Below are 48,315 nucleotides of genomic sequence, written 5' to 3'. Positions count from 1 at the left end.
GGCGCTGCATATCTTCTGACAAACACCTATCAGCCCTGATGCGATCCCTGTGGGAGCTGGCTTGCCAGCGATAGGGCCGCGCAGCGGCCCCGCTTGAGGCCGAGCGCCAGGGGTGGGTTAGAAGCTGTCGCCAGGCACGCGAACCCAGCCCTCCATCAGCACCCGAGCACTGCGGCTCATGATTGCCTTGGTCACTGTCCACTCGCCGTTTACCTGGCGGGCTTCGGCGCCGACCCGCAGCGTGCCCGAGGGATGGCCGAAACGCACGGCGCTGCGCTCGCCCCCGCCCGCCGCCAGGTTGACCAGCGTACCGGGAATGGCCGCCGCCGTACCGATCGCCACCGCCGCGGTGCCCATCATGGCATGGTGCAGTTTGCCCATCGACAAGGCCCGTACCAACAGGTCGATCTCGCTTGCCATTACCGCCTTGCCACTGGACGCCGTGTACGTGCTGGGTGGTGCGACGAAGGCCACTTTCGGTGTGTGCTGACGCCCGGCAGCCTGGTCGACATGGTCGATCAGGCCCATACGCACGGCGCCATGGGCACGGATGGCCTCGAAGCGCAGCAGCGCTTGCGGGTCACCGTTTATGGCGTCCTGCAGCTCCGTGCCGGTGTAGCCGATATCGGCAGCATTGATGAAAATGGTCGGGATGCCGGCATTGATCAAGGTGGCCTTGAAGGTGCCGACACCCGACACCTCAAGGTCGTCGACCAGGTTGCCGGTCGGGAACATGGCACCGCCGGCACCGTCCTCGTCCGCAGCCGGGTCAAGGAACTCCAACTGCACTTCCGCTGCCGGGAACGTTACCCCATCCAGCTCGAAGTCTCCGGTTTCCTGCACCTCGCCTTCAGTGACCGGCACGTGGGCAATGATGGTCTTGCCGATGTTCGCCTGCCAGATACGCACGGTGGCCACGCCGTTGGGTGGAATGCGCGCGCTATCGACCAGGCCGCTACTGATGGCGAACGACCCGACCGCAGCAGAGAGGTTGCCGCAGTTGCCGCTCCAGTCGACAAAGGCCTTGTCGATGCTGACCTGGCCGAACAGGTAATCGACATCATGGCCCGGCTTGATGCTGGGCGACAGGATGACGGTCTTGCTGGTGCTGGAGGTCGCGCCGCCCATGCCGTCGATCTGCTTGCCGTAAGGGTCGGGGCTGCCGATGACCCGCAGCAATAGCGCGTCGCGGGCAGGGCCTGGGACCTGCGCCGGCTCGGGCAGGTCTTGCAGGCGGAAGAACACGCCTTTGCTGGTGCCACCACGGATGTAGGTGGCAGGTATTCTTGTTTGCGGTACGTGAGCCATTGCTTTGCTGTCCTGTCTGATGGGCATGAGACCCTCGGGATTGCTTTGCAGCCCATCGCCGGCAACCCAGCTCCCACAGGGACCGTGCTGCCATCGAGATTGCGCGACTCGTGGGAGCTGGCTCGCCGGCGATGGGCCGCAACGCGGCCCCTGCTCTTAGGGTTAGGCGGTAGCTTCGAGGAAGTCCTGGGCGAAGCGCTGCAGCACCCCGCCCGCTTCGTAGATCGACACTTCCTCGGCCGTGTCCAGGCGGCAGGTCACCGGCACATCGATGCGCTCGCCGCTGGCCCGGGTAATCACCAGGGTCAGCGTAGCGCGCGGCGTACGCGCACCCAGCACGTCATAGGTTTCGCTACCGTCCAACCCCAAGGTCTTGCGGTCGGTGCCGGGTTTGAACTCCAGCGGCAGCACGCCCATGCCTACCAGGTTGGTGCGGTGAATGCGCTCGAAACCTTCTGCGACAATGGCCTCGACACCGGCCAGGCGCACGCCCTTGGCCGCCCAGTCACGCGATGAGCCCTGGCCGTAGTCGGCACCGGCCACGATAATCAGCGGCTGCTTGCGCTGCATGTAGGTCTCGATCGCCTCCCACATGCGGGTCACCCTGCCTTCCGGTTCGATTCGCGCCAGCGAGCCTTGCTTCACGCTGCCGTCTGCGTTGCGCACCATCTCGTTGAACAGCTTGGGGTTGGCAAAGGTCGCGCGCTGGGCGGTCAGGTGGTCACCGCGGTGGGTCGCGTAAGAGTTGAAGTCTTCTTCTGGCAGGCCCATTTTCGCCAGGTACTCGCCCGCAGCACTGTCGAGCATGATCGCGTTGGATGGCGACAGGTGGTCAGTGGTGATGTTGTCCGGCAGCACCGCCAGTGGGCGCATGCCACGCAGGGTACGCTCACCGGCCAAGGCGCCTTCCCAGTATGGCGGCCGGCGAATATAGGTGCTCATTGGCCGCCATTCATACAACGGTGCCACTTTCGGCCCGCGGTCTTCCTCGATGGCGAACATCGGGATGTACACCTTGCGGAACTGCTCCGGCTTGACTGCCGCACGCACTACGGCGTCGATCTCTTCGTCACTGGGCCAGATGTCCTTGAGGCGGATTTCCTGGCCATCGACCACGCCCAGCACGTCCTTCTCGATGTCGAAGCGAATGGTGCCCGCAATCGCATAGGCGACCACCAAGGGTGGCGAGGCCAGGAAGGCTTGCTTGGCATACGGATGGATACGCCCGTCGAAGTTGCGGTTGCCCGACAGAACGGCGGTGGCGTACAGGTCACGGTCGATGATTTCCTGCTGGATCACCGGGTCCAGGGCGCCAGACATGCCGTTGCAGGTCGTACAGGCGAAGGCGACGATGCCAAAACCCAGTTGCTCCAGTTCTTTCTCCAGGCCAGCCTCTTCCAGGTACAGCTGCACCGCCTTGGAGCCCGGGGCCAGCGATGACTTGACCCACGGCTTGCGGGTAAGGCCCAGCCTGTTGGCGTTGCGTGCAATCAGGCCTGCGGCGATCACGTTGCGAGGGTTGCTGGTGTTGGTACAGCTGGTGATGGCGGCAATGATCACCGCACCATCAGGCATCTGCCCTGGCACTTGCTGCCAGCTGCCGGCAATGCCTTTGGCCGCCAGCTCGCTGGTGGCGACGCGGGCATGCGGGTTGGACGGGCCCGCCATGTTGCGTACCACGCTCGACAAGTCGAAGCTCAGGGTACGCTCGTATACCGCGCCGGCCAGGCTGTCGGCCCAGAGGCCGGCGACCTTGGCATAGGTTTCCACCCGTTTGACCTGCTGTTCTTCACGGCCGGTCAGGCGCAGGTAATCGATGGTCTGCTGGTCGATGGCGAACATGGCCGCCGTGGCGCCGTACTCCGGGGCCATGTTGGAGATGGTCGCGCGGTCCCCCAGGGTAAGGGCGCGCGCACCTTCACCGTGGAACTCCAGGTAGGCGCCGACCACTTTCTGCTTGCGCAGGAACTCGGTCAGGGCCAGCACCAGGTCGGTGGCGGTGAGGTTCGGCGCCAGCTTGCCGGTCAACTCGACGCCGACGATTTCCGGCAGGCGCATCCACGATGCTCGGCCAAGCATCACGTTTTCCGCTTCCAGGCCACCCACGCCAATGGCGATCACGCCCAGGGCATCGACGTGCGGGGTATGGCTGTCAGTGCCCACGCAGGTATCCGGGTAGGCGATGCCATGGTCGCAGTGCACCACCGGCGACATCTTCTCCAGGTTGATCTGGTGCATGATGCCGTTTCCCGGCTGGATCACGTCGACATTCTTGAACGCTTTCTTGGTCCAGTTGATGAAGTGGAAGCGGTCCTCGTTACGTCGGTCTTCGATGGCGCGGTTCTTGTCGAACGCTTGCGGGTCATAGCCGCCGCACTCGACAGCCAGCGAGTGGTCGACGATCAGTTGTACCGGCACCACCGGGTTGACCTGGGCCGGGTCGCCGCCCTTGTCGGCGATGGCGTCACGCAGGCCGGCGAGGTCGACCAGCGCGGTCTGGCCGAGGATGTCATGGCACACCACGCGCGCCGGGAACCACGGGAAATCGAGGTCGCGCTTGCGCTCGATCAGTTGGCTCAGCGAGGCGTCGAGGGTGGCCGGGTCGCAGCGACGCACCAGGTTTTCGGCGAGAACGCGCGAGGTGTACGGCAGGCCGTCGTAGGCGCCGGGCTTGATCGCCTCGACCGCCGCGCGCGCATCGAAGTAGTCCAGGTCGGTGCCTGGCAGGGGCTTGCGGTATGCAGTATTCATATCGTTATCAGGCTCGGTCACGGTACTCGGTATACAGATCTGGCCAATGGGGGCGCTGCGCAGTCCCTGTGGGAGCGGCCTTATGCCGCGATTGGGCTGCGCAGCAGCCCTGGCGATCCATGCCTCAGCGCTGCTCGATCGGCACGAACTGGCGCTGCTCGACGCCGACATACTCGGCGCTCGGGCGGATGATGCGGTTGTTGGCCCGCTGCTCGAACACGTGCGCCGCCCAGCCAGTCAGGCGCGAACAGACGAAGATCGGGGTGAACAGCTTGGTCGGAATACCCATGAAGTGGTAAGCCGAGGCATGGTAGAAGTCGGCATTGGGGAACAGGCGTTTCTGCTCCCACATGGTCTTGTCGATGGCTTCGGAAACCGGGTACAGCACCTTGTCGCCCACCTCATCGGCCAATTGCTTCGACCACCCCTTGATCACCTCGTTGCGCGGGTCGGACTCTTTGTAGATGGCATGCCCGAAGCCCATGATCTTGTCTTTGCGCTCGAGCATGCGCAGCAGCTCGGCAGTGGCTTCCTGCGGGCTCTGGAAGCGCTCTATCAGCTCCATGGCCGCCTCGTTGGCACCCCCGTGCAGCGGGCCGCGCAACGTGCCGATGGCTGCGGTAACGCAGGAATACAGGTCGGACAGGGTCGAAGCGCACACCCGGGCCGTGAAGGTCGAGGCGTTGAACTCGTGCTCGGCGTAGAGGATCAGCGACACGTTCATGACCTTGACGTGCAGATCGCTGGGCTTCTTGCCGTGCAGCAGGTGCAGGAAGTGGCCGCCCAGGGTGTCTTCGTCGCTGCTGCAGTCGATGCGCACGCCATGGTGGGTGAAGCGGTACCAGTAGCACATCACCGCCGGGAACAGGGCCAACAGCCGGTCGGTCTTGTCGCGCTGGGCTTCGAAGGTGAGCTCGGGCTCGAGGGTACCGAGCACCGAACAACCGGTGCGCATCACGTCCATGGGGTGGGCGTCGCGGGGAATGCGCTCGAGCACTTCCTTGAGTGCCGGTGGCAGGTCACGCATGCCCTTGAGCTTGTGTTTGTAGTCGGCCAATTCAGCCTGGGAGGGCAGCTCGCCGTACAGCAGCAGGTAGGCGACTTCTTCGAATTCGGCACCAGCGGCCAGGTCACGCACATCGTAACCGCGGTAGGTCAGACCGGCACCGGCCTGGCCCACGGTGGACAGTGCAGTCTGGCCGGCGACCTGGCCACGCAGGCCCGCGCCACTGAGTACTTTTGCTTCGGCCATGGTGTTTCTCCTTTCTTGAACTTGTTATGGAAATCTGGCTGGCTAATCGGGCTTGCCTGTACCCGCCCTTTCGCGGGCAACCCCGCTGCCATGCGGGGCTGGTGTTGTCACTGGCTCAGCCCTTCTTCTGGGCAAACAACGCGTCGAGGCTCTGCTCGAAGGCGTGGTAGCCAATGGCATCGTAAAGCTCCATGCGCGTCTGCATGGTGTCGATCACGTTCTTCTGCGTGCCGTCGCGGCGCAGCGCGGTGTACACATTCTCGGCTGCCTTGTTCATGGCGCGGAACGCCGACAGCGGGTACAGCACCAGCGAAACATCGACCGCAGCCAGCTCTTCGGTGGTGTACAGCGGAGTGGCGCCAAACTCGGTGATGTTGGCCAGGATGGGTGCCTTCACCCGGTCAGCGAAGGTCTTGTACATCTGCAGCTCGGTGATCGCTTCCGGGAAGATCATGTCGGCACCCGCCTCGATGCACGCTGCGGCACGGTCCAGGGCAGCGTTCAAACCTTCGACGGCCAAGGCGTCGGTACGTGCCATGATCACGAAGCTGTCGTCGCTGCGGGCGTCGACGGCTGCCTTGATACGGTCGACCATTTCCTGCTGGCTGACGATTTCCTTGTTCGGCCGGTGGCCGCAACGCTTGGCCCCGACCTGATCCTCGATATGGATCGCCGCCGCACCGAACTTGCTCATCGAGCGCACGGTGCGCGCCACGTTGAAAGCCGAGGCACCGAAGCCTGTATCGACATCCACCAGCAGCGGCAGGTCGCACACATCGGTGATACGGCGCACGTCGGTGAGCACATCGTCCAGGCCAGTGATGCCCAGGTCCGGCAGGCCCAGGGAACCTGCTGCCACGCCGCCACCGGACAGGTAGATGGCCTTGAAACCGGCGCGCTTGGCCAGCAAGGCATGGTTGGCATTGATGGCGCCAACCACCTGCAGGGGGTGTTCAGCGGCGACGGCATCGCGAAAACGCTGACCGGGTGTGCTGTTCACAGTCATTTCTCACCTCGTGGGTTATTGTTGTGGGCGTCCAGATAGTGACGCTCGATATTGCGCTTGGACGCACCGATGTGACGGCGCATCAGAAGTTCGGCCAGTTCGCCGTCACGTTCGGCGATGGCATCGAGAATGCGGTGGTGTTCGGCAAAGGCCTGGCGCGGCCGGTTGGGCGTGGCCGAGAACTGGATACGGTACATGCGCACCAGCTGGTACAGCTCGCCGCACAGCATCTTGACCAACGTCTGGTTACCGCTGCCCTGGATGATGCGGTAATGGAAGTCGTAGTCGCCCTCCTGCTGGTAGTAACCCAGGCCAGCCTGGAACGCGGCATCCCGCTCATGGGTATCGAGCACCCGGCGCAGCTCGTCGATATCGGCCTGGCTCATGCGTTCAGCGGCCAGGCGGCAGGCCATGCCTTCCAGGGACTCACGAATCTCGTACAGCTCGATCAGTTCGGCATGGTTGAGCGATACCACCCGTGCGCCTACATGGGGCACCCGCACCAGCAGGCGCTGGCCTTCCAGGCGGTGGATGGCCTCGCGCAGCGGCCCGCGGCTGATGCCATAGGTGCGTGCCAGCTCTGGCTCGGAGATCTTGCTGCCAGGGGCAATTTCCCCTTTGACGATGGCCGCCTGAATACGCCGGAAGACGTTTTCCGACAAGGTTTCCGATTCGTCTGCCAGCATCGGGCCAGGGGTGGAAAGGTCTTGCATATTGTCGACACCTTGGGAAATCTCTTCGCCAGAAGTTAACCACCGAAGCCAATCAAGTCAAAGACAAATTCAATATTGTCGACAATCGTCCAAGAACGAACTTAGGCAAGCCAAGCGCTGTCAGATCGCGCACCGCTGGCGTCAATACGTCGTCGTGATAGAATGCCGCGCCTCCGATGGGGTATGGATAGCCTGTCTGTCATGCAGTCATGCTTGTTGACAGATGAACGAGGAAGCTTGCGCAGTAGTTGCCAGTCACCTTGACCTGAACCTTGCCTAGAACCTTGCACTGCATCGCGCCAGGATTATGAGACTCACACCCGTTTTATTGCTGCTTTGCCTCACCCTGCTGCCGGCCATTGGCCAGGCGGCCGGCAAGACCGTGTACGGTCTCAATGAATACGCACGCCTGGGCGACCTGGACCTGGAAGTGGCGGCCAAACTCGACACCGGCGCCAAAACTGCCTCGCTCAGCGCCCGCGACATCAAGCGCTTCAAGCGCAACGGCGAAAGCTGGGTGCGCTTCTACCTGGCCATCGATGCCGCCCACTCGCACCCGATCGAACGGCCCCTGGCCCGCGTCAGCAAAATCAAGCGCCGAGCGGGCGACTATGATGCTGAATCGGGCAAGGCCTACACCGCCCGCCCGGTCATCGAACTCGAAATCTGCATGGGCCAGGCCTTGCGCACCATCGAAGTCAACCTCACCGACCGCAGCGCCTTCCAGTTCCCGCTGCTGATCGGCTCCGAGGCGCTCAAGCACTTCGACGCGCTGGTCGACCCAAGCCTTAAATACGCGGCCGGCAAACCTGCCTGTGCCACCGACGCTCCCAAAGCAGAGTAATCCCGATGCGCTCTCTTACCCTCCATCTGAAAGTCCTGATCACCGTACTGGTGTTGTTGGGCGTGGCAGTCACGGCTTATCAGATCTTCTTCCTCGGCATCCCGGTGACCGAGGATGAAACCGACGACCTGTGGAACATCGACGCCAAGGTCGAGTTCGTGGCCAGCACCAAGGACCCGGTCAAGGTGCAGATGTTCGTGCCGCCACTGAACCGCGACTACGTCAGCCTCAACGAGAGCTTCATCTCCAACAACTACGGGGTCAGCGTCAACCGTGCCGATGGCAACCGCAAGGTCACCTGGTCGGCCCGTCGCGCCAGCGGCAACCAGACGCTGTACTACCGCCTGGTGCTGACCAAGCGCTACAGCAACGAAAAAACCGCGGTAAAGGGCCCGACCTTCCGTGACAGCCTGGCCATCGACGGCCCCGAAAAAATCGCCGCCGAGGCGCTGATGGCGCCTATCCGCCAGCATTCGGCCGACGTCGAGACGTTCGTCAGCGAAACCATCAAGCGGGTCAACAACCTCAACGATGACAACGTCAAACTGCTGCTGGCCGGCGATACCTCACCGATGAAAAAGGCCCAGGTGATCGACCTGCTGCTGTCGATTGCCCACGTACCGATGGAAAAGGTGCACACCATCCGCCTCGTGGCCGATACCCCGCAAACCCCCGAGCTGTGGCTGCGCAGCTACAACGGCAACGACTGGCTGTACTTCAACCCGGACACGGGCGAACAGGGCCTGCCCAGCGACCGGCTGCTGTGGTGGACCGGTGACGACAACCTGATTACCGTCGATGGCGGCAAGAAGGCCAACGTCACGTTCAGCATGAACAACAGTGAAATGAACGCCATTCGCCTGGCCAAGCTGACTGACGAGAACACCGACGCCGACTTCCTCGAATATTCGCTGTACGGCCTGCCCCTGCAAACCCAGCAGACCTTCATGATCATGGTCATGATCCCGATTGGTGTGCTGGTGATCCTGGTGCTGCGCAACCTGATCGGTATCCAGACCCTGGGTACTTTCACCCCGGTGCTGATCGCCCTGGCCTTCCGCGAAACCCAGCTGGGCTTCGGTATCGTGTTGTTCACGGTCATCACGGCATTGGGCCTGTCACTGCGTTCGTACCTGGAGCACCTGAAACTGCAGATGCTGCCGCGGCTGTCCGTGGTGCTGACCTTCGTCGTGGTGCTGATTGCGGCGATCAGCCTGTTCAGCCACAAGCTGGGCCTTGAACGCGGGCTGTCGGTGGCCCTGTTCCCGATGGTGATCCTGACCATGACCATCGAACGCCTGTCGATCACCTGGGAAGAGCGTGGCGGTGGCCATGCCATGAAAGTGGCCATCGGCACCCTGTTTGCCGCATCGCTGGCACACCTGTTGATGATGGTGCCAGAGCTGGTGTACTTCGTGTTCACCTTCCCGGCCGTGCTGCTGATCCTGGTCGGCTTCATGCTGGCGATGGGCCGTTATCGCGGCTACCGTCTGACCGAGCTGATGCGCTTCAAGGCATTCGTGAAAAAGGCAGACGTGTGATGTTTGGCCTGATCAAGACGTGGAAAGCCCTGGAGGCCCGGGGCATCATGGGCATCAACCGGCGTAACGCAGACTATGTGCTGAAGTACAACAAGCGCAGCCTGTACCCGATTGTCGACGACAAGATCATCACCAAGGAGCGTGCCCTCGCGGCAGGTATCCACGTGCCGGAAATGTACGGTGTCATCGAGACCGAGAAGCAGATCGACAAGCTTCACGAAATCATCGGCGGCCGCAACGACTTCGTCATCAAGCCGGCCCAAGGTGCCGGCGGTGACGGCATCCTGGTGATCGCCGACCGCTTCGAGGACCGCTACCGCACCGTTTCCGGCAAGATCATGAGCCACGAGGAAATCGAGCACCAGGTCTCGAGCATCCTCACCGGCCTGTACTCGCTGGGCGGGCACCGTGACCGGGCGCTGATCGAATACCGGGTCACACCTGACCAGATCTTCAAGAGCATCAGCTATGAAGGCGTGCCCGACATCCGCATCATCGTGCTGATGGGCTACCCGGTCATGGCCATGCTGCGCCTGCCCACCCGGCAGTCCGGCGGCAAGGCCAACCTGCACCAGGGCGCCATCGGCGTAGGGGTCGACCTGGCTACCGGCGTGACCCTGCGCGGCACCTGGCTGAACAACATCATCAGCAAGCACCCAGACACCACCAACGCGGTGGACGGCGTGCAACTGCCGAACTGGGACGGTTTCATGAAGCTGGCCGCCGGGTGCTACGAGCTGTGCGGGCTGGGCTATATCGGCGTAGACATGGTCCTGGACCAGGACAAAGGCCCGCTGATTCTGGAGCTCAACGCCCGCCCAGGGTTGAACATCCAGATCGCCAACGACTGCGGGCTGACCCAGCGCACCCATGCCATCGAAGCGCACATCGAAGCGCTGGCCAAGGACGGCCTGACGGAGGACGTCGAACAGCGGGTGAAGGTGTCGCAGGGCTTGTTCGGGCACGTACACCCGGGCTGAGATCGCCGGGGCGGCTGCCACATCTCCTGGGGCAGCCGCCTTGCGTCGCGACCAGCCCCAGGCGCCAAACACAGGGTTGAATGTCGCGCCCAGTGCTAGGCGCTGCTCCCGCACAGGTCTACAATCGCCCTCCTCGCTTTTACATCGCCGTCCATACTGATGCCGACCTGTACGCTCCACCCCCTGCCCTACCAACCCGACCCAGCCGCCTATTTCGCCCGCCTGCGCCAGGCGCCCGGCGCCATCCTGCTCGACAGCGCCCGCCCTGGTGCCGAGCGCGGGCGTTTCGATCTGCTCAGTGCCTGGCCGCTGCAACAACTGCAAGCCGAACCCGCAGAGGATGGCCGCGCCTTTCTCGCCCGCCTGCGCGAGGGCCTGGCGCGCCTGGGCAGCGCCGATTTGCCCAGCGGCGTAGAACTGCCTTTCGCCGGCGGCCTGATCGGCTACCTGAGCTATGACTTCGGCCGCCGCCTTGAACACCTGCCAAGCAACGCCGTGGATGACCTCGGGCTGCCCGACGCGCAACTGGGCCTGTATGCCTGGGCGCTGGTCAGCGACCACCAGTACGGCACCAGCCAGCTGGTGTTTCACCCAAGCCTGGCGCAACACGAGCGCGAACGCCTGATCAGCCTCTTCGCCGGCAGCGGGCACACGCCCGATGGCGACTTTCAGCTGCTCGCACCCATGGCCGGCGACTTGCAGCCTGCGCAGTACCAGGCCGCCTTCGACCAGGTGCAGCGCTATATCCAGGCCGGTGACTGCTACCAGATCAACCTCACCCAGCGCTTTCGCGCGCCGTGCAAGGGCGACCCGTGGCAGGCCTACAAGGCACTGCGCCAGGCCTGCCCGACGCCCTTTTCGGGCTATCAGCAGTTGGCCGACGGCAGCGCCCTGCTCAGCTTTTCACCCGAGCGCTTCATTCGTGTCAGCCAACGCCAGGTCGAGACCCGCCCGATCAAGGGCACGCGCCCACGCGCCAGCGACCCGGGCGAAGACCGGCGCAATGCCCAGGCGCTGTTGCACAGCCCCAAGGACCGCTCGGAAAACCTGATGATCGTCGACCTGCTGCGCAATGACCTGGGGCGTACCTGCGAGGTGGGCTCGGTTAAGGTGCCGGAGCTGTTCAGCCTGGAGAGCTACCCCAACGTGCACCACCTGGTCAGTAGCATCACCGGCCGTTTGGCCAGCGGCAAGGACGCCCTGGACCTGATCGCCGACAGTTTCCCTGGCGGCTCGATTACCGGCGCGCCGAAGATCCGCGCCATGCAGATCATCGACGAGCTGGAGCCCACGCGGCGGGCACTGTACTGCGGCTCCCTGCTGTATGTGGACGTGCGTGGCGAAATGGACAGCTCGATCGCCATTCGCAGCCTGCTGGTCAAGGATGGCCAGGTCAGTTGCTGGGGTGGCGGCGCAGTGGTGGCCGACTCCGAATGGCAGGCCGAGTACGAAGAGTCGATTGCCAAGGTGCGGGTATTGCTGCAGACACTGCAAGGCCTGTGAGCGCCAGCCCGTCCAGACCCTGTTTTTTTGTTACCATCACCCCCACTACGAGCGCACAGCGCCACAGCCAAGATGGAAACCGCCTGATGAGCCAACCCTTCGACGTCGCCGCCCTGGCCGCGACCTATGCCAACAAATCCCCGCAAGACATCCTCAAGCTTGCCTTCGAGCACTTCGGCGACGACCTGTGGGTTTCCTTCAGCGGCGCCGAGGACGTGGTGCTGGTCGACATGGCCTGGAAGCTTAACAAGCAGGTCAAGGTATTCAGCCTCGACACAGGCCGCCTGCACCCGGAAACGTACCGGTTCATCGACCAGGTGCGCGAGCAGTATGGCCTGCCGATCGAAATCCTCAGCCCGGACCGCGCCCAGCTTGACCCATTCGTCAAGGAAAAGGGCCTGTTCAGTTTCTACAAGGACGGCCATGGCGAGTGCTGCGGCATCCGCAAGATCGAGCCATTGCGGCGCAAGCTGGCAACCGTCAGCGCCTGGGCCACTGGCCAGCGCCGTGACCAGAGCCCTGGCACTCGCAGCCAGGTGGCAGCGCTGGAAATCGACAGCGCCTTCTCCACGCCCGAGCGCACGCTGTACAAGTTCAACCCGCTGGCGCAGATGAGCAGCGCAGAAGTGTGGGGTTATATCCGCATGCTGGAGCTGCCGTACAACAGCCTGCATGAACGTGGCTTCATCAGCATCGGCTGCGAGCCCTGCACGCGCCCGGTGCTGCCGAACCAGCATGAACGTGAAGGGCGTTGGTGGTGGGAAGAGTCCACCCAGAAGGAGTGCGGGTTGCACGCTGGCAACCTGATCAGCAAGGCTTGAAACCCTAACGCCGCTGTATAACCGGGGGCGCAAAGCCCCCGGTGTTCGCGTTTCAGTGCACCGGCAGCTCGACCCCTTCGAACAGCGCTTCCAGCTCCTGCTTGTTGTGGCACTGGATTGCCTTGGCCATCACTTCGCGGGTCAGGTGCGGCGCGAACTTCTCGATGAAGTCACACATGAAGCCGCGCAGGAAGGTGCCACGGCGGAAACCGATCTTGGTGATGCTGGCCTCGAACAGCTCGCTGGCATCGAGTGCCACCAGGTCGCTGTCGAGCTTGGCGTCCACTGCCATGCCGGCAACGATGCCCACGCCAAGCCCCAGGCGCACATAGGTCTTGATCACGTCGGCGTCGGCGGCAGTGAACACTACCTTCGGCGTAAGGCCGCGGTGGTTGAAGGCCTCATCCAGCTTGGAGCGCCCGGTGAAACCGAACACATAGGTCACGATCGGGTATTCGGCTACGGCCTCCAACGTCAGCTTGGGCAGCTTGGCCAGTGGGTGACCTTGCGGCACGACCACGCAACGGTTCCACTTGTAGCAAGGCATCATGACCAGGTCGCCGAACAGCTCCAGTGCCTCGGTGGCAATGGCAAAGTCGACCGTGCCGTCTGCGGCCATTTCGGCAATCTGCATCGGCGAGCCCTGGTGCATGTGCAGGGACACTTCCGGGTATTGCTTGATGAAGCTGCTGATCACCGGCGGCAACGCGTAGCGCGCCTGGGTATGGGTGGTAGCGATGGACAGCGTGCCCTTTTTCTCGTTGGAGAACTCCTGGGCGATCTGCTTGATGCTCTCGACCTTGCGCAGGATTTCGCCCGCGGTATTGATGATGCGCTCACCGGCCGGGGTAACGCGGGTCAGGTGTTTGCCACTGCGCGCGAATACTTCAACACCCAACTCGTCTTCCAACAGGCGGATCTGCTTGCTGATACCCGGCTGGGAGGTATACAGGCTCTGCGCCGTCGCGGAGACATTGAGGTCATGATGCGCCACTTCCCAGATGTAGCGCAGTTGTTGAAGCTTCATAGATTTCCCTCGGTTCAGCGATGAGTCAGCGGCAGCAAGCAGCGACGATATATAACTATATTAGTGGTTCCGGAAATAAATCTAGAACAATTTTGTTACATGCTGAGGATATGCCCTACAGCCGCGCTCACGTTTTCCTACGCCCCAAATGCTGCGCCAACGGCACCATGTAGACCGGGACCGGCGACAGTTGCAGCAGGCGCACCGCCGTGCGGCCGATTGGCACATCCACCCCGGCACCGGCACTGTGGCTACCAAAAATCAGCAGGTCGACACTGAGCCGTTGCGCCTGATCCAGAATGACCTGCGCCGGGTCGCCCTGGCGAACCCGTACGGCCTTGATGACGGCAAGGTCGGCCTCCTCGCCCAGCTCATCGCGAAAGTTCTCCAGCACGCGCTGCTCTATATTGGCCATTACGGTATTCACCCCCTGGCTGTGCAACTGGTCGAGCGTTTGCTCGTCGAGGTAGCTTTGCAGGAGAGATTCAGCGAACTGGCCCATGGGCTCGACCGCATGGATCACGTACAACTCAGCCCCGAATGTCCGCGCCAGCGCCAGCGCATGTTGCATGACAAACGGGGCATAGACACCGAGGTCGGTGGCGTACAGCATGGAGCGGATCATTCGACCTCCTGGACTGCCGCTGCGGCAGATCAAGCTTCAGCTTAGCAGCGCGGCAGAGGCACGCTTCGCCGTCCGGCGCGCTGCACGGGTGAGCTGTATCGGGCTGGGAATACCCCCTCGAAACGCTCAGACCCGGCCTTGGTGCTGGTCGATGAACAACAGCGCCTGGTACAGCATTTCCATGCGCGGCAAGCGGCAGCCAGCCGCCCGCGCCTGCGCCAGCGGCTCGGCATAAATGGCCTGCAACTCCAATGGGCGCTTGTGTGCATGGTCGTGGTACATGCTGGGCCAGTAATCAGGCATGCGCTCGGTGACCTGGAACAGGTGTTGGGCGTAGCCTTCCGGCAGCACATGGCCGCATGCTGCGGCACCCTGCACAACTTCTGCCATCAGCGCCAGGACCAGTTCACGGCTGGCGGCGTTGCCCATCAATGCAGTGGTGCTGGCACCCAGCAATACCGAGAGCCCGTTGTAAGGCACGTTCCACACCAGTTTCTGCCAGCGCGCCAGCGCCAGGTTCGGCATGGCGTGCGAGTCGATGCCCGCCGCCTGGAACAAGCCTGTGCCCTCACTGACCAGCGCCGTACCACCATCGCTGGCAGGCCCGCTGTGGTACCCCAGGTTCACGGTACCCAAGGCCTGATGCCGGATCACCCCTGGCCCCTGCCGGTTGACACAGATGAAGCACAGCCCGCCCAGCAGGTGCATGTCGCTGCGCAGTGCCGGGCGCAGCTGCTCCTCGACCCCCAGGCCGTTCTGCAACAGCACCACCTTGGCACCCGGTGCGGCAGCCTGCACGATCAACGGGGCCAAGTGGTCGTTGCTGGTCGCCTTGGCCCCGATCAACAACCAGTCACAGGGCGGCATATCGGCGGCCCTGGCATAGGCTTGCACCTTCATGTGCAGCGTGCCGTGCTCGGCACTGTCCAGGCTCAGGCCATGCTCACATACCGCCGGGTACTCGCTACGCAGCAGAAAATGCACATCGAAACCGGCCTTGGCCAGCATCAACCCATAGAAGCCGCCAATGGCGCCACTGCCAATGATGCCAATACGTAGTGCGCGCGAATGCATGCCAATCTCCAGCTAACAGGTAGGCGTTCTTTTTACACCGGTTGGGCAACGCTGGGCAGGCCATTCGCGCTTCAACCCTTGGTACAGGTAAAAACCCCACAATGACTGGGCTCAGCCCATTGTCCCGCCCCTTGTAACGCGCTAAGGTTCGGCTCCCCGTTGCGATTATTCTTGCTGCTGGGCCGCACGGGGATTGTTGGCGGCCGGCACCCGTGACCTGACGAGTAACACGATGGCTGATTTACCGATCGATGACTTGAACGTTGCCTCCAACGAGACCCTGATCACCCCTGATCAGCTCAAGAAGGAAATCCCCCTCAGCGCCAAGGCCCTGCAGACCGTGACTGCCGGCCGTGAAGTGGTGCGCAATATTCTCGACGGCAAGGACCATCGCCTGTTCGTCGTGGTCGGCCCTTGCTCCATCCACGATATCAAGGCCGCTCACGAATATGCCGAGCGCCTGAAAGTACTGGCCGCAGAGGTGTCCGACACCCTGTACCTGGTCATGCGCGTGTACTTTGAAAAGCCGCGCACCACGGTCGGTTGGAAAGGCCTGATCAACGACCCGTACCTGGATGACTCGTTCAAGATCCAGGACGGCCTGCACATCGGCCGCAAGCTGCTGCTGGATTTGGCGGAAATGGGCCTGCCGACCGCGACCGAAGCGCTGGACCCTATCTCCCCGCAATACCTGCAGGACCTGATCAGTTGGTCGGCTATCGGCGCCCGTACCACCGAATCGCAAACCCACCGCGAGATGGCCTCGGGGCTGTCATCGGCGGTAGGTTTCAAGAACGGCACCGATGGCGGCCTGACCGTCGCCATCAACGCCTTGCAGTCGGTGTCCAAGCCACATCGCTTCCTGGGTATCAACCAGGAAGGCGGCGTGTCGATCGTCACCACCAAGGGCAACCCATACGGCCACGTAGTACTGCGCGGCGGTAATGGCAAACCCAACTACGATTCGGTCAGCGTTGCGCTGTGCGAGCAAGACCTTGCCAAGGCCAAGATCAAGGCAAACATCATGGTCGACTGCAGCCACGCCAACTCCAACAAGGACCCGGCCCTGCAACCACTGGTGATGGAGAACGTCGCCAACCAGATTCTCGAAGGCAACCAGTCGATCATCGGCCTGATGGTCGAAAGCCACCTGAACTGGGGCTGCCAGTCGATTCCGAAGAACCTGGAAGACCTGCAATACGGCGTGTCGGTTACCGATGCCTGCATCGACTGGTCGGCAACCGAAAAAACGCTGCGCAGCATGCGTGCCAAGCTGAAAGATGTATTGCCGCAGCGCAAGCGTGGCTGATTGACGCCCTACTGAGCGGGCTCACCATGGCCCGCTCTCATGGCCTGGCTCAGGCTTTGGTGGAGTGCCGCTGCTGGCGCTCCATGTAGCGCTCAACGTATGAACACGACGGTATCACCGTGTAGCCCATCTGCTCGGCATAAGCCAGGGCCTGCTCGGTCAGCGCGGCAGCGATGCCACGGCCGCGCAGTGCGTTAGGCACGAAGGTGCGATAGATATCCAGCGTTTGCTTGCCCAGGTCCATGTACGTCAGGTAGGCACGATGACCGTCCACGGTGGTCTCGAACTGATGACCGGCCTGGTCATGGTGGATGGTCAACGATTCGCTCATCACTACTCCTCGCAGGTCTTTCAGGTAGACCCTTCCCTTAACCGATGGTGGTTTAATCCGGCACAGAATGCTCTACGCCACCTGTTGCCCATACGACCACTGGACGATTGCAATCGTTCGAGTCTTCTGGCGCTCACAAGATAGTAGGCGCGGCATGCGGATTTACTCAAGGTTTCGACTGTTAAAAAGGGCCTGGCGCTACCCTCTTCACTTAATGCCGTTGCCCCTGCAGCCGCCGGATGCTCTAGGCTTTAAGACGCCGAAAGACCGTGCAAGTCACCCTTAGTTCAACAAAAAAGTTCCTGTACTACACTTGCTTGCGGGCAGGGCAGGTTGTTGATCACGCCCAGCTCGCACAGCGTGCCGGGGCCACGTCAAGCAACATTTTTTTTGCAGTTCTTGCGCTCAGTCAGTTTACTTACTACAAGTAATGAGTACTATGTACGCCGGCCAGTTTCTCTTTTCCGAGAGATGGCTATTTAATAGAAAGTCCTTGAAGGGGAACACGATGAACAACGTTCTGAAATTCTCTGCTCTGGCTCTGGCCGCAGTTCTGGCTACCGGTTGCAGCAGCGTCTCCAAAGAAACTGAAGCTCGTCTGACTGCGACTGAAGACGCAGCTGCTCGCGCTCAAGCCCGTGCCGATGAAGCCTACCGTAAGGCTGACGACGCACTGGCAGCCGCTCAGAAGGCTCAGCAGACCGCTGACGAAGCCAACGAGCGCGCTCTGCGTATGCTGGACAAAGCCAGCCGCAAGTAATAATCCTTACGGATTGTTAAGAAGCCGACCCACTTGTGGGTCGGCTTTTTTTTTCCTGCTCTTTGCCGGGCGTTGCGACTGTAACGAAAAGGCCCGCACAAAGGCGGGCCTCCCTGTACCGCCAATACCTTACTGCAGTTCTGGGGGAATGCTGGAAACCACCGGTGTGCCTGCCTGGTTTTCGACCGGTACGGCAATTTCTACCGGCATGCCATCTTCTGCAGCCACCACATCACGCACCATGTCCCAGTTCATGCGCAGGTTGTTGGCCAGGTCTTCGCGCTTGAGCAAGGCATTGATGACAGCGGTATGCTTGTCGACTACCGACGGATTGCCCTGGTCATCCAGCGGGGTGTGTGCCTCGAGGTACACCTTGCCGCCACTGATACCAAACTTGTAAGGCTCGTTGATGATGCGCACCGGCGTACCCACCGGCACCAGCTTGGACAGTTCCAACACGTTGTTGTTGAGCATGCGGAAGCAACCGTGGCTGGTACGCATGCCGATACCGAACTTCTTGTTCGAACCGTGGATCAGGTAGCCCGGCACGCCCAAGGTGAACTTGAACGGCCCCAGTGGGTTGTCCGGGCCTGCCGGCACCACCGCAGGCAGGATATCGCCGTCTGCCGCGTGCTCTTTGCGGATGGATGCGGGCGGGGTCCAGGTCGGGTTCGGCGTCTTGGCGATGATCTTGGTGTTGGCGATCGGCGAACCCCAGCCTTCACGACCGATACCGAGCGGGAAGGTGTACACCACGTTTTGACCTTTCGGGTAGTAGTACAACCGGTACTCGGCCAGGTTGATGACCACGCCTTCGCGCGGGCCCGGTGGCAGGATGTAACGGGTGGGCAGGATGATCTCGGTGCCGGCGCCCGGCAACCACGGGTCCACACCCGGGTTGGCAGCGATCATTTCCAGGTAGCCGAGGTCGTTGGCGGTGCCGATATCGGCGAAGGTGTCCTCGTACTTGGCCTTGATCACATGCACCTGGCCGACGATGTCTTCACCAGGAGGTGGCAGTGGCAGCTCCAGCGCAGCAGCGGGGCCTGCTACCAGCAGGGCGGCCAGGGACAGGCTACGGGTGACGGCAGGAAAGCGCGGCAACATCCGGTAAATCCTTCGAAAGGTGGGTCAAGAGAATCGATTGTACACCTGCACTGGTGCCAGCGGGAGGCATTGCTGAGCGGCAAGCGTTTCAGATGATGAAAGGTGCGAGTCGTTCAGCTGCCGTGCAGCTCAGGCCACACCGGGCGCATGCCCCGCCGCTGGGCATCGAGGATGGCCCGGCACAGCTCGCACAGGCGGCCATCGCGATAGATCGAGCGCGGCACCCCCGACCAGCGCGGTTGCGCGGGCAGCAGCCCTCCGCACAAGGTACGGTCTACCGGCACACCCAACTCGAGCTGCCGGGCCACCAGGTGCACGCGGACCTCCTGGCAGGCAAACAGGTCAAGCTGCTCATCGGGCTCGATCAATTGGTAGGCGTACAGGGACCAGGCGGGGCGCGGCATCGGTGGCACTCGAAACGGGGGGCGCAACATTAGCCGAAAGCTGCCCCCGTTTAAAGCATCACAGCAAGGGTTTTATCGCCGGCCAGGCATTTTCCAGCAAGCGCTGCTGGGCACCCTGGGCCGGATGAATCCCATCAGCCTGCATCAACTCTGGCACACCCCCTACCCCTTCAAGGAAAAACGGCACCAGCGGGACCTTTTTGTCCGCCGCCAACTGCTCATACACGTTGGCAAACGCACGGGTGTAGCGCACACCGTAATTGGGCGGCAGGCGCATGCCCAGCAGCACCACTTTGGCGCCAGCCTGCCGCGAGCGCTCGATCATCGAAGCAAGATTTTGTTGCAATTGCGCAGGCGGCTGCCCGCGCAGGCCATCGTTGCCGCCCAGCTCCAGTACCACCAGGCTGGGCTTATGCGCTGCAAGCAGCGCGGGCAAGCGCGCCTGGCCACCCGCACTGGTGTCGCCACTGATCGACGCATTGACCACCTTGGCGTCGAAACCTTCCTTCTCCAGCCGGGTCTGCAACAGAGAGACCCACCCCTGGCGGCTATCCAGGCCAAAACCGGCGCTGATACTATCGCCAACCACCAGCAACGTTCCCGCCGCCGCGCTCTGGGCCAGGCAATACAGGGCCAGACCGGCACTCAGCCACCTTATTCGCATCGGATTCTCCATGGGCCCCAGCATTCTCGTTGCGCAGAACCTTAGCAAAGTGGTCCCCAGTGCGGAAGGTGACCTCGCCATCCTGCACGCCCTGTCCCTCGACCTGGCCCGGGGTGACAGCCTGGCCATCGTCGGCGCTTCGGGCTCGGGCAAGTCGACGCTGCTTGGCCTGCTCGCCGGCCTGGACCAACCCAGCGCTGGCAAGGTGATACTTGCCGGGCACGACCTGGGGCCGCTGGATGAAGACCAGCGCGCCCGGGTGCGCGCCGAACACGTCGGCTTCGTGTTCCAGTCGTTCCAACTGCTGGACAGCCTCAACGCCCTGGAGAATGTCATGCTGCCGCTGGAGCTTGACGGGCGCAGCGATGCCCGCGAGCAAGCGCGCAACTTGCTTGAACGGGTCGGCCTTGGCGCGCGCCTCAGCCACACGCCACGCCAGCTGTCCGGGGGCGAGCAACAACGGGTGGCCATCGCCCGCGCCTTCGCCGCGCACCCTGCCGTGTTGTTCGCCGATGAACCCACCGGCAACCTGGACAGCCACACCGGCGAGCGTATCAGCGACTTGCTGTTCGAGCTGAACCAGGAGCGTGGCACCACGCTGGTGCTGGTTACCCATGACGAACGCCTGGCCCGCCGCTGCCGCCGCCAGATCCGGCTGGACGCAGGCCGCCTGGTGGCAGCGGTGGAGGCCTGATGAAACACATGCCGCTGTCCCGCCTGTGCGGCCTGGCCCTGCGCCAGTTGCTCCGCGACCTTCGTGCCAGCGAAGTGCGGGTGTTGTTCTTCGCCCTGCTGGTAGCGGTGGCAGCCAGCACCGCCATCGGCTATTTCGGTGCCCGCCTGAACGGCGCCATGCAACTGCGCGCCAGCGAATTCCTTGGCGCCGACCTGGTGTTGCAGGGCAGCGCCCCGGCCCGCGAACAACAACTCGCGGCCGGCCAGGCACTGGGCTTGCGCCACGCTCAGGTGGTCGAGTTCACCAGTGTGGTCGGCGGCGATAGCGGTATCCAGCTGTCCAGCGTGAAAGCGGCCGACAGCGCCTACCCCCTGCGTGGGCAGCTGCGCAGCGCCGCGGCCCCATATGGTGCTGAACGCCCGGGTGGCGGGCCGGCGCCCGGTGAAGCATGGGTGGAACCGCGCCTGTTGGCGGCCTTGGGGCTGTCGATAGGCGACAGCATCGACGTCGGCATGAAAACCCTGCGCATGAGCCGGGTACTGACCTATGAGCCGGACCGCGCCAACAACTTTTACAGCCTCACGCCGCGGGTGATGATCAACCTGGCCGACCTGCAGGCGACCGGGGTGATCCAGCCCGGCAGCCGGGTTACCTACCGCGACCTGTGGCGTGGCGACAGCGAAGCACTGGCGCAGTACCGCCAGGCAATTGAGAAAGGCCTGGCCGCCAACCAGCGCCTGCGCGATACCCGCGATGGCAACCAGCAGATCGGCGGCGCCCTGGGCAAGGCAGAACGCTACCTGAACATGGCCAGCCTGGTGGCAGTGTTGCTGGCCGGCGTGGCCGTAGCCTTGTCGGCCAGCCGCTACGCTGCACGGCGCCTGGACGCCAGTGCCCTGCTGCGTTGCCTGGGCCTGTCGCGCCGGCAGGCCCTTGGCCTGTACTGCCTGCAACTGGCCATGCTCGGCGTAGTAGCGGCGCTGGCCGGCGCGCTGCTGGGCTGGCTTGCCCAGCTGGGCCTGTTCCGCGTACTGCACGGCCTGCTTCCCAGCGTAATCCCAGCCGGGGGCGTAATACCGGCCCTGGCCGGCATCGCCACAGGGCTGGTAGCACTGGCCGGCTTTGCCCTGCCACCGATCGCGGCGCTGGGCCAGGTGCCGCCATTGCGCGTACTGCGCCGCGACCTGTTGCCGATACCGCCCAGCAGTTGGCTGGTTTACGGTGCAGCCCTGTTCGCGCTAGGCCTGATCATGTGGCGGCTAAGCCTGGACCTGCTGCTGACCTTCGCCCTGCTGGCTGGCGGCCTGGTTGCTGCGCTGTTGCTCGGTGGCCTGCTGCTGCTCGGCTTGCGCAGCCTGCGCCGCTTGCTGGCCGGCGCCCCGCTGACCTGGCGCCTGGGGTTGGGCCAGTTGCTGCGCCACCCCATGGCCGCCGCTGGCCAGGCGTTGGCGTTCGGCCTGATCCTGCTGGCCATGGCCCTGGTCGCCCTGCTGCGGGCGGAATTGCTCGACACCTGGCAGGCCCAGCTACCCAAGGATGCGCCCAACTATTTCGCCCTGAATATCCTGCCAGACGACCGCGAGCCGTTCGCTCAGCACCTGCAGCAGGTCAACGCCGTCGCGGCCCCGCTGTACCCGGTGACACCGGGGCGGCTGGTGCAGATCAACCAACAACCGGTGCAGCAGATCGTCAGCAAGGATTCGGCAGGCGAGCGCGCCGTGCAGCGCGACCTCAGCCTGACCTGGGCCGCCGAACTGCCCGAAGGCAATGCGTTGACAGCCGGGACCTGGTGGCAAGCATTGCCCGGTGAACACGAAATCCCCGGGGTATCGGTGGAAGCAGAGCTGGCCAAGAGCTTGAAGCTTCAGACTGGCGACCTGCTGACGTTCGATATCGGCGGCCAACAGCGCCAAGCCAGGGTCAGCAGCTTGCGCAGTGTGCATTGGGACAGCTTCCAGCCCAACTTCTACATGATCTTCCAACCCGGCACCCTGCAAGGTCTGCCAACCACCTACCTGACCAGCTTCTACCTGGCGCCGGGGCACGACCTGGACGTGGTGACCCTGTCACGTGCGTTCCCGGCAGTGACCATCCTGCAGGTCGATGCCCTGCTCGACCAACTGCGCAGCATCCTCGCCCAGGTGACCCTGGCCGTGGAATATGTGCTGCTGTTCGTGCTGGCGGCAGGGCTGGCGGTGCTGTTCGCCGGTTTGCAGGCAACGCTGGATGAGCGCATTCGCCAAGGCGCCCTGCTGCGTGCACTGGGCGCGCCCAGGCCGCTGCTGGTCAGGGCACGGCGGATCGAGTTCGGCCTGCTCGGGGCAGCCAGCGGGTTGTTGGCGGCCGTGGGTTGCGAACTGATCACACTGGTGCTTTACCGCTATGCCTTCAACCTGCAGTGGGGGCCGCACCCCTGGTTGCTGTTGCTGCCATTGACAGGGGCTTTGCTGGTAGGCGGCGCGGGGGTGATAGGCACGCGGCGGGCGCTCAATGCCAGCCCTTTGGCAGTACTGCGGGACACTTGAGGCTGCATGTGCCGGCCCGGCATCCGGGCCGGCACATGCAGCCGCAATTTACTGGCCGTAGCTGATGCTGTTCACATACCACGTGGCTTCACCGGTAGGTGTGTGTACCAGCACCTCGTCACCCTCCTGCTTCTTCAGCAAGGCGCGGGCCATGGGTGAGTCGATCGAGATGTAGTCATTGCGGCCGTAGATCTCGTCATAACCCACGATGCGAAACTTCATGGTCTCGCCGTCGTCGTTCTCGATCTCGACCCAGGCACCGAAAAACACCTTGCCTTCCTGCTCGGGCGAATAGGCCACCACCTTCACATCCTCAAGACGCTTGCGCAAATACCGCACCCGGCGGTCGATCTCGCGCAGCAGCTTCTTGTTGTACTGGTAGTCGGCATTCTCGCTACGGTCCCCCAGCGACGCCGCCCAGGCGACCTTCTGGGTGATCTCGGGGCGATAGACCCGCCACAAGTGGTCCAGCTCTTTCTTCAGCGCCGCGTGGCCTTCGCTGGTGATGATGTTGGTGCTCAACAGGCGCTCCTCAGCGGCGGGTGATCAGGCCCTGGCGCGCGATACGGGTGAGGTGGCCGATGACCTCGGCAGCGTCCTGCGGGCCGGGCGACTGAATGACCGCAAGGTCGAAACGGTCCTGCCCATACTGCGCAAGATTGCAGGGGTCATCGGCGAACTGGATCAGGAATGCGCGTGCCTGGCCCTTGCGCCGGGACAGGCCTTCGAGGTGACGCAAAAGAGTGGGCTGATGCTGGCCGCCGAGCAGGATGCGCGGCGTGCGGGATGCCTGGTGTGCAGGCAGAGGGCTCAAACAGACACTGGTACGTGGGCAACTCATGGTGCTTCTCTCCGCCTCGCGAATCCCGCTGGGCAGCGGTGGGAGGCGTCACCGAACCAGCGCTTTAGCGGTATTTCGGACGAGCCGCACAAGGGGCTTTCCTGCGCCCCGCAAGTAGCTGTTTAAATCGGCGCAGGCGGTATGCTAGAGCGATGAGCTTCAAGTTGCAAGCGACAAGCCGCAAGCAGAAGCAGGCCGAGGAAAGGCCCGCCCTTGCTTGCGGCTTGTCGCTCACAGCTTGCAACGGGTCAGCGGGCGATCAGGCGGTCCAGCGAGAAGCGCCCGGCACCTTCGATCATCACGGCAACGGTACCGGCGAGCAGCGCCAGGGCAAACTCGTAGCCGTTGTTGGACATGAACAAGCCATTGCCAATGTGCACCGAGAAAATCGCCACTATCAGGGTCACGCTCAGTGCCAGTGCCGCCGGGCGCGCCAGCAGCCCCAGCACCAGGGCCAACCCGCCGAAGAACTCGGCACTACCGGACAACAGGGCCATCAGATAACCCGGCGCCAGGCCGATGCTTTCCATCCACTGGCCGGTGCCTTCCAGGCCATAGCCGCCAAACATGCCGAACAGCTTTTGCGCACCGTGCGCCATGAAGATGATGCCGACCAGTATGCGGATAATGCTCAGGCCAGCGCCGGCACGGGTGGAAAACAGGGCATTGAGCGTGTTGTTGTTCATGGCGAAGCGTCCTTGAGGCGATGCAGTTATGTTGAGATGGACGCCATCTTAATCAGTTTATAAGATATTAGAATCGCAAAAAACCCAGCATAGCTATCTAATAAATCGATACTTCATCGCTTGGCTACACGTTCAAGCGCTGCACGTTCGCGGTTGAATGCCAGGTAGTACTTGTTGACACTGTTGACGAAGTTCACCGGCCCCATGCCCACCTGCTCCATGGCGATACGCTCGGTCTGGAAGAACCATTGGTTGCCATTGAGCCCGCGTCGGCGAGCTTCGGCGCGCATGGCTTGAACGCGTTCGGGGCCAAGGTTATAGGCAGCAAGCACGAACGCCATGCGCTCGCGCTCGTTGATTTTGGGGCTGGCGAAAAACGTGCGGCGGATCAGCGCCAGGTAGCGCGCGCTGGCCAGCACGTTGCCGTCTACCGTGGCCGTGTTGCTCACCCCCACACGCTGGGCTGCTGCCGGGGTGATCTGCATCAGCCCATGGGCGCCACCGCTGCCGCGTGCGGCCGGGTTCAGTGTCGACTCCTTGAACGCCAGCGCCGCCAGGTTCAGCCAGTCGATCTGTTGCGCCTGCCCATGCTTCTGCAACACGGCCCGCAGCGCTGCCAGACGCCGGCGGTCCTTGCTGGCCAACGGGTTGTGCACCCGATACTGGCGGCGGTAAATCCGCTCGAACGCGGCATCCTGGTTGTCTGGCGCCCGGTAACCCTTGAGGAAGCGATCGACTGCAGCGAGCAGCTGCGGCGCATCACGCCCGACATACCAGCGCATGGCCTGCGGCGGCCCCAGCCGCACACCGCTGTGCAGGCGCAGGCGCGGCATCACCCGCGCCCAACGCCGGGCAATAGGCTGCTCCACCACGGTCAGGTGGTAGATGCCGGCCTGGACCATCTCCAGCACATCTTCCACGGCCAATGTCGAGTCGACCCACTCCACCTTGATCGGCGGCCGCTTGCGCAGGGCCAATTGCTGGTTGGCCTGCTGGATGAATGGGCCCGCCGCGCTGGCACTGGTCAATGCCACGGTTCGCCCCGACAGCTGCTCGAGCTTGCTGAAGCTGCGCTCGCCTTTGCGCCCGACCAGTGTCAGCGGCACCTGATCGAGTAGCGGTGCGCTGCTGCTGACACCGCGCACAGTGCCTGGGTCCAGCAGCTCGCCCGGTGCAGCAAGGTCGCCCTCGCCACGCGCCAGGGCGCCGAGCAATTGCTCCTTGGCCCGCGGTATGAGCTGCAGCTCGATCTGTTGATCGTCGTCGCGGCGCGCGTTGAGGAAGTGTTCCAGGGCCCGCAGGCGGTAATACTCGATGCCCACCGGTTCGCCCTTGACCTCGCCCGAGCTATTGCGGCTTTGGTTGACCAGCACCCGCAGCACCTTGCTGCTGCGGATCTGCTGCAAGTCGCGAACCTTGGCAGGCGCAGGGTTATGTTGCGGCCCTTGGGTTTGCGCAAGGGCCGCCCCGGACAAGACCAGCCCGAGCGTCAACAGGAAAGTGAGCCAGAATCGCATGCGCAAAAAGATCCATTCGGGGGCGGCATCCAGGGTCGCACGCCAAGTGATAAATGACGGCAAAAGACCCCGGCCACAGCATGAAGTTCTTGGTTTTGTTCAGAAAAACCCGGTTTTTGCTATGCTGGCCGCTCCGCGGCACGAGATACCACCATGCAACTGATCGATATCGGCGTCAACCTGACCAACAGCAGCTTCCACGACCAGCAGGCGGCCGTCGTCGAGCGTGCCATCGAAGCCGGGGTGACCCAGATGGTGCTGACGGGCACCAGCCTGGCAGTCAGCGAACAGGCACTGGAGCTGTGCCAGCAACTGGACGCCAGTGGCGCGCATCTGTTTGCCACTGCCGGCGTGCACCCCCACGATGCCAAGGCATGGGAGGCCGGTAGCGAAGGCCGACTGCGCCAACTGCTAAGCGAGGCACGGGTACGTGCTGTGGGCGAATGCGGCCTGGACTTCAACCGTGATTTCTCCCCTCGCCCCCTGCAAGAAAAAGCCCTGGAAGCCCAGTTGGCGCTGGCCGTTGAGCTACGCCTGCCGGTGTTCCTGCATGAGCGCGATGCCAGCGAGCGCTTGCTGGCCATTCTCAAGGATTACCGCGACCACCTGAGCGCGGCGGTCGTGCATTGTTTCACTGGGGAGCGTGAGGCGCTGTTCGCCTACCTCGACATGGACCTGCACATCGGTATCACCGGCTGGATCTGCGACGAGCGCCGGGGGACGCACCTGCACGCGCTGGTGGGCAACATTGCCGAAGGCCGGCTGATGCTGGAAAGCGATGCCCCCTATCTGCTGCCCCGCACCCTGCGCCCCAAACCCAAGAACGGCCGCAATGAGCCGGCCTTCTTGCCGCAAGTACTGCATGAAGTGGCCTTGCACCGGGGTGAATCGGTCGAACATACGGCAGCGCACACCACGGCCACGGCACGGGCGTTCTTCCAGATCTGAGCTGACGGGGCCGGTTGAGGCAGGAAAACACCCCCGCAGTTTTTTCTTGATACACATCAACAACGGCTCTGGCACGAGCTGGCACAATGATGGCACCTTGCCAATATTGTTTCCGCTCAACTCAGAGAAGACCTGCCCATGGGTGCCTGGCTTAGCAATGTTTCCTTGAAGTACAAATTCTGGGCCGTCAACGCGGTGGCCTTTGTCACGACCTTGCTGCTGGTGTTGTATGCCGTGCACCTGGAGCAACGCGCCCGCGCCGAGGTGGCCCAGGTACAGGCGGTGCAGCAAGCCGAGCTGCTGGCTGCCTGGCCTAGCCAGCAGCCAATACCGCGCCAGGCCAATGTGATCAGCTGGTCAGCCGGGCAAACGCCCACCTTTGCCGGTGAACCGCTCGAGCCCCTGCGCGACGGCCAGGGCTGGGTGGACCTGCCAAGTGCCTGGGTGCTGGGCGACAACCCGCTGCGCGGCGCACAGGTCGTGCACAGCGGCAATCAGTACATGGCGGTAGTGGCCCCGTCGCCCAGCCTGCGCCAGGTGTTCTTCGAACGCTTCAGCAATTACGCGGTGTGTGTCCTGATTCTGATGCTGGCCATGCTCGCTGCCTCGCAACTGCTCATCCGTTTTCTGCTCAGCCAGCTCAATACCCTCAAGGATGTGATGCTGCACGTGGAAAAAACCGGCGACCTGGCAGCCCGTGTGCCACTGGCCTGTGGTGACGAGGTCGGCCAGATGGCCGGTGCCTTCAATGCCATGCAGGCCACTTACCACCGCGTCGTCAGCACCGTCGCCCACACTGCCGCGCAGCTGGACTCGGGCGCTGCGCGCCTGGCCGCCAGCATGAACGATGTGCGCCACGGCATGCTTGGCCAGCAAAGCGAGACCGACCAGGCGGCCACCGCCATCAACCAAATGTCGGCAACCGTGCACCACATCGCCCAGCATGCCGGCGCTACCCGTGACCTGTCCCAAACCGCCGACACCCTCGCCGGCAGCGGCAAAGAGGTGGTAAGCCGGGTCCAGGATTCGATTTCCGGGCTGTCCAGCGGTGTTCAGCAAACCGCCGAGATGATTCGCCAGTTGGCCGATGACAGCCAGAAAATCAACGGGGTCGTCAATGTGATTCACAGCATCGCCGAACAAACCAACCTGCTTGCGCTCAACGCCGCCATCGAAGCCGCACGCGCCGGCGACCTGGGCCGCGGGTTCGCGGTGGTCGCCGATGAGGTGCGCAACCTGGCCAAGCGCGTGCAAACCTCCACTGACGAAATCACCACAATGGTCTCGGCACTGCAGTCGGGTACCCGCGATGCGGTGGAGTTCATGCAGGAAAGCTCGTACAAGGCCGATGATTGCGTGCGCCAGGCTCAGGAAGCCGGTGAAGCCCTGGCCGAGATCACCGGTGCTGTGGCGCAGATGCGCGAGAGCAACACGCAGATTGCCGTGGCAGCCGAGCAACAAAGCCAGGTGGCCGAGGAAATGAACCGCGCGGTGGTGAGCATTCGTGATGTCACCGAGCAGACCGTGCAACAGACGGTGGGCTCGGCCACCACCAGTAGCGAGCTGGCGATCCTGGCTGGGGCGCTCAACAAGGCCATCGGCCAGCTCAAGCTATAGCCACCATAGCCAGCCTCGATTGGCCCCCCTGCGCGGGCAGCACTAAGCTTTGGGCATTGGATGAGGAAATGCCCATGAGTAAACGTCTGCCCAACCTGCCCGCCTGGCAATGGCGCGGCTACCACCATAACCACCGTCACCCGACAAACCTGGTGCTGCACCTGATTGCCGTCCCGTTGTTCATCCTGGGCGCGCTGCTGGTACTGTCGGGCCTGTTCGGGCTCGACCTGAGCCAGATCGCGGTGGGTATCATTGCCTTGATTGCCGGCTTGGGCCTGCAGCGCCAGGGGCACCGCCTGGAAGCCCAGCAACCTGAGCCGTTCGCTAACCGCCAGGATGCCGTGCAGCGCCTGTTGACGGAGCAGTTCATCACGTTCCCGCGTTTTGTTTTCAGTGGCGCCTGGCTGAAGGCATGGCGGGAGCGCCACAAGCACCGGCGCTGAGCCGATGGCCCTGTGCCGGCCTGTCAGGCGAACACGGTGACAGTCTGCCGGCTCAGCGCCAGCAATTGACCTTGAGCGGTCCACAGTGCTGCTGCCGCATGGCCATAGCCATCCCGGGCGTATTCGGTTTCAACGCAATAGCGGCACCAGTCCTGGGTAGACACCGTGACCACAGGCTGAATGAACTCGATCGTCCAGGTCAGCGTGCTGCCAGCTGCGGGTTGCTTCAGGAACGGCATCAGGCTCGGCGGCCACGCATCGACCAAGGCAAGCAGGTGCGCCTCATTGACGCGTTCGTCGGCGACATCGCGCAAGCGCACCCAACCGCCCATCTTCCTCGAGTGATTACCACTGAACGGCAGCCCGCCCACGGCCCAGCGCAAGGCCACATGGCGCATGAATTCCGGCGTGACCCCCTTGATATAGGGCAGCTCCGGTGCCGCCTCTTCGAGCGCCTTCATTTCCGTAGCCGGTAACGCCGGTACCTGCACGACCGAAGGCCGCCCTGCCCCGAAGCTGCCTTGCACCAGCGTCACCACCTGGCCCGCCTGTACCGCGCGGCCAAGCAAGGTGCTGACCGCCTTGCCCTCGCGCAGCACCTCCACCTCGAAGCGGATAGGTACGTCTGCCGCTGCAGGGGCCACGAAGGTGATGGCCAGGGAGCGCGCTGGGCGGCTGTCACACAGCTTGAGGCGCATCGCCTCGTACACAAGGGCCGCCATGAGGCCGCCAAATGCCGCTCGGCCTTGCGCCCAGGTCGGCGGAATGCTGACTGCGTCGGGGTTGGCCCGCACGGCGTCGAGCAGTTGATTGAAATTCATGGACCGGCTCCTGCGTGCGGCGAAAAGGGTGTGCCCATCCTAGCCAGCTAACGCGGGACGAACAGCCCTCATTTCGGTCATTTCCCGGGCTGGCGACGTGCAATGGCCTTGCCCAGCGCGGCCAGGGTCACATCGGCGCTTTGCTCGGCCTCCTGCAACTGCTGCTGCCAAACGGCTTGGCAAGGTGCCAGGTCGGCGTGCTCCCGCGCCTGTAGCAACCACTGCAAGCGATCGTGCCAGTCGCCCAGGTCGGCCTGGGCTTTTTTCAGCAGACGCTGCAGTTTCTGGCTGGCATGCTGGAATTGCGGGTAGGCCTCGTCGCCATAGCGCGCACGCTTGATCAACAAACGTAGCCGGTGACGGTCGTGGTTGGGGTCCTGCAAGGCGTGGTGCAGTTTGTGCCACTGCTTGACCAAGCGCTTGTCGACGCGTTTGCCCAATGCCTTGGCCAAGCCTTCGCGGCCCGCTGCGCGCAGGAACAGTGGAAAGGCATCTGCAATCGCCAGCACCCGGGCCAGCTGCTGGCTGCGGGCAACGCTGGCGTACGCACTGCCGCGGCCTTGCATGCGGCGTTGCCCAGCTTCGGTGTAACCGCTAGCGATCAGTTGCGCTGCCAGTACTTCCTGGTCACGCAAGGGCGTGGTCAGGGCCCCCAGCGCGCTTGCAGCGGCCTCCAGCTGCTCCACCCCTGGCAGCCCCCTCAGGGGCCGCAGCAGACTGCGCAGCCGCCGTACGGCAATACGCAGGTCATGCAGGGCCTCGCTGTCGGTATCGGCAGCCAGGCGTTCGCGACATGCCAGCAGGCGCACCTGCAAGGCCAGTATCTGGGCAACGACAGCGTCGAGCATGGCAGACATGGGACGTTCCTCGATCAACGCCCGGCGCGGGACTCACGAATGTAGAAGCGCGCCTTCTCGGCTTTGCGCGTGCAGCTTTCATAACCTTCGAACTGCTGCTGGGTTTTAGCACCGGTGAGCAACGACAAAGCCTTGGAATAACTCACGGCACCGGCAAAGCCTTCGGCCTTGGCCAGGTCAAGCTCCTTCCAGGCGGCATCCAGCTGGGTCGCACAACTTTCTCGGTAGGCCGTCTTGCCTGCGCAGCCGGCAAGGGCCAGAGCAATCAGGGGAAGGCAGATCCAGGCTTTCATCGGTGATACCTCAAGGAAAAAAACGGTGGCATTTCGACGCCCCGGCAGTTCAAAAGTGCCCTGCCCGGCCGGCCTTGCCAAAGCGGTTTTACTACAGTAGCTGCACACAATCTACATTGAAGCAGAGGCAACGATGGGTGCATTGTAGAGGCATGATGGCACTGGCCGGGGAAAGTTGATGAGTAAACGCGTGGCACTGGTACTGGGTTCGGGCGGGGCCCGAGGGTATGCGCACATAGGCGTGATCGAGGAAATCGAGCGCCGGGGTTACGATATCGCCTGCATCGCTGGCTGCTCCATGGGTGCAGTCATCGGTGGCATCTATGCCGCCGGCAAGCTGGACGAGTACCGCAACTGGATCGAGAGCCTTGATTATCTGGATGTGCTGCGCCTGGTGGATGTCAGCTTTCGCCTGGGCGCCATTCGCGGTGACAAGGTATTCGGGCAGATCCGCAAGATCGTCGGCGAGATCAATATCGAGCAACTGCGCATCCCCTACACGGCGGTTGCCGCCGACCTGACCAACCAGCAGGAGATATGGTTTCAGGAGGGCTGCCTGCACCAGGCCATGCGCGCCTCGGCGGCCATCCCCAGCCTGTTTACACCGGTAATGCAGGGCAACCGCATGCTGGTTGATGGCGGTATCCTGAACCCGCTGCCGATCGTGCCGGTGGTGTCCAGCCATTGCGACCTGATCATCGCGGTCAACCTCAACGCCACCAACCAGAAGCAGTACCAGCTGCCCGTGATCGAGCGCCCGGCAGCGTTCAAGATGCGCTTCGATGCCTTGCTCAGTTCATTGGGCGCACACCTGCCGTTCCGGCGCAAACCGGCCGAAGAATTGATCCGCATCGAACAGGAAATCGTCGCTGAAGGGCTGGCACAGCCCAACCCATGGCAAAGCGAAGCCGCCAGCCCGGGCACACAGCAGCCGGCGGCTGCGCCAGAGCGCGAAGGCGCGCCGAAGTCGGCTACCGGTTCGTTCATCATCGACAACGTGGGCCCAGCCTCGCTGCTGGACTTGATCAACCAGAGTTTCGAGGTCATGCAGACCTCATTGGCGCAGTACAAGATCGCCGGCTATCCGCCGGATGTGCTGATCAACGTGCCGAAACGGGTATGCCGGTTCTTCGAATTCTACAAGGCGCCCGAGCTGATTGCCCTGGGGCGCGAGATCGCGCGGGACACGCTGGATAATCATGAAGGGGTGAAGCGCTAGGCCGGAGCAGGCAGCAGAAACAGAACGGGCCGCACTAGGCGGCCCGTTCGTCATGCAGCGATCACGTCAGTAACGGGTGATGTCGGCATTGGCTTCCAGCTGCTTGCGGTAGGCCGCGAAGTCTTGCTGGCCGGCACGCGAGGCGAGGTAGCGGCGAATCTGCTGCTTCTCTTCGTCGGTGGCGGTAGTGCCTTCGTTGACGCCCTTGAGCTGCAGCACCACCAGGCTACCGTCACGCAGCACGACGCTGCCATACACCGGCTTGTCCTTGGCTTGCGGTTTCGCCAGGCGGAACAGCGCCTGCAGCTCCTCAGGATCGATGCCTTCCTCACCGCGGGTCACGGCTTCGTGGGTTTTCCAGCCCTGGCCCTCATGCACACTGCCAGCAGCAATGGAACCGTCGCGCAGGCCGGCGATCAGCTTGTCCGCCTTGGCCTTGAGTTCGGCCGTGGCCTTCTCCTTGGCCAGGTGCTGGCGGATATTCTGGGCCACTGCCTCCAGCGGCAGTTGCTCAGGCTTGCGGTGCTCCTTGACGCGCAATACCACGGTGGTTTCCGGGTCGAGCTCGATGGCGGTACTGTTGGCCCCCTCGTCGAGTACTTCTTCGGAAAACGCAGCCTGCACCACCGAACGGTTGGCAGTAATGCCTTCGCCGCCTTCGCGACCGAATGGTGCAGAGGTGTGGACCTTGAGGTTCAGGTCCTGGGCCGGCTGGGCCAGGTCGGAAGCCTCATAGGCAGCATCCTGCAGCTGCTTGCTGGCATCCACGTAACGCTGCTCGACCAGCGGGGTCTTCAGGTCACGGGTAAGCTTGTCCTTCAGGCTGGCGAAGCTCGGCACCTCTGGCGCCTGTACGCCCAACAGCTTGATCAGGTGGTAACCGAACTGGGTGCGCACCGGCGCCGATACCTGGCCATCCTGCAGCTTGTACAGCGCCTCTTCGAAGGCCGGGTCATACACACCCGGGCCGGCGAAACCAAGGTCACCACCGTTGCCGGCCGAACCCGGGTCCTGGGAGAACTCCTTGGCCAGGGTGGCAAAGTTCTCACCCTTGGCCAGGCGCTGCTCGATCTCTTCGGCACGGGCCTTGGCCTGTGCGTCGCTGACCTTGTCGTTCACTTCGATCAGGATGTGCGCCGCGTGGCGTTGCTCGGCGAGGTTGGCGATTTCTTTCTCGTACTGGGCCTTGAGCTCTTCGTCGGTCACCTTGACCTGGTCGAAGTAGGCAGACTTTTTCAGCTCGATGTAGTCGATCACCACCTGGTCAGGCGACATGAACTCCTTGGCGTGCTGGTCGTAGTGCGCCTTGACCTCGGCGTCGCTGACCTTGACCGCGGCCGGGTCGGCCTTGAAGGTCAGGGAGGCGAAGTCGCGGGTCTGCTTCTCGAGGCGGGCGAAGGCATCGACTTGCTGGTCGGTGACGAAGCTGCTGCCGGCCAGGCCGGTGCGCAACTGGCCGATGAGCATTTCCTCGGCCAGCATGTCGCGGAACTGCATGCGGCCATAACCCATCTGGCGAATGACCTGGTCGAAGCGGTCGGCGCTGAATTTACCGTCTACCTGGAACTCCGGCGTTTGCAGGATCACCTGATCCAGCGCGGCATCGGAGAAGGCGAACTTGGCGTCTTCAGCGCCCTGCAGCAAGAGCTTGCGGCTGATCAGGCCCTTGAGGGCCTCTTCACGCAGCAGTTTTTCATCCAGCAGCGCTGGGTCGAAGTCCTTGCCCAACTGTTGCATCAGCTGGCGGCGCTGCATGTCGGCCGCCTGGCTCAGCTCGTTCTGGCTGATGGTCTGGCCGTTTACCTTGGCGGCGTCCTGGCTATGTGTGGCGGCCTGAAAAATGGCTTCGAAACCGGTCAACGCCATCAATACGACGATTAGGCCGATGATGGACTTGGCAATCCAACCTTGTGAATTGTCCCTGATATTTTGCAGCATGCGTCCCCCAGAAACGGCTGTACCACTGCGTCGACAACCGCGGAGCGTGGGTAGAATCCTGATAAAAGAAAGGCGCATCCGAGGATGCGCCTTTGCTTAGCAAACGTGTCAGGCGGGAACGTTTGCGCCCCGCCATCAGCGTGCTCGGACCAGGCCTGGCCGGGTCCGGCTGAAGACGACTTAGTTGACGGCGTCTTTCAGGCCTTTGCCTGCCTTGAAACCTGGAACCTTGGCGGCTGCAATCTTGATCGCCTTGCCGGTTTGTGGGTTACGGCCAGTGCGCTCGGCGCGCTCTTTGACCGAGAAGGTTCCGAAGCCAACCAGAACGACGTCGTCGCCTGCTTTCAGGGCACCGGTTACGGAGTCGATCACAGCGTCCAGAGCCTTACCTGCAGCAGCTTTGGAAATGTCAGCCGATACGGCGATAGCGTCAATCAGTTCCGACTTGTTCACTCTAAGTCCCCTTATTTCTCTATTGAGTTTGTTTCTAAGTATGTAATGGAAAGCTTACGAAACGTACGTTGGGAGGCTTGTTGACAATAACGAGCCGCTTTATAGCAAGGCCTCGAAAAAACTGTCAAGGAAAGCCTCCCAGACAAAAACCACTAATGCGTGCTGATTCTTTCCTTGGCATCGCTGTCGCGCTTCTCTTCTTTCGCGACGATCTCGGGAGCCACATCTGGCAAGGGCTCCGGGGCGTATTGCAGCGCAATTTGCAGGACTTCGTCAATCCATTTGACGGGTTTGATCTGCAGATCCTGTTTGATATTTTCCGGAATTTCCTTCAGATCGCGAACGTTCTCCTCCGGAATGATGACCGTCTTGATACCGCCCCGGTGTGCTGCCAGCAGTTTTTCCTTCAACCCGCCAATTGCCAGCACCTGGCCGCGCAAGGTGATTTCACCCGTCATGGCGACATCAGCGCGCACCGGAATCTGCGTAAGGGCCGAGACCAACGCGGTGCACATGCCGATACCGGCACTCGGGCCGTCTTTCGGTGTGGCCCCTTCGGGCATGTGGATGTGCACGTCGTGCTTCTCGTGGAAGCCGGCGGCTATACCCAGGCTGTGGGCGCGGCTGCGCACCACGGTTTGCGCGGCAGTGATCGATTCGACCATGACATCGCCCAGCGAGCCCGTCTTGATCAGTTGGCCCTTGCCCGGGATAACCACGGCTTCGATGGTCAGCAACTCGCCGCCCACCTGGGTCCAGGCCAGGCCGGTAACCTGGCCGATCTGGTCTTGCTGCTCGGCCAGGCCGTAGCGGAACTTGCGCACGCCCAGCAGGTGCTCCAGCTGTTCGCTGGCCACCTTGACCTTGACCTGCTTCTGCCCGGTATATTCCTTGACCACTTTACGGCAAACCTTGGCGATCTGCCGCTCCAGGCCACGCACACCGGCCTCACGGGTGTAGAAGCGGATGATGTCGCGAATCGCCGAGACATCGACCTCCAACTCGTCTTTCTTCAAGCCGTTGGCCTTGACCTGCTTGGGCACCAGGTACTTGATGGCGATGTTGATCTTCTCGTCCTCGGTGTACCCCGGCAGGCGGATGATTTCCATGCGGTCCAGCAGCGCCGGTGGAATGTTCATCGAGTTCGAGGTGCACAGGAACATGACATCCGAGAGGTCGTAGTCGACCTCCAGGTAGTGGTCATTGAAGTTGTGGTTCTGCTCCGGGTCGAGCACTTCGAGCAACGCCGAGGCAGGGTCGCCACGCATGTCGCTGCCCATCTTGTCGATTTCATCGAGCAGGAACAGCGGGTTGCGTACACCCACCTTGGTCATCTTCTGGATCAAGCGGCCCGGCATCGAACCGATGTAGGTACGACGGTGACCACGGATCTCGGCTTCGTCACGCACCCCGCCCAGTGCCATGCGCACGAACTTGCGGTTGGTGGCGGTGGCGATCGATTCGGCGAGCGAAGTCTTGCCGACGCCGGGTGGGCCTACCAGGCACAGCACAGGACCACGGATTTTCTTCACCCGTTTCTGTACGGCGAGGTACTCGAGGATGCGCTCCTTGACCTCTTCCAGGCCATAATGGTCGGCATCAAGGATCTCCTCGGCCTTGGCCAGGTCCAGGCGGACTTTGCTCTGGGCCTTCCACGGCACCTGCACCAGCCAGTCGAGGTACGAGCGCACCACGGTGGCTTCGGCTGACATCGGCGACATCTGCTTGAGCTTGTTGAGCTCAGCCTGGGCCTTGGTCAAGGCATCCTTGGGCAGGCCGGCAGCTTCGATACGCTTTTTCAGCTCTTCGACTTCGTTGTGGCCTTCGTCACCATCGCCGAGCTCTTTCTGAATGGCCTTCATCTGCTCATTCAGGTAGTACTCGCGCTGGCTGCGCTCCATCTGCTTCTTGACCCGGCCGCGAATGCGCTTTTCCACCTGCAACAGGTCGATTTCGGCATCCAGCAGCGCCAGCACGTGCTCCACGCGGGCGGTGAGGTCGACAATTTCGAGGATTTCCTGCTTCTGCTCGATCTTCAGGGCCATGTGCGCAGCCATGGTATCGACCAGCCGCCCTGGCTCTTCGATGCTGTTGAGCGACGACAGCACTTCGGCAGGGACTTTTTTACCCAGCTGCACATACTGCTCGAACTGCGACAGTAGCGTGCGCACGAAAACTTCCGACTCGCGCTCGGCGGAGTCGGTTTCGTCGATCAGCGAAACTTCGGCACGGATGTGCCCTTCCACTTCGGTGAAGCGCTCGACGGCGCCACGCTGTTCGCCTTCGACCAGCACCTTGACGGTGCCATCAGGCAGCTTCAACAGTTGCAGCACGGTGGCAACAGTACCGACACGGTACAACGCGTCTTCGCCAGGATCATCATCGGCTGGGTTTTTCTGGGCCAGCAGGAGGATCTGCTTTTCGCCCGTCATCGCAGCCTCAAGGGCTTCTATGGACTTTTCACGCCCCACAAACAGCGGGATAACCATGTGCGGGTATACAACGACATCGCGCAATGGCAAAAGAGGCAAGTCGAGGGTGGTCTTCATGATTTCGCCTCTACAGCGGCCTTGTGGCCGGAAACCGGTGGAAATGATGCTTGGACCTAATGTGGGGGCAGGCTTGGGAAATTACAAGCATTAGCAAAGGAAAAGCATGAAGGGGCCCGTAGGCCCCTTCATGCTTGCAACCACAAACTGGCCTTTGCCTGTATCAGGCGTCTGGCGCAGCCTTGGCTTGCGGCTCACTGTTCTCGTAGATCATCAGCGGCTGCGAAGTGCCGTCGATGACGCTCTCGTCGATCACCACCTTGCTGACATCCTTCTGCGAAGGAATCTCGTACATGGTGTCGAGCAGCACACCTTCGAGAATAGAACGCAGGCCACGGGCGCCGGTTTTGCGCTCCAAAGCCCTGCGTGCCACAGCCTTGAGCGCATCGCTGCGGAACTCCAGGTCGACGCTTTCCATCTCGAACAGCTTGGCATACTGCTTGGTGAGGGCGTTCTTCGGCTCGGTGAGGATCTGCACCAATGCAGCCTCGTCCAGCTCGTCCAGGGTAGCCAGAACCGGCAGGCGGCCGACGAACTCCGGAATCAGGCCAAACTTGACCAGATCGTCCGGCTCGACCTCACGCAGGGACTCGCCAACCTTCTTGCCCTCTTCCTTGCTACGCACTTCAGCGCCGAAACCAATGCCACCTTTGGTGGAACGGTTCTGGATGACCTTTTCAAGGCCCGAGAACGCGCCACCGCAGATGAACAGGATGTTGCGGGTGTCAACCTGCAGGAACTCCTGTTGCGGGTGCTTGCGCCCCCCTTGCGGCGGTACCGAGGCCACGGTGCCTTCGATCAGCTTCAACAGCGCCTGCTGCACGCCCTCGCCCGAGACGTCACGGGTGATGGACGGGTTGTCCGACTTGCGCGAGATCTTGTCGATTTCGTCGATGTAGACAATGCCCATCTGGGCCTTTTCCACGTCGTAGTCGCACTTTTGCAACAGCTTCTGAATGATGTTCTCGACGTCTTCACCCACATAACCGGCCTCGGTCAGGGTGGTGGCGTCGGCAATGGTGAACGGTACGTTCAACAGGCGTGCCAGGGTTTCGGCGAGCAGGGTCTTGCCCGAGCCGGTAGGCCCGATGAGCAGGATGTTGCTCTTGCCCAGTTCGACTTCGTCACCCTTCTTGTCACGCTGGTTAAGGCGCTTGTAGTGGTTGTACACCGCTACAGCCAGCACCTTTTTCGCGCGCTCCTGACCAATGACGTACTGGTCCAGGATGCCGCTGATTTCTTTCGGCGAAGGCAATTTGTGCGCGCTGCTCTCGGCCTGGGCTTCCTGCACCTCCTCACGGATGATGTCATTGCACAGGTCGACGCACTCGTCGCAGATAAATACCGAGGGCCCGGCAATCAATTTGCGCACTTCGTGCTGGCTTTTGCCGCAGAAGGAGCAATAGAGCAATTTGCCGCTGTCCTCGCCGTTACGGGTGTCAGTCATTCGATCGATCCAATCCGGTAGGCTTGCAACACAAGATGAAGGCAATTGCGGGCTTTTTCAAGTCCGCAGGTGGGCGCTTTGGGCACCCACCTGCTCTGACCCCCCGGTTCAGGAGGCCAGTTGCCGCTTGTCGTAGACCGAGTCGATCAGGCCATACTCGGCTGCGCGCGAGGCGCTCATGAAGTTGTCGCGTTCGGTGTCACGCTTGATGGTCTCCAGATCCTGGCCGGTGTGGTAGGCCAGCAACTCGTTCAGGCGCGCCTTGATATTGAGGATTTCCTGGGCATGGATCTCGATATCGGTCGCCTGGCCCTGGAAGCCGCCCAGCGGCTGGTGAATCATCACGCGCGAGTTCGGCAGGCAGTGACGCTTGCCCTTGGCACCTGCGGCCAGCAGGAAGGCGCCCATGCTGCAGGCCTGGCCGATGCAGATGGTCGAGACGTCCGGCTTGATGAACTGCATGGTGTCGTAGATCGACATGCCGGCGGTGACGGAGCCGCCCGGGGAGTTGATGTAGAGATGGATATCCTTGTCCGGGTTTTCCGCTTCGAGGAACAGCATCTGCGCTACGACCAGGTTGGCCATGTAGTCTTCAACCGGGCCAACCAGGAAAATCACTCGCTCCTTCAACAGGCGCGAATAGATGTCGTACGCACGCTCGCCACGGGCGGACTGCTCGATAACCATCGGGACCAGGCCGCCTGCGGCCTGGATGTCAGAGCTCTGCTGAATATAAGAATTGCGGGACATGTCCTGCGCTCACTCCCAAATAGTCATGGCTTGATAACGCACAAGCCAGCTCGAAGGCTGGCTTGTGGGGTTTTCCTACGAGAGAAAACGTATTACTCAGCTTCGGCAGGTGCCTGGGCTGGTTTTACGGCATCTTCGTACGAGACCGACTTGTCGGTCACAGTAGCTTTCTGCAGAACAGTATCTACAACTTGCTCTTCCAGCACAACCGAACGCACTTCGTTCATTTGCTGGTCGTTCTTGTAGTACCAAGCGATGACCTGCTCAGGCTCCTGGTAAGCCGAAGCCATTTCTTCGATCATCTCGCGAACCTTGGCATCGTCCGGCTTGAGCTCGAACTGCTTGACCACTTCGGCGACGATCAGGCCCAGCACTACACGGCGCTTGGCTTGTTCTTCGAACAGCTCGGCAGGCAGTTGGTCAGGCTTGATGTTGCCACCGAACTGCTGAACAGCCTGGACGCGCAGACGGTTGACTTCGTTTTCCAGCAGGGCCTTCGGCGCTTCGATCGGGTTGGCGGCCAGCAGACCGTCCATGACCTGGTTCTTCACCTTGGTCTTGATTGCCTGGCGCAGCTCACGCTCCATGTTCTTGCGAACTTCGGCGCGGAAGCCTTCCAGGGTCGATTCCTTGATACCGAACTGGGCGAAGAACTCTTCGTTCAGCTCAGGCAGCACAGGGGCCGAAACGCTGTTGACGGTGATGGTGAACTCGGCGGCTTTGCCGGCCAGGTCCAGGTTCTGGTAGTCCTCTGGGAAGGTCACGTTGACAACGCGCTCTTCGCCAGCCTTGGCGCCCACCAGACCGTCTTCGAAGCCCGGGATCATGCGGCCGGAACCCAGTACCAGCTGGGTGCCTTTGGCAGAGCCACCGGCGAACGCTTCACCGTCGACCTTGCCAACGAAATCGATGTTGACCTGATCGTCGTTCTGCGCGGCGCGCTCGACAGCCTCGAAGCGAGTGTTCTGCTTGCGCAGCACTTCCAGCATGTTGTCCAGGTCGGCGTCGGCCACTTCGGCGCTCAGGCGCTCGACGTTGATCGACTCCAGGCCGGAAACGGTGAACTCCGGGAACACTTCGAAGATGGCGACGAACTCCAGGTCCTTGCCTTTTTCGAACGACTTGGGTTCAACGGACGGGGCACCAGCAGGGTTCAGCTTCTGCTCAACGATGGCCTCATAGAAGGAAGCCTGGACCAGATCACCGAACGCCTCCTGGCGTGCATCGGCTTCGAAGCGCTGACGGATCACGCTCATTGGCACCTTGCCTGGGCGGAAGCCGGCAACCTTGGCGCGCTTGGCAGTCTGTTGCAGACGCTTGTTGACTTCGTTCTCGACGCGCTCGGCCGGAACGGCGATGGTCATGCGGCGCTCGAGAGCGGAAGTGTTTTCAACAGAAACTTGCATGGATATTCCTCGTTGCACAGACGTTAGCCGGCGTTAGCCCGACTCCAGAATCAAGGGCAAGCATTCTAGTGAGTCGCGCGGCAGAAGTCACCCCACACGGGACGACGGGAAACCACGCCGGTCGATTAGCTTTCAAGGCCCGCACGGCGTGCCGCCGGGCCTCCTTCATCAAGAGCGGCACCCTGCCCATGGCGCAGTGCAGCCGTAATAACTTGTCAAACAACTGCCAGTGGCGAATTCGCTGCCTTTATTCAGGGTCGATTTCGTTGAACTGACAGTATTCTTCCCACTCCAGGCCCAGCGCCTCGGCGACCTCGCGGTGCGTTTCAAGGCGCATGGCCCGCAACTGTTCCGGGCTTTCGGCGATCAGTTGCAGCGCCAGCTCCCAGGGCTGCAGCCCCTGCTCCTGGGCCGCATCTTCGAACGCCCACTCGATTTGCTGGGCCTGCTCGCGCGCGTCCAGCTCGCGAATCTCCTCGAGCAGCTGCGGGTTGGCGTCGGCAAAGCGCTGCAGCGCCAAGGCCTGACGGGCTTCTTTTGCAATCATCGGGCTGTTCCTCTGCCGGCCAACGGGGCCGGCGCTTCAACCGGCTGAAATCTAACAGCTTTTATTGGGCTGCCACCAGAGCATTGCAAGGGGGGAATCACGAAGATTTTGTGCTGAACCGTGCAGTGCCCGCATGACGGAGCAATGAAAACAAAAAAGGCGCCTGATCTCACGACCAAGGCGCCTCTTTAAAATATGGGGTGGACGATGGGAATCGAACCCACGACAACTGGAATCACAATCCAGCGCTCTACCAACTGAGCTACGCCCACCATATAGCGGTGTTACGGTACAACCTTACAAAAACATGGTGCGGACGAAGAGACTCGAACTCTTACAGCTTGCGCCGCTGGAACCTAAATCCAGTGTGTCTACCAATTTCACCACGTCCGCGTAACGCTTAAAACAAAGGCGCCAGATGCTATCGAGGCGCCTTCGAAAATATGGGGTGGACGATGGGAATCGAACCCACGACAACTGGAATCACAATCCAGCGCTCTACCAACTGAGCTACGCCCACCATATTGCATTACAGCCAACTTGCTTGCCAAAGCTGCCTAATGGCGCACCCGGCAGGACTCGAACCTGCGACCATCCGCTTAGAAGGCGGATGCTCTATCCAGCTGAGCTACGGGCGCTTAAGCTACAAGCCTAACCGAGCAAGTATTTAACAGCTAACTGCCAAACGACCCATTCTGCCCGACTTAGCCAACCAGTGCTAGGCTGTGCCCGACAAGTGCGGCGAATCTTATAGGCGACCCCGAAAGTCGTCAACACCTTTTTCAAAAAAATTTAAATTATTTAAGGGCTTAGGGGATTTGCCCGACCACCCGCCTTTGCCCTTCGCCCATGTCGTGCGAGAATGCGCGCTCTTTATTGTTTCCTTCTCGATGGTTAATCACGCGTCTATGACTGCACACCTAATCGATGGCAAGGCAATCGCCGCCAGCCTGCGCCAGCAGATCGCTCAACGTGTCGTGGAGCGTCGCCAGCAAGGCCTGCGTACGCCGGGCCTGGCGGTGATCCTGGTCGGCACCGACCCCGCCTCCCAAGTCTATGTCTCGCACAAGCGCAAGGACTGCGAAGAGGTCGGGTTCATTTCGCAGGCTTTCGACCTGCCCGCCGAGACCACGCAAGAAGCCCTGACCGAGCTGATCGACCGTCTTAACGACGACCCGGCCGTCGACGGTATTCTGCTGCAGTTGCCGCTACCGGCGCACCTGGAGGCGTCGCTGCTGCTCGAGCGCATTCGCCCTGACAAGGACGTGGACGGCTTCCACCCGTACAACATCGGCCGTCTGGCCCAGCGTATTCCGCTGCTACGCCCGTGCACACCAAAAGGCATCATGACCCTGCTGGAAAGCACCGGCCAGGATCTGTACGGCATGAACGCCGTCATCGTCGGCGCTTCCAACATCGTTGGCCGCCCAATGGCCATGGAGCTGCTGCTGGCCGGCTGCACCGTGACTGTCTGCCACCGCTTTACCAAGGACTTGGCCGGCCATGTAGGCCGCGCCGATCTGGTGGTGGTGGCCGCAGGCAAGCCGGGCCTGGTCAAAGGTGAGTGGATCAAGGAAGGCGCCATCGTCATTGACGTGGGCATCAACCGCCAGGCGGACGGCAAGCTGGTCGGCGATGTGGTCTACGAGACCGCCCTGCCCCGCGCCGGCTGGATCACCCCAGTGCCGGGCGGGGTTGGGCCAATGACCCGGGCGTGCCTGCTGGAGAACACGCTGTACGCGGCGCAAGAGCTGCACAAATAAAGTTGGCACGTAGCGAAAACGGCACCTCTGGCAGGTGCCGTTTTTTTTGCCCGGTTTCGAGGGCTCGGGCTTGATGCAACCAGAAGAAATGGCGAACGCAAGGCGGGATTGGCAGGTAGTTTGCATTGGCCGTATGGGGCGAGCCCGGCCCGAGTCAGGTTCAAGGGTATCAGCGGCACGGGGGCGTGCTTGCTCGCATGCCCTGCTCAAACCATGAACGTCACGCTGCGCACCGAACTAGAGCGCGGCAGGCCCAATTGCCCCATAACTGGTCAGACCGGTAAGGCCAAAAACCCTTGCAAAGAACGATTTTTCGCGCTTTTATGGCATCGCGCTGAACAAACCGGTAAGACCACAATAATTAAGTCCTGCGCTCTTTCGCCCCGTGCGGCTACCGAAGCAAGGACACCGATCTGAGACTTCTCCCATGCTCAAATGGTGCTCGCGTTCGATATTCCTGCAAGTCGTGCTTGGCCTTGCCCTCGGCATTGCCTGCGGCCTCAGCTTCCCCGACCTTTCGCTACAACTCAAACCCCTAGGCGACGGCTTCATCAAGCTGATCAAGATGCTCATCGGCCTGATCGTGTTCTGCGTGGTGGTCAGTGGTATCTCGGGCGCGGGCGACCTGAAAAAGGTCGGGCGCATCGGCTTGAAGTCGGTGATCTACTTTGAGGTGCTGACCACCCTGGCGTTGGTGATCGGCCTGGTATTCGCCTTCAGCAGCGGCATCGGCAGCGGCGCCAATATTCACCTGGACCAACTGTCCAGTGCCGATGCCAGCAGCCTGGCCGAGCGCGGTCAACACATCCATGGCGCCGCAGCGTTCTTCATGGACCTGATCCCTACCTCGGTGATCGGCGCCTTCGCCGACAACAACATCCTTCAGGTGCTGCTGTTTTCGGTGCTGTTCGGCAGCGCATTGAACCTGGTGGGCGACTCGGCCGCCGGCATTTCGCGGCTGATCAACGAACTGAGCCATGTGATCTTCCGCATCATGGGCATGATCGTGCGCCTGGCGCCGATCGGTGTATTCGGTGCCATCGCCTTCACCACCAGCAAGTACGGCCTGGAATCGCTGCAGCACCTGGGCGGCCTGGTAGCGCTGTTCTACCTGACCTGTGCAGGCTTCGTGCTGATCGTGCTGGGTACCGTGATGCGCCTGTCGGGCCTGAAACTGCTGCCACTGATCAAGTACCTGCGTGAAGAGCTGACCATCGTGCTGGGCACCGCCTCTTCCGACGCCGTTCTGCCGCAGATCATGCGCAAGCTGGAACACCTGGGCATCGGCAGTTCCACGGTGGGGCTGGTGATTCCCACCGGCTACTCGTTCAACCTGGACGGTTTCTCCATCTACCTGACGCTGGCCATCGTGTTCATCGCCAACGCTACCGGCACACCGCTGGAGATGACTGACCTTCTGACCATTCTGCTGGTGTCGCTGGTAACTTCGAAAGGCGCGCACGGCATCCCTGGCTCGGCGCTGGTGATCCTAGCGGCCACGTTGACTGCCGTACCGGCGATTCCGGTTGTCGGCCTGGTGCTGGTACTGGCGGTGGACTGGTTCATGGGCATCGGCCGGGCACTGACCAACCTGATCGGCAATTGTGTAGCCACCGTGGCGATTGCCCGCTGGGAAAAGGACATCGACCTGGAGCGTGCCAACAACGTACTGGCAGGCAAACCCGGCTTTGCCCCGTTGCCACGCAAACAGCCCAATGCCCACCAGCAGGAATTCTGAGCGAACGTGGCCGGCACTGATGCCGGCCCTTCAAGGAGCGAACCGTGATCAGCTCATCGACCGTCGTCAATTCAGTGGTGGAAAAACTCCGCCAGGCCCTGGCCCGCGGCCAGTGGCGCAGCGGCGACATGCTGCCAGGCCAGCGCGAGCTGGCTGAACAGCTGGGCATCAGCCGGCCCAGCCTGCGCGAGGCGGTAACCGTGCTGGAAACCCTGGGCCTGGTTCGCGCGCTGCCGGGCAAGGGTGTACTGGTACTGGATGCCGAAGCTGCCGCCCTGGAACCGGGGCTGGATACCAGCGCCGCCGCCAGCCTGGCTGACGTACTGGAACTGCGCTACACCCTTGAACCGTTCATCGTCGGCCTGGTGGCACAATCGGCCAACAGCCAGGATGTTGGCCAGTTGCGCCTCACCCTGATGGACATGCGCGAAGCGCTGGAGGCCGATGACAGCGAAGCTGGTGCCAGGGCCTATATCGCTTTCCATGAGGCCCTCTTCGCCCTGACCACCAACCCGATCTTCCAGAGTGTCGTGCAGCAGACCGGCAACGCCCTTAAACAGAGCGCCGACATGCTGCGCAACTCACCGGAGCATCTGGCTGCAAGGCTGAAGGAGAACGAGGCCGTGGTACGCGCCATTCGCGAACGCAACAGTGCTCTGGCCAGTGCCCAGATGCGCCAGCACATCCTGGCCGAGGGCTCGCGCATGGGCATCCCGCTGAACATCCCGGATGAACACCTGCATCCATGACCTGAGGAGAGCGACCATGAACGCCGCCCCCCACTTGCCTGCCCTGCTCGCGGCCGGCGAAACCCGCCTGTCGGCCGAGCAAATCTACCCACGGCTGTTCGACGCCATTCTCGAACAGCGCCTGCCCCCCGGCAGCCTGCTGCCCGAGCAGGCGTTGGGCCAGGCGTTTGGGGTCAGCCGTACCGTGATCCGCCGCGTGCTCGGGCGCCTGTGTGACCAGCAAGTGGTGGTGCAGCGCCCGAGCCACACCGCGCACCTGGCAGCCCCCGACCTCGAGCAGGCGCGGCAGGTGCTCAGCGCCCGGCGGCTGGCGGAGACCACCCTGATCACCCTGGCCGCACAGCGCGCCCGCCCTGCGCAGATACGCCAACTGCGCCAGTTGGTTGAACGTGAGCGCCAGCACCATGAAAGTGGCGAGCGTTGCGCGGCGATCCGCCTGGGTGGCGAGTTCCACCTCAAACTGGCGCAAGTGGCGGCCAATGCGCCCCTGGCACGGTTTCTCAACGGCCTGGTGCCGATGACCTCGCTGATCATTGCCCGCTACGAGTCGCCGTGCTGCGAACATTGTGCGTGGGAAGAACATGCGGCGATCATCGATGCCGTGGAGCAAGGCGATGCCGAGGCGGCATTGGGGCTGATGCACACCCACCTCGACCGGCTGGAAGAGAAACTCGACCTGGCGTAGCCCGCGCGCAAGGGCCAAGCCCGCTCATGACGGCCATGCACCGGTCCAGCAGCGGGTGTACCAGGCGGTGGCCTGTAGCGCCCGAGTCAAGCCTTGGCCATGGCCGAGGTCGGTAAGCCGAAGATCCGGTCAAACACCCAGTTGTAGGCGAAGGTGTAGCAAGGGATCAGCACAATGAACGCCATGTCCACCAGCAGTGCCTCTACCAGTGTCATGTCCAGCCACCAGGCAATCAGCGGGATCAGATACACCACCAGGGTCAACTGAAAGCCGACCGCATGCGCCACCCGTCGCGCCACGCTGCGGCCGCGCTTGGCCTGGCGGCTTTCCCAGCGCTCGAACAACGTGTTGAAAATCAGGTTCCAGAGCATGGCAACGGTTGTGATCATCACCGCCAATGGCCCGGTATGCGACGCCTGGGTCTCTGACAGATAAGCCAGCCCGAGGGTCGACATGCTCAGCCCTATCAGCTCATAGCACGTCACGTACACCAGTTTGCGCTTCAACCCCTGCACCTGCATTTCCCTCCAATCCCAATAACGAAGGGCGCGATAATGCTTCACCTCGCTTGACAGCAAAAGTCAGCAGCTGTCAGATTTTCTGACAGGAGGCTGCCATGAACTTTTCCAGCGACAACATCCAGCTGTTTCTTGCCGTGCTCGACCGCGGCTCGTTCTCCGCCGCCGCTCGCGCCCTCAAACGGGTACCGTCGGCGGTCAGCATGGCCATTGGCAATCTGGAAGCGGAGCTGGGATACAGCTTGTTCGAACGCGGGCCCCGCGAAGTTCGGCCCACCGCCCGGGCCTTGGCCCTGGAACCGCCCGCCAGGCTGATTGCCGAGCAACTCGGGCTGTTGCAAGTCCATGCCTTGGAGCTCTCACAGGGGCTTGAAAGCAGCCTGACGCTGGCGGTGGTGCCGGACATCGATCACCGCCCGTTGCTGGCGGCTATCGCCGACCTCGGTGTGCGCCACCCATTGCTCGATATCGCTTTGCTCAGCGCCCCGCAGGAAGAGGCCCTGCACTTGCTGGACAGCGGCCGCGCCGATCTTTGCGTGGCCTTCGCTGGCCTGCAGGTGGATGCGCGCAGGGGCTTTCAACACATCGGTATGGAAGCCTTGGTAGCCACCCTCGCCCCTAGCCACCCGGCGCTGCGTGAAGCACGCATCCACTACCTCGAAGACCTGACCCGGGTGCGCCAGATCCTCGTGCGTAGCCGTGACCTGCCGCTGGCCGATCCACGCCCGCTGATCGGCGCCACGCACTGGTCGACCGACAGCTTCGACCTGGCCCTGCAGATGGTCGAAGCCGGCCTGGGCTGGGGCGACCTGCCGTTGTCTCGGGTAGCCCCACTGCTGGCAACCGGGCGCCTGGTGCGCCTGGCCTTCCGTAATACGCGCAACGAGTTGCAACTGCCGGTGCATATCCTGTGGCGCAAACAACAGCCACTGCAGCAAGCGGCGAGGTTGCTGATAGAGCAACTGGCCAAGGGCTGAGTGCCGTCTGTCGAAAGGTCTGTAAGAAATTACTGTAAGTACTTCAATGTTTTACCCCCCGAGCCGATATCCCGGTCGATAGGCCCCGCAGAACGTCATAAGCGCGCTGCGTCCTCCCCACATTGGCTCAAGGTCTCGAAACATGAACCTGAAATTTCGCCACAAGATCCTGCTCAGTGCCTGCGGCGTCGTGGTCCTGGCATTCGCCCTGTTCACGCTCTATAACGACTACCTGCAACGCAACACTATCCGCCAGAACATAGAAGCCTCGGTGCAGCAGGCCGGAGCCTTGACCGCCAGCAGCGTGCAAAACTGGATGAGCGGCCGCATCC

45 protein-coding genes, 4 tRNA genes and 1 pseudogene are annotated in these 48,315 nt (G+C 62.2%); 19 read left to right on the top strand and 31 right to left on the bottom strand.

Features of this window, described 5'->3' with window-relative positions:
- Positions 1–117 precede the first annotated feature (117 nt).
- The 5 genes from prpF to APH30_RS06655 all read right to left on the bottom strand — a co-directional run bounded on the left by prpF (position 118) and on the right by APH30_RS06655 (position 7,030).
- Positions 118–1,308 (bottom strand): 2-methylaconitate cis-trans isomerase PrpF, encoded by a 1,191-nt coding sequence (gene prpF, locus APH30_RS06675; protein WP_054912013.1) that lies wholly within the window; start codon positions 1,306–1,308, stop codon positions 118–120.
- Between the two features lie 162 nt (positions 1,309–1,470).
- Positions 1,471–4,059 (bottom strand): Fe/S-dependent 2-methylisocitrate dehydratase AcnD, encoded by a 2,589-nt coding sequence (acnD, locus tag APH30_RS06670; RefSeq protein WP_054912012.1) that lies wholly within the window; start codon positions 4,057–4,059, stop codon positions 1,471–1,473.
- 124 nt (positions 4,060–4,183) lie between these two features.
- Complete coding sequence (gene prpC / locus APH30_RS06665; RefSeq protein ID WP_054912011.1) at positions 4,184–5,311, bottom strand: 2-methylcitrate synthase; 1,128 nt, start codon at positions 5,309–5,311, stop codon at positions 4,184–4,186.
- A 115-nt stretch (positions 5,312–5,426) separates the two neighbouring features.
- Positions 5,427–6,317, bottom strand: a complete 891-nt coding sequence (gene prpB / locus APH30_RS06660) for a methylisocitrate lyase (protein ID WP_029884943.1) — start codon at positions 6,315–6,317, stop codon at positions 5,427–5,429.
- Entirely contained in the window at positions 6,314–7,030 is a 717-nt protein-coding gene (locus tag APH30_RS06655; protein WP_009683857.1) for a GntR family transcriptional regulator, read from the bottom strand. Before APH30_RS06655 ends, prpB begins: the two co-directional genes overlap by 4 nt.
- Positions 7,031–7,337: 307 nt before the next feature.
- Between APH30_RS06655 and APH30_RS06650 the strand changes: the two genes are divergently transcribed.
- The 5 genes from APH30_RS06650 (at position 7,338) to APH30_RS06630 (ending at position 12,719) form a co-directional block, all read left to right on the top strand.
- Entirely contained in the window at positions 7,338–7,874 is a 537-nt protein-coding gene (locus tag APH30_RS06650; RefSeq protein WP_029884944.1) for an ATP-dependent zinc protease, read from the top strand.
- Between the two features lie 5 nt (positions 7,875–7,879).
- Positions 7,880–9,415: an inactive transglutaminase family protein gene (locus APH30_RS06645; RefSeq protein ID WP_029884945.1), complete on the top strand. Its 1,536-nt coding sequence runs from the start codon at positions 7,880–7,882 to the stop codon at positions 9,413–9,415.
- Positions 9,415–10,395 carry an alpha-L-glutamate ligase-like protein gene (locus tag APH30_RS06640; protein ID WP_009683854.1) on the top strand — a complete coding sequence of 327 codons (981 nt, stop codon included), beginning with the start codon at positions 9,415–9,417 and terminating at the stop codon, positions 10,393–10,395. The genes APH30_RS06645 and APH30_RS06640 overlap by 1 nt, the downstream gene beginning before the upstream one ends.
- A gap of 159 nt (positions 10,396–10,554) precedes the next feature.
- Positions 10,555–11,898: an aminodeoxychorismate synthase component I gene (pabB, locus tag APH30_RS06635; protein ID WP_054912010.1), complete on the top strand. Its 1,344-nt coding sequence runs from the start codon at positions 10,555–10,557 to the stop codon at positions 11,896–11,898.
- A gap of 86 nt (positions 11,899–11,984) precedes the next feature.
- Positions 11,985–12,719: a phosphoadenylyl-sulfate reductase gene (locus APH30_RS06630; protein ID WP_009683852.1), complete on the top strand. Its 735-nt coding sequence runs from the start codon at positions 11,985–11,987 to the stop codon at positions 12,717–12,719.
- A gap of 52 nt (positions 12,720–12,771) precedes the next feature.
- Here the strand turns inward: APH30_RS06630 and cysB are convergent, their stop codons facing one another.
- The 3 genes from cysB to APH30_RS06615 form a co-directional block, all read right to left on the bottom strand.
- On the bottom strand, positions 12,772–13,746 hold the full coding sequence (gene cysB / locus APH30_RS06625) for an HTH-type transcriptional regulator CysB (RefSeq protein WP_009683851.1): 975 nt from the start codon (positions 13,744–13,746) through the stop codon (positions 12,772–12,774).
- A gap of 127 nt (positions 13,747–13,873) precedes the next feature.
- Positions 13,874–14,371, bottom strand: coding sequence for a universal stress protein (locus tag APH30_RS06620; protein ID WP_009683850.1), 498 nt, complete (start codon positions 14,369–14,371; stop codon positions 13,874–13,876).
- 126 nt (positions 14,372–14,497) lie between these two features.
- Positions 14,498–15,445 carry a putative 2-dehydropantoate 2-reductase gene (locus APH30_RS06615; RefSeq protein WP_054912009.1) on the bottom strand — a complete coding sequence of 316 codons (948 nt, stop codon included), beginning with the start codon at positions 15,443–15,445 and terminating at the stop codon, positions 14,498–14,500.
- A gap of 232 nt (positions 15,446–15,677) precedes the next feature.
- Between APH30_RS06615 and APH30_RS06610 the strand changes: the two genes are divergently transcribed.
- Positions 15,678–16,754, top strand: a complete 1,077-nt coding sequence (locus tag APH30_RS06610) for a 3-deoxy-7-phosphoheptulonate synthase (RefSeq protein ID WP_009683848.1) — start codon at positions 15,678–15,680, stop codon at positions 16,752–16,754.
- A 49-nt stretch (positions 16,755–16,803) separates the two neighbouring features.
- On the opposite strand, the gene APH30_RS06605 is transcribed toward APH30_RS06610, so the two are convergent.
- Positions 16,804–17,085, bottom strand: coding sequence for a GNAT family N-acetyltransferase (locus tag APH30_RS06605; protein WP_009683847.1), 282 nt, complete (start codon positions 17,083–17,085; stop codon positions 16,804–16,806).
- A 508-nt stretch (positions 17,086–17,593) separates the two neighbouring features.
- Here APH30_RS06605 and oprI point away from each other — a divergent pair.
- The gene (oprI, locus tag APH30_RS06600; RefSeq protein ID WP_003259780.1) at positions 17,594–17,845 is read left to right on the top strand and encodes an outer membrane lipoprotei OprI; all 252 of its coding nucleotides are present in this window, start codon (positions 17,594–17,596) and stop codon (positions 17,843–17,845) included.
- Between the two features lie 129 nt (positions 17,846–17,974).
- Here the strand turns inward: oprI and APH30_RS06595 are convergent, their stop codons facing one another.
- The 3 genes from APH30_RS06595 to APH30_RS06585 all read right to left on the bottom strand — a co-directional run bounded on the left by APH30_RS06595 (position 17,975) and on the right by APH30_RS06585 (position 20,020).
- Entirely contained in the window at positions 17,975–18,952 is a 978-nt protein-coding gene (locus APH30_RS06595; RefSeq protein WP_054912008.1) for a L,D-transpeptidase family protein, read from the bottom strand.
- Positions 18,953–19,065: 113 nt separating this feature from the next.
- Positions 19,066–19,356, bottom strand: coding sequence for a hypothetical protein (locus APH30_RS06590; protein WP_009683845.1), 291 nt, complete (start codon positions 19,354–19,356; stop codon positions 19,066–19,068).
- Between the two features lie 58 nt (positions 19,357–19,414).
- Positions 19,415–20,020 carry an arylesterase gene (locus APH30_RS06585; RefSeq protein WP_009683844.1) on the bottom strand — a complete coding sequence of 202 codons (606 nt, stop codon included), beginning with the start codon at positions 20,018–20,020 and terminating at the stop codon, positions 19,415–19,417.
- A 10-nt stretch (positions 20,021–20,030) separates the two neighbouring features.
- Between APH30_RS06585 and APH30_RS06580 the strand changes: the two genes are divergently transcribed.
- Positions 20,031–20,714, top strand: a complete 684-nt coding sequence (locus APH30_RS06580; RefSeq protein WP_029884949.1) for an ABC transporter ATP-binding protein — start codon at positions 20,031–20,033, stop codon at positions 20,712–20,714.
- The gene (locus APH30_RS06575) at positions 20,714–23,221 is read left to right on the top strand and encodes an ABC transporter permease (protein ID WP_054912007.1); all 2,508 of its coding nucleotides are present in this window, start codon (positions 20,714–20,716) and stop codon (positions 23,219–23,221) included. Before APH30_RS06580 ends, APH30_RS06575 begins: the two co-directional genes overlap by 1 nt.
- A 48-nt stretch (positions 23,222–23,269) precedes the next feature.
- Here the strand turns inward: APH30_RS06575 and greB are convergent, their stop codons facing one another.
- From greB to APH30_RS06555, 4 genes are all read right to left on the bottom strand, one after another.
- The gene (greB, locus tag APH30_RS06570) at positions 23,270–23,743 is read right to left on the bottom strand and encodes a transcription elongation factor GreB (RefSeq protein ID WP_009683840.1); all 474 of its coding nucleotides are present in this window, start codon (positions 23,741–23,743) and stop codon (positions 23,270–23,272) included.
- Positions 23,744–23,753: 10 nt separating this feature from the next.
- Positions 23,754–24,062: a hypothetical protein gene (locus tag APH30_RS06565; RefSeq protein WP_054912006.1), complete on the bottom strand. Its 309-nt coding sequence runs from the start codon at positions 24,060–24,062 to the stop codon at positions 23,754–23,756.
- A 248-nt stretch (positions 24,063–24,310) separates the two neighbouring features.
- The gene (locus APH30_RS06560; RefSeq protein ID WP_009683838.1) at positions 24,311–24,748 is read right to left on the bottom strand and encodes a DoxX family protein; all 438 of its coding nucleotides are present in this window, start codon (positions 24,746–24,748) and stop codon (positions 24,311–24,313) included.
- A gap of 113 nt (positions 24,749–24,861) precedes the next feature.
- Positions 24,862–26,265: a transglycosylase SLT domain-containing protein gene (locus APH30_RS06555; protein WP_054912005.1), complete on the bottom strand. Its 1,404-nt coding sequence runs from the start codon at positions 26,263–26,265 to the stop codon at positions 24,862–24,864.
- A 153-nt stretch (positions 26,266–26,418) separates the two neighbouring features.
- On the opposite strand from APH30_RS06555, the gene APH30_RS06550 reads away from it, so the two are divergent.
- The 3 genes from APH30_RS06550 to APH30_RS06540 all read left to right on the top strand — a co-directional run bounded on the left by APH30_RS06550 (position 26,419) and on the right by APH30_RS06540 (position 29,273).
- Positions 26,419–27,213, top strand: coding sequence for a TatD family hydrolase (locus APH30_RS06550; RefSeq protein ID WP_054912004.1), 795 nt, complete (start codon positions 26,419–26,421; stop codon positions 27,211–27,213).
- 138 nt (positions 27,214–27,351) lie between these two features.
- Positions 27,352–28,830 carry a methyl-accepting chemotaxis protein gene (locus APH30_RS06545; protein ID WP_054912003.1) on the top strand — a complete coding sequence of 493 codons (1,479 nt, stop codon included), beginning with the start codon at positions 27,352–27,354 and terminating at the stop codon, positions 28,828–28,830.
- Positions 28,831–28,904: 74 nt separating this feature from the next.
- Positions 28,905–29,273 carry an Mpo1-like protein gene (locus APH30_RS06540; RefSeq protein WP_009683834.1) on the top strand — a complete coding sequence of 123 codons (369 nt, stop codon included), beginning with the start codon at positions 28,905–28,907 and terminating at the stop codon, positions 29,271–29,273.
- Positions 29,274–29,296: 23 nt separating this feature from the next.
- Here the strand turns inward: APH30_RS06540 and APH30_RS06535 are convergent, their stop codons facing one another.
- The 3 genes from APH30_RS06535 to APH30_RS06525 all read right to left on the bottom strand — a co-directional run bounded on the left by APH30_RS06535 (position 29,297) and on the right by APH30_RS06525 (position 31,244).
- Positions 29,297–30,094: an acyl-CoA thioesterase II gene (locus APH30_RS06535; RefSeq protein ID WP_054912002.1), complete on the bottom strand. Its 798-nt coding sequence runs from the start codon at positions 30,092–30,094 to the stop codon at positions 29,297–29,299.
- A gap of 77 nt (positions 30,095–30,171) precedes the next feature.
- Positions 30,172–30,951 carry a CHAD domain-containing protein gene (locus APH30_RS06530; protein WP_054912001.1) on the bottom strand — a complete coding sequence of 260 codons (780 nt, stop codon included), beginning with the start codon at positions 30,949–30,951 and terminating at the stop codon, positions 30,172–30,174.
- 14 nt (positions 30,952–30,965) lie between these two features.
- Positions 30,966–31,244 (bottom strand): hypothetical protein, encoded by a 279-nt coding sequence (locus APH30_RS06525; protein ID WP_003259403.1) that lies wholly within the window; start codon positions 31,242–31,244, stop codon positions 30,966–30,968.
- A 178-nt stretch (positions 31,245–31,422) separates the two neighbouring features.
- Here APH30_RS06525 and APH30_RS06520 point away from each other — a divergent pair, with 178 nt between their 5' ends.
- Entirely contained in the window at positions 31,423–32,463 is a 1,041-nt protein-coding gene (locus APH30_RS06520; RefSeq protein WP_054905356.1) for a patatin-like phospholipase family protein, read from the top strand.
- Between the two features lie 66 nt (positions 32,464–32,529).
- Here the strand turns inward: APH30_RS06520 and APH30_RS06515 are convergent, their stop codons facing one another.
- The 11 genes from APH30_RS06515 to APH30_RS06465 form a co-directional block, all read right to left on the bottom strand.
- Positions 32,530–34,401 (bottom strand): SurA N-terminal domain-containing protein, encoded by a 1,872-nt coding sequence (locus APH30_RS06515; protein WP_009683829.1) that lies wholly within the window; start codon positions 34,399–34,401, stop codon positions 32,530–32,532.
- A 180-nt stretch (positions 34,402–34,581) separates the two neighbouring features.
- Entirely contained in the window at positions 34,582–34,854 is a 273-nt protein-coding gene (hupB, locus tag APH30_RS06510) for a nucleoid-associated protein HU-beta (RefSeq protein WP_054883552.1), read from the bottom strand.
- Between the two features lie 152 nt (positions 34,855–35,006).
- The gene (gene lon / locus APH30_RS06505) at positions 35,007–37,403 is read right to left on the bottom strand and encodes an endopeptidase La (protein ID WP_054912000.1); all 2,397 of its coding nucleotides are present in this window, start codon (positions 37,401–37,403) and stop codon (positions 35,007–35,009) included.
- 163 nt (positions 37,404–37,566) lie between these two features.
- A complete protein-coding gene (clpX, locus tag APH30_RS06500; RefSeq protein WP_054911999.1) occupies positions 37,567–38,850 on the bottom strand; it encodes an ATP-dependent Clp protease ATP-binding subunit ClpX in 1,284 nt (427 codons plus the stop codon).
- Between the two features lie 108 nt (positions 38,851–38,958).
- Complete coding sequence (gene clpP / locus APH30_RS06495; RefSeq protein ID WP_009683825.1) at positions 38,959–39,600, bottom strand: ATP-dependent Clp endopeptidase proteolytic subunit ClpP; 642 nt, start codon at positions 39,598–39,600, stop codon at positions 38,959–38,961.
- A 92-nt stretch (positions 39,601–39,692) separates the two neighbouring features.
- Complete coding sequence (gene tig, locus APH30_RS06490) at positions 39,693–41,006, bottom strand: trigger factor (protein WP_029884960.1); 1,314 nt, start codon at positions 41,004–41,006, stop codon at positions 39,693–39,695.
- 247 nt (positions 41,007–41,253) lie between these two features.
- The gene (locus tag APH30_RS06485; protein WP_009683823.1) at positions 41,254–41,553 is read right to left on the bottom strand and encodes a DUF6388 family protein; all 300 of its coding nucleotides are present in this window, start codon (positions 41,551–41,553) and stop codon (positions 41,254–41,256) included.
- A 196-nt stretch (positions 41,554–41,749) separates the two neighbouring features.
- Positions 41,750–41,825: transfer RNA gene (locus tag APH30_RS06480), tRNA-His, on the bottom strand.
- 36 nt (positions 41,826–41,861) lie between these two features.
- A tRNA-Leu gene (locus APH30_RS06475) sits at positions 41,862–41,946 on the bottom strand.
- Between the two features lie 51 nt (positions 41,947–41,997).
- Positions 41,998–42,073: transfer RNA gene (locus tag APH30_RS06470), tRNA-His, on the bottom strand.
- A 41-nt stretch (positions 42,074–42,114) separates the two neighbouring features.
- Positions 42,115–42,191, bottom strand: a tRNA-Arg gene (locus tag APH30_RS06465).
- Positions 42,192–42,461: 270 nt separating this feature from the next.
- Here APH30_RS06465 and folD point away from each other — a divergent pair.
- From folD to APH30_RS06445, 4 genes are all read left to right on the top strand, one after another.
- On the top strand, positions 42,462–43,316 hold the full coding sequence (gene folD / locus APH30_RS06460; protein ID WP_009682641.1) for a bifunctional methylenetetrahydrofolate dehydrogenase/methenyltetrahydrofolate cyclohydrolase FolD: 855 nt from the start codon (positions 42,462–42,464) through the stop codon (positions 43,314–43,316).
- Between the two features lie 427 nt (positions 43,317–43,743).
- The gene (locus APH30_RS06455; RefSeq protein WP_009682642.1) at positions 43,744–45,054 is read left to right on the top strand and encodes a C4-dicarboxylate transporter DctA; all 1,311 of its coding nucleotides are present in this window, start codon (positions 43,744–43,746) and stop codon (positions 45,052–45,054) included.
- A 44-nt stretch (positions 45,055–45,098) separates the two neighbouring features.
- Positions 45,099–45,803 carry a FadR/GntR family transcriptional regulator gene (locus APH30_RS06450; protein WP_054911998.1) on the top strand — a complete coding sequence of 235 codons (705 nt, stop codon included), beginning with the start codon at positions 45,099–45,101 and terminating at the stop codon, positions 45,801–45,803.
- 16 nt (positions 45,804–45,819) lie between these two features.
- A complete protein-coding gene (locus APH30_RS06445; RefSeq protein ID WP_054911997.1) occupies positions 45,820–46,488 on the top strand; it encodes a GntR family transcriptional regulator in 669 nt (222 codons plus the stop codon).
- 86 nt (positions 46,489–46,574) lie between these two features.
- Here APH30_RS06445 and APH30_RS06440 read toward each other — a convergent pair whose 3' ends face one another.
- Positions 46,575–47,003 carry a PACE efflux transporter gene (locus APH30_RS06440; protein WP_054912014.1) on the bottom strand — a complete coding sequence of 143 codons (429 nt, stop codon included), beginning with the start codon at positions 47,001–47,003 and terminating at the stop codon, positions 46,575–46,577.
- A 101-nt stretch (positions 47,004–47,104) separates the two neighbouring features.
- Between APH30_RS06440 and APH30_RS06435 the strand changes: the two genes are divergently transcribed.
- Together APH30_RS06435 and APH30_RS06430 are read left to right on the top strand one after the other, a co-directional pair.
- Positions 47,105–47,983, top strand: coding sequence for a LysR family transcriptional regulator (locus APH30_RS06435; protein ID WP_054911996.1), 879 nt, complete (start codon positions 47,105–47,107; stop codon positions 47,981–47,983).
- A 142-nt stretch (positions 47,984–48,125) separates the two neighbouring features.
- A pseudogene (locus tag APH30_RS06430) lies at positions 48,126–48,315 on the top strand (chemotaxis protein); the annotation flags it as partial.

Origin of the sequence: Pseudomonas sp. NBRC 111127 (genome assembly GCF_001320345.1) — a bacterium.
GTDB lineage: Bacteria > Pseudomonadota > Gammaproteobacteria > Pseudomonadales > Pseudomonadaceae > Aquipseudomonas > Aquipseudomonas juntendi.
The sequence above is the reverse complement of the archived record's forward strand: the minus strand, read 5'-3'. Positions and strand labels throughout refer to the sequence as shown.

Excerpts from the sequence above, each read along its gene's own strand:
- APH30_RS06525 (WP_003259403.1), bottom strand. The coding sequence starts at position 31,244 with ATGAAAGCCTGGATCTGCCTTCCCCTGATTGCTCTGGCCCTTGCCGGC.
- clpP (WP_009683825.1), bottom strand. The coding sequence starts at position 39,600 with ATGTCCCGCAATTCTTATATTCAGCAGAGCTCTGACATCCAGGCCGCA.
- APH30_RS06580 (WP_029884949.1), top strand. The coding sequence starts at position 20,031 with ATGGGCCCCAGCATTCTCGTTGCGCAGAACCTTAGCAAAGTGGTCCCC.
- cysB (WP_009683851.1), bottom strand. The coding sequence starts at position 13,746 with ATGAAGCTTCAACAACTGCGCTACATCTGGGAAGTGGCGCATCATGAC.
- APH30_RS06610 (WP_009683848.1), top strand. The coding sequence starts at position 15,678 with ATGGCTGATTTACCGATCGATGACTTGAACGTTGCCTCCAACGAGACC.
- APH30_RS06535 (WP_054912002.1), bottom strand. The coding sequence starts at position 30,094 with ATGAATTTCAATCAACTGCTCGACGCCGTGCGGGCCAACCCCGACGCA.
- lon (WP_054912000.1), bottom strand. The coding sequence starts at position 37,403 with ATGAAGACCACCCTCGACTTGCCTCTTTTGCCATTGCGCGATGTCGTT.
- prpC (WP_054912011.1), bottom strand. The coding sequence starts at position 5,311 with ATGGCCGAAGCAAAAGTACTCAGTGGCGCGGGCCTGCGTGGCCAGGTC.
- APH30_RS06435 (WP_054911996.1), top strand. The coding sequence starts at position 47,105 with ATGAACTTTTCCAGCGACAACATCCAGCTGTTTCTTGCCGTGCTCGAC.
- APH30_RS06590 (WP_009683845.1), bottom strand. The coding sequence starts at position 19,356 with ATGCCGCGCCCCGCCTGGTCCCTGTACGCCTACCAATTGATCGAGCCC.
- APH30_RS06515 (WP_009683829.1), bottom strand. The coding sequence starts at position 34,401 with ATGCTGCAAAATATCAGGGACAATTCACAAGGTTGGATTGCCAAGTCC.
- APH30_RS06605 (WP_009683847.1), bottom strand. The coding sequence starts at position 17,085 with ATGAGCGAATCGTTGACCATCCACCATGACCAGGCCGGTCATCAGTTC.
- APH30_RS06620 (WP_009683850.1), bottom strand. The coding sequence starts at position 14,371 with ATGATCCGCTCCATGCTGTACGCCACCGACCTCGGTGTCTATGCCCCG.
- APH30_RS06555 (WP_054912005.1), bottom strand. The coding sequence starts at position 26,265 with ATGCGATTCTGGCTCACTTTCCTGTTGACGCTCGGGCTGGTCTTGTCC.
- APH30_RS06645 (WP_029884945.1), top strand. The coding sequence starts at position 7,880 with ATGCGCTCTCTTACCCTCCATCTGAAAGTCCTGATCACCGTACTGGTG.
- APH30_RS06575 (WP_054912007.1), top strand. The coding sequence starts at position 20,714 with ATGAAACACATGCCGCTGTCCCGCCTGTGCGGCCTGGCCCTGCGCCAG.
- APH30_RS06455 (WP_009682642.1), top strand. The coding sequence starts at position 43,744 with ATGCTCAAATGGTGCTCGCGTTCGATATTCCTGCAAGTCGTGCTTGGC.
- tig (WP_029884960.1), bottom strand. The coding sequence starts at position 41,006 with ATGCAAGTTTCTGTTGAAAACACTTCCGCTCTCGAGCGCCGCATGACC.
- APH30_RS06615 (WP_054912009.1), bottom strand. The coding sequence starts at position 15,445 with ATGCATTCGCGCGCACTACGTATTGGCATCATTGGCAGTGGCGCCATT.
- APH30_RS06650 (WP_029884944.1), top strand. The coding sequence starts at position 7,338 with ATGAGACTCACACCCGTTTTATTGCTGCTTTGCCTCACCCTGCTGCCG.
- prpF (WP_054912013.1), bottom strand. The coding sequence starts at position 1,308 with ATGGCTCACGTACCGCAAACAAGAATACCTGCCACCTACATCCGTGGT.
- APH30_RS06655 (WP_009683857.1), bottom strand. The coding sequence starts at position 7,030 with ATGCAAGACCTTTCCACCCCTGGCCCGATGCTGGCAGACGAATCGGAA.
- oprI (WP_003259780.1), top strand. The coding sequence starts at position 17,594 with ATGAACAACGTTCTGAAATTCTCTGCTCTGGCTCTGGCCGCAGTTCTG.
- APH30_RS06640 (WP_009683854.1), top strand. The coding sequence starts at position 9,415 with ATGTTTGGCCTGATCAAGACGTGGAAAGCCCTGGAGGCCCGGGGCATC.
- APH30_RS06545 (WP_054912003.1), top strand. The coding sequence starts at position 27,352 with ATGGGTGCCTGGCTTAGCAATGTTTCCTTGAAGTACAAATTCTGGGCC.
- APH30_RS06520 (WP_054905356.1), top strand. The coding sequence starts at position 31,423 with ATGAGTAAACGCGTGGCACTGGTACTGGGTTCGGGCGGGGCCCGAGGG.
- APH30_RS06565 (WP_054912006.1), bottom strand. The coding sequence starts at position 24,062 with ATGAGTTGCCCACGTACCAGTGTCTGTTTGAGCCCTCTGCCTGCACAC.
- pabB (WP_054912010.1), top strand. The coding sequence starts at position 10,555 with ATGCCGACCTGTACGCTCCACCCCCTGCCCTACCAACCCGACCCAGCC.
- APH30_RS06550 (WP_054912004.1), top strand. The coding sequence starts at position 26,419 with ATGCAACTGATCGATATCGGCGTCAACCTGACCAACAGCAGCTTCCAC.
- prpB (WP_029884943.1), bottom strand. The coding sequence starts at position 6,317 with ATGACTGTGAACAGCACACCCGGTCAGCGTTTTCGCGATGCCGTCGCC.
- APH30_RS06540 (WP_009683834.1), top strand. The coding sequence starts at position 28,905 with ATGAGTAAACGTCTGCCCAACCTGCCCGCCTGGCAATGGCGCGGCTAC.
- APH30_RS06530 (WP_054912001.1), bottom strand. The coding sequence starts at position 30,951 with ATGTCTGCCATGCTCGACGCTGTCGTTGCCCAGATACTGGCCTTGCAG.
- APH30_RS06445 (WP_054911997.1), top strand. The coding sequence starts at position 45,820 with ATGAACGCCGCCCCCCACTTGCCTGCCCTGCTCGCGGCCGGCGAAACC.
- APH30_RS06595 (WP_054912008.1), bottom strand. The coding sequence starts at position 18,952 with ATGTTGCCGCGCTTTCCTGCCGTCACCCGTAGCCTGTCCCTGGCCGCC.
- folD (WP_009682641.1), top strand. The coding sequence starts at position 42,462 with ATGACTGCACACCTAATCGATGGCAAGGCAATCGCCGCCAGCCTGCGC.
- acnD (WP_054912012.1), bottom strand. The coding sequence starts at position 4,059 with ATGAATACTGCATACCGCAAGCCCCTGCCAGGCACCGACCTGGACTAC.
- APH30_RS06560 (WP_009683838.1), bottom strand. The coding sequence starts at position 24,748 with ATGAACAACAACACGCTCAATGCCCTGTTTTCCACCCGTGCCGGCGCT.
- APH30_RS06630 (WP_009683852.1), top strand. The coding sequence starts at position 11,985 with ATGAGCCAACCCTTCGACGTCGCCGCCCTGGCCGCGACCTATGCCAAC.
- APH30_RS06585 (WP_009683844.1), bottom strand. The coding sequence starts at position 20,020 with ATGCGAATAAGGTGGCTGAGTGCCGGTCTGGCCCTGTATTGCCTGGCC.
- APH30_RS06485 (WP_009683823.1), bottom strand. The coding sequence starts at position 41,553 with ATGATTGCAAAAGAAGCCCGTCAGGCCTTGGCGCTGCAGCGCTTTGCC.
- clpX (WP_054911999.1), bottom strand. The coding sequence starts at position 38,850 with ATGACTGACACCCGTAACGGCGAGGACAGCGGCAAATTGCTCTATTGC.